The organism is Shewanella sp. 10N.286.51.B8, from assembly GCF_041469325.1.
Lineage (GTDB): Bacteria > Pseudomonadota > Gammaproteobacteria > Enterobacterales > Shewanellaceae > Shewanella.
This window is the reverse complement of the sequence record NZ_JBFRKG010000034.1, coordinates 1-57,671: the sequence shown is the minus strand read 5'-3', so window position 1 is coordinate 57,671 and position 57,671 is coordinate 1. Positions and strand designations below refer to the sequence as shown.

Annotated in this window: 51 protein-coding genes, 2 pseudogenes and 1 riboswitch (1 of these 54 running past the window's edge); of the genes and pseudogenes, 30 read left to right on the top strand and 23 right to left on the bottom strand. The window is 42.0% G+C overall.

Annotated elements, in window-relative coordinates; genetic code table 11:
• A protein-coding gene (locus AB4160_RS13475; protein WP_076538841.1) for an STAS/SEC14 domain-containing protein crosses the window boundary here: on the bottom strand, positions 1 to 227 show its 5' portion. Its footprint begins 127 nt before the window's first position; the window shows 227 of its 354 coding nt (coding positions 1-227); its start codon is at positions 225 to 227; the stop codon falls past the left edge of the window.
• Between the two features lie 172 nt (positions 228 to 399).
• On the opposite strand from AB4160_RS13475, the gene arfB reads away from it, so the two are divergent.
• The 3 genes from arfB (at position 400) to AB4160_RS13460 (ending at position 1,819) form a co-directional block, all read left to right on the top strand.
• Positions 400 to 816, top strand: a complete 417-nt coding sequence (gene arfB, locus AB4160_RS13470; protein ID WP_076538839.1) for an alternative ribosome rescue aminoacyl-tRNA hydrolase ArfB — start codon at positions 400 to 402, stop codon at positions 814 to 816.
• Between the two features lie 129 nt (positions 817 to 945).
• The gene (gene aroQ / locus AB4160_RS13465) at positions 946 to 1,389 is read left to right on the top strand and encodes a type II 3-dehydroquinate dehydratase (RefSeq protein ID WP_076538836.1); all 444 of its coding nucleotides are present in this window, start codon (positions 946 to 948) and stop codon (positions 1,387 to 1,389) included.
• Between the two features lie 37 nt (positions 1,390 to 1,426).
• Positions 1,427 to 1,819, top strand: a complete 393-nt coding sequence (locus AB4160_RS13460) for a DUF3859 domain-containing protein (RefSeq protein ID WP_102437633.1) — start codon at positions 1,427 to 1,429, stop codon at positions 1,817 to 1,819.
• A 1-nt stretch (position 1,820) separates the two neighbouring features.
• Here the strand turns inward: AB4160_RS13460 and AB4160_RS13455 are convergent, their stop codons facing one another.
• Positions 1,821 to 3,779: a diguanylate cyclase gene (locus AB4160_RS13455; protein ID WP_372005015.1), complete on the bottom strand. Its 1,959-nt coding sequence runs from the start codon at positions 3,777 to 3,779 to the stop codon at positions 1,821 to 1,823.
• Between the two features lie 430 nt (positions 3,780 to 4,209).
• Here AB4160_RS13455 and AB4160_RS13450 point away from each other — a divergent pair, with 430 nt between their 5' ends.
• Complete coding sequence (locus AB4160_RS13450; protein ID WP_372005013.1) at positions 4,210 to 5,217, top strand: class I SAM-dependent rRNA methyltransferase; 1,008 nt, start codon at positions 4,210 to 4,212, stop codon at positions 5,215 to 5,217.
• Between the two features lie 74 nt (positions 5,218 to 5,291).
• Here the strand turns inward: AB4160_RS13450 and AB4160_RS13445 are convergent, their stop codons facing one another.
• Entirely contained in the window at positions 5,292 to 6,500 is a 1,209-nt protein-coding gene (locus tag AB4160_RS13445) for a tetratricopeptide repeat protein (protein WP_372005011.1), read from the bottom strand.
• Positions 6,501 to 6,962: 462 nt separating this feature from the next.
• On the opposite strand from AB4160_RS13445, the gene AB4160_RS13440 reads away from it, so the two are divergent.
• Both AB4160_RS13440 and gltS read left to right on the top strand, forming a co-directional pair.
• On the top strand, positions 6,963 to 7,172 hold the full coding sequence (locus AB4160_RS13440) for a molybdopterin-binding protein (RefSeq protein ID WP_076538818.1): 210 nt from the start codon (positions 6,963 to 6,965) through the stop codon (positions 7,170 to 7,172).
• Positions 7,173 to 7,739: 567 nt separating this feature from the next.
• On the top strand, positions 7,740 to 8,963 hold the full coding sequence (gltS, locus tag AB4160_RS13435; protein WP_076538815.1) for a sodium/glutamate symporter: 1,224 nt from the start codon (positions 7,740 to 7,742) through the stop codon (positions 8,961 to 8,963).
• A 114-nt stretch (positions 8,964 to 9,077) separates the two neighbouring features.
• Here gltS and AB4160_RS13430 read toward each other — a convergent pair whose 3' ends face one another.
• Positions 9,078 to 9,344 (bottom strand): YecH family protein, encoded by a 267-nt coding sequence (locus AB4160_RS13430; protein WP_102437627.1) that lies wholly within the window; start codon positions 9,342 to 9,344, stop codon positions 9,078 to 9,080.
• Positions 9,345 to 9,530: 186 nt separating this feature from the next.
• Here AB4160_RS13430 and AB4160_RS13425 point away from each other — a divergent pair, with 186 nt between their 5' ends.
• A complete protein-coding gene (locus tag AB4160_RS13425) occupies positions 9,531 to 9,857 on the top strand; it encodes a DUF2956 domain-containing protein (protein WP_102437626.1) in 327 nt (108 codons plus the stop codon).
• Positions 9,858 to 9,963: 106 nt separating this feature from the next.
• Here the strand turns inward: AB4160_RS13425 and AB4160_RS13420 are convergent, their stop codons facing one another.
• From AB4160_RS13420 to AB4160_RS13395, 6 genes are all read right to left on the bottom strand, one after another.
• Positions 9,964 to 11,226, bottom strand: coding sequence for a hybrid-cluster NAD(P)-dependent oxidoreductase (locus tag AB4160_RS13420; RefSeq protein WP_102437624.1), 1,263 nt, complete (start codon positions 11,224 to 11,226; stop codon positions 9,964 to 9,966).
• A 102-nt stretch (positions 11,227 to 11,328) separates the two neighbouring features.
• Positions 11,329 to 12,990 (bottom strand): hydroxylamine reductase, encoded by a 1,662-nt coding sequence (hcp, locus tag AB4160_RS13415; protein ID WP_372005009.1) that lies wholly within the window; start codon positions 12,988 to 12,990, stop codon positions 11,329 to 11,331.
• 299 nt (positions 12,991 to 13,289) lie between these two features.
• A complete protein-coding gene (locus AB4160_RS13410; protein WP_372005007.1) occupies positions 13,290 to 14,963 on the bottom strand; it encodes an FG-GAP repeat domain-containing protein in 1,674 nt (557 codons plus the stop codon).
• Between the two features lie 157 nt (positions 14,964 to 15,120).
• A complete protein-coding gene (locus AB4160_RS13405; protein ID WP_102437619.1) occupies positions 15,121 to 15,900 on the bottom strand; it encodes an EcsC family protein in 780 nt (259 codons plus the stop codon).
• A 51-nt stretch (positions 15,901 to 15,951) separates the two neighbouring features.
• Positions 15,952 to 16,446 carry a peptidylprolyl isomerase gene (locus tag AB4160_RS13400; RefSeq protein WP_372005005.1) on the bottom strand — a complete coding sequence of 165 codons (495 nt, stop codon included), beginning with the start codon at positions 16,444 to 16,446 and terminating at the stop codon, positions 15,952 to 15,954.
• A gap of 101 nt (positions 16,447 to 16,547) precedes the next feature.
• Complete coding sequence (locus AB4160_RS13395; protein ID WP_372005003.1) at positions 16,548 to 17,900, bottom strand: M20 family metallopeptidase; 1,353 nt, start codon at positions 17,898 to 17,900, stop codon at positions 16,548 to 16,550.
• Between the two features lie 168 nt (positions 17,901 to 18,068).
• On the opposite strand from AB4160_RS13395, the gene AB4160_RS13390 reads away from it, so the two are divergent.
• The 4 genes and pseudogenes from AB4160_RS13390 (at position 18,069) to AB4160_RS13375 (ending at position 21,152) form a co-directional block, all read left to right on the top strand.
• The gene (locus AB4160_RS13390; protein WP_241904009.1) at positions 18,069 to 18,524 is read left to right on the top strand and encodes a cold-shock protein; all 456 of its coding nucleotides are present in this window, start codon (positions 18,069 to 18,071) and stop codon (positions 18,522 to 18,524) included.
• A gap of 2 nt (positions 18,525 to 18,526) precedes the next feature.
• The gene (locus AB4160_RS13385) at positions 18,527 to 18,727 is read left to right on the top strand and encodes a hypothetical protein (protein WP_368506620.1); all 201 of its coding nucleotides are present in this window, start codon (positions 18,527 to 18,529) and stop codon (positions 18,725 to 18,727) included.
• A 120-nt stretch (positions 18,728 to 18,847) separates the two neighbouring features.
• A pseudogene (locus AB4160_RS13380) lies at positions 18,848 to 19,057 on the top strand (GNAT family N-acetyltransferase; N-acetyltransferase); the annotation flags it as partial.
• A 268-nt stretch (positions 19,058 to 19,325) separates the two neighbouring features.
• On the top strand, positions 19,326 to 21,152 hold the full coding sequence (locus tag AB4160_RS13375; protein ID WP_102437613.1) for a mechanosensitive ion channel family protein: 1,827 nt from the start codon (positions 19,326 to 19,328) through the stop codon (positions 21,150 to 21,152).
• 85 nt (positions 21,153 to 21,237) lie between these two features.
• On the opposite strand, the gene AB4160_RS13370 is transcribed toward AB4160_RS13375, so the two are convergent.
• Complete coding sequence (locus tag AB4160_RS13370) at positions 21,238 to 21,498, bottom strand: DUF5062 family protein (protein ID WP_102437611.1); 261 nt, start codon at positions 21,496 to 21,498, stop codon at positions 21,238 to 21,240.
• 223 nt (positions 21,499 to 21,721) lie between these two features.
• On the opposite strand from AB4160_RS13370, the gene AB4160_RS13365 reads away from it, so the two are divergent.
• Both AB4160_RS13365 and AB4160_RS13360 read left to right on the top strand, forming a co-directional pair.
• Positions 21,722 to 22,768 carry a phosphotransferase gene (locus AB4160_RS13365; protein WP_372005001.1) on the top strand — a complete coding sequence of 349 codons (1,047 nt, stop codon included), beginning with the start codon at positions 21,722 to 21,724 and terminating at the stop codon, positions 22,766 to 22,768.
• Positions 22,769 to 23,071: 303 nt separating this feature from the next.
• Positions 23,072 to 24,454: pseudogene (locus tag AB4160_RS13360) on the top strand (winged helix-turn-helix domain-containing protein); the annotation flags it as partial.
• Positions 24,455 to 25,120: 666 nt separating this feature from the next.
• Here the strand turns inward: AB4160_RS13360 and AB4160_RS13355 are convergent.
• Positions 25,121 to 25,453 carry a DUF6482 family protein gene (locus AB4160_RS13355; protein WP_102440695.1) on the bottom strand — a complete coding sequence of 111 codons (333 nt, stop codon included), beginning with the start codon at positions 25,451 to 25,453 and terminating at the stop codon, positions 25,121 to 25,123.
• A gap of 657 nt (positions 25,454 to 26,110) precedes the next feature.
• Here AB4160_RS13355 and AB4160_RS13350 point away from each other — a divergent pair.
• From AB4160_RS13350 to AB4160_RS13325, 6 genes are all read left to right on the top strand, one after another.
• Positions 26,111 to 27,013, top strand: coding sequence for a hypothetical protein (locus AB4160_RS13350; RefSeq protein WP_102440696.1), 903 nt, complete (start codon positions 26,111 to 26,113; stop codon positions 27,011 to 27,013).
• Between the two features lie 56 nt (positions 27,014 to 27,069).
• Positions 27,070 to 28,260, top strand: a complete 1,191-nt coding sequence (locus tag AB4160_RS13345) for a DUF5692 family protein (protein WP_241900991.1) — start codon at positions 27,070 to 27,072, stop codon at positions 28,258 to 28,260.
• Between the two features lie 124 nt (positions 28,261 to 28,384).
• A complete protein-coding gene (locus tag AB4160_RS13340; RefSeq protein WP_102440697.1) occupies positions 28,385 to 29,233 on the top strand; it encodes a hypothetical protein in 849 nt (282 codons plus the stop codon).
• A gap of 100 nt (positions 29,234 to 29,333) precedes the next feature.
• Positions 29,334 to 29,897, top strand: coding sequence for a chalcone isomerase family protein (locus tag AB4160_RS13335; protein WP_102440698.1), 564 nt, complete (start codon positions 29,334 to 29,336; stop codon positions 29,895 to 29,897).
• Positions 29,898 to 30,103: 206 nt separating this feature from the next.
• Complete coding sequence (locus AB4160_RS13330; RefSeq protein ID WP_102440699.1) at positions 30,104 to 31,552, top strand: methyl-accepting chemotaxis protein; 1,449 nt, start codon at positions 30,104 to 30,106, stop codon at positions 31,550 to 31,552.
• A gap of 322 nt (positions 31,553 to 31,874) precedes the next feature.
• Positions 31,875 to 32,007, top strand: a riboswitch (glycine riboswitch).
• 156 nt (positions 32,008 to 32,163) lie between these two features.
• Positions 32,164 to 33,549 carry a sodium:alanine symporter family protein gene (locus tag AB4160_RS13325; RefSeq protein ID WP_102440700.1) on the top strand — a complete coding sequence of 462 codons (1,386 nt, stop codon included), beginning with the start codon at positions 32,164 to 32,166 and terminating at the stop codon, positions 33,547 to 33,549.
• A gap of 151 nt (positions 33,550 to 33,700) precedes the next feature.
• On the opposite strand, the gene AB4160_RS13320 is transcribed toward AB4160_RS13325, so the two are convergent.
• The 3 genes from AB4160_RS13320 to AB4160_RS13310 all read right to left on the bottom strand — a co-directional run bounded on the left by AB4160_RS13320 (position 33,701) and on the right by AB4160_RS13310 (position 35,585).
• The gene (locus AB4160_RS13320; protein WP_102440701.1) at positions 33,701 to 34,015 is read right to left on the bottom strand and encodes a DUF3861 domain-containing protein; all 315 of its coding nucleotides are present in this window, start codon (positions 34,013 to 34,015) and stop codon (positions 33,701 to 33,703) included.
• Positions 34,016 to 34,297: 282 nt separating this feature from the next.
• On the bottom strand, positions 34,298 to 35,143 hold the full coding sequence (locus AB4160_RS13315; RefSeq protein ID WP_102440702.1) for an SDR family oxidoreductase: 846 nt from the start codon (positions 35,141 to 35,143) through the stop codon (positions 34,298 to 34,300).
• 178 nt (positions 35,144 to 35,321) lie between these two features.
• Positions 35,322 to 35,585 carry a hypothetical protein gene (locus AB4160_RS13310; RefSeq protein ID WP_372004998.1) on the bottom strand — a complete coding sequence of 88 codons (264 nt, stop codon included), beginning with the start codon at positions 35,583 to 35,585 and terminating at the stop codon, positions 35,322 to 35,324.
• Between the two features lie 225 nt (positions 35,586 to 35,810).
• On the opposite strand from AB4160_RS13310, the gene AB4160_RS13305 reads away from it, so the two are divergent.
• Both AB4160_RS13305 and AB4160_RS13300 read left to right on the top strand, forming a co-directional pair.
• The gene (locus tag AB4160_RS13305) at positions 35,811 to 35,993 is read left to right on the top strand and encodes a hypothetical protein (RefSeq protein ID WP_076538754.1); all 183 of its coding nucleotides are present in this window, start codon (positions 35,811 to 35,813) and stop codon (positions 35,991 to 35,993) included.
• Between the two features lie 163 nt (positions 35,994 to 36,156).
• Positions 36,157 to 36,522 (top strand): PleD family two-component system response regulator, encoded by a 366-nt coding sequence (locus AB4160_RS13300; RefSeq protein ID WP_102440703.1) that lies wholly within the window; start codon positions 36,157 to 36,159, stop codon positions 36,520 to 36,522.
• An 88-nt stretch (positions 36,523 to 36,610) separates the two neighbouring features.
• Here the strand turns inward: AB4160_RS13300 and AB4160_RS13295 are convergent, their stop codons facing one another.
• Both AB4160_RS13295 and AB4160_RS13290 read right to left on the bottom strand, forming a co-directional pair.
• On the bottom strand, positions 36,611 to 37,108 hold the full coding sequence (locus AB4160_RS13295; protein ID WP_102440704.1) for a hypothetical protein: 498 nt from the start codon (positions 37,106 to 37,108) through the stop codon (positions 36,611 to 36,613).
• A 17-nt stretch (positions 37,109 to 37,125) separates the two neighbouring features.
• Positions 37,126 to 37,935, bottom strand: coding sequence for a cytochrome C (locus tag AB4160_RS13290; protein ID WP_102440718.1), 810 nt, complete (start codon positions 37,933 to 37,935; stop codon positions 37,126 to 37,128).
• Positions 37,936 to 38,492: 557 nt separating this feature from the next.
• On the opposite strand from AB4160_RS13290, the gene AB4160_RS13285 reads away from it, so the two are divergent.
• The 3 genes from AB4160_RS13285 to traF all read left to right on the top strand — a co-directional run bounded on the left by AB4160_RS13285 (position 38,493) and on the right by traF (position 41,163).
• Positions 38,493 to 39,242 (top strand): helix-turn-helix domain-containing protein, encoded by a 750-nt coding sequence (locus AB4160_RS13285; RefSeq protein WP_102530686.1) that lies wholly within the window; start codon positions 38,493 to 38,495, stop codon positions 39,240 to 39,242.
• Positions 39,235 to 39,759, top strand: coding sequence for a hypothetical protein (locus AB4160_RS13280; RefSeq protein ID WP_102530685.1), 525 nt, complete (start codon positions 39,235 to 39,237; stop codon positions 39,757 to 39,759). The genes AB4160_RS13285 and AB4160_RS13280 overlap by 8 nt, the downstream gene beginning before the upstream one ends.
• A gap of 198 nt (positions 39,760 to 39,957) precedes the next feature.
• Entirely contained in the window at positions 39,958 to 41,163 is a 1,206-nt protein-coding gene (gene traF / locus AB4160_RS13275) for a conjugal transfer protein TraF (protein WP_372004996.1), read from the top strand.
• A 174-nt stretch (positions 41,164 to 41,337) separates the two neighbouring features.
• Here traF and AB4160_RS13270 read toward each other — a convergent pair whose 3' ends face one another.
• Positions 41,338 to 43,368 (bottom strand): S9 family peptidase, encoded by a 2,031-nt coding sequence (locus AB4160_RS13270; RefSeq protein ID WP_102519559.1) that lies wholly within the window; start codon positions 43,366 to 43,368, stop codon positions 41,338 to 41,340.
• 326 nt (positions 43,369 to 43,694) lie between these two features.
• Between AB4160_RS13270 and AB4160_RS13265 the strand changes: the two genes are divergently transcribed.
• Entirely contained in the window at positions 43,695 to 44,402 is a 708-nt protein-coding gene (locus AB4160_RS13265) for a hypothetical protein (RefSeq protein WP_102440709.1), read from the top strand.
• A 126-nt stretch (positions 44,403 to 44,528) separates the two neighbouring features.
• Here AB4160_RS13265 and AB4160_RS13260 read toward each other — a convergent pair whose 3' ends face one another.
• A complete protein-coding gene (locus tag AB4160_RS13260) occupies positions 44,529 to 46,049 on the bottom strand; it encodes an aldehyde dehydrogenase family protein (RefSeq protein ID WP_102475661.1) in 1,521 nt (506 codons plus the stop codon).
• A gap of 282 nt (positions 46,050 to 46,331) precedes the next feature.
• On the opposite strand from AB4160_RS13260, the gene AB4160_RS13255 reads away from it, so the two are divergent.
• Entirely contained in the window at positions 46,332 to 47,240 is a 909-nt protein-coding gene (locus AB4160_RS13255; RefSeq protein ID WP_102475662.1) for an AraC family transcriptional regulator, read from the top strand.
• A gap of 20 nt (positions 47,241 to 47,260) precedes the next feature.
• Here the strand turns inward: AB4160_RS13255 and AB4160_RS13250 are convergent, their stop codons facing one another.
• The 4 genes from AB4160_RS13250 to AB4160_RS13235 all read right to left on the bottom strand — a co-directional run bounded on the left by AB4160_RS13250 (position 47,261) and on the right by AB4160_RS13235 (position 52,584).
• Entirely contained in the window at positions 47,261 to 47,941 is a 681-nt protein-coding gene (locus AB4160_RS13250) for a Fe2+-dependent dioxygenase (RefSeq protein ID WP_372004994.1), read from the bottom strand.
• A gap of 14 nt (positions 47,942 to 47,955) precedes the next feature.
• Positions 47,956 to 50,271, bottom strand: coding sequence for a TonB-dependent siderophore receptor (locus tag AB4160_RS13245; RefSeq protein ID WP_303414640.1), 2,316 nt, complete (start codon positions 50,269 to 50,271; stop codon positions 47,956 to 47,958).
• 385 nt (positions 50,272 to 50,656) lie between these two features.
• Positions 50,657 to 51,079: a hypothetical protein gene (locus tag AB4160_RS13240; protein WP_102475665.1), complete on the bottom strand. Its 423-nt coding sequence runs from the start codon at positions 51,077 to 51,079 to the stop codon at positions 50,657 to 50,659.
• 302 nt (positions 51,080 to 51,381) lie between these two features.
• Positions 51,382 to 52,584: an ammonium transporter gene (locus tag AB4160_RS13235; RefSeq protein ID WP_102440715.1), complete on the bottom strand. Its 1,203-nt coding sequence runs from the start codon at positions 52,582 to 52,584 to the stop codon at positions 51,382 to 51,384.
• A 443-nt stretch (positions 52,585 to 53,027) separates the two neighbouring features.
• On the opposite strand from AB4160_RS13235, the gene AB4160_RS13230 reads away from it, so the two are divergent.
• The 4 genes from AB4160_RS13230 to AB4160_RS13215 all read left to right on the top strand — a co-directional run bounded on the left by AB4160_RS13230 (position 53,028) and on the right by AB4160_RS13215 (position 57,629).
• Positions 53,028 to 54,089, top strand: a complete 1,062-nt coding sequence (locus AB4160_RS13230; RefSeq protein ID WP_372004991.1) for a polysaccharide lyase family 7 protein — start codon at positions 53,028 to 53,030, stop codon at positions 54,087 to 54,089.
• A gap of 773 nt (positions 54,090 to 54,862) precedes the next feature.
• Complete coding sequence (locus AB4160_RS13225; RefSeq protein ID WP_198589947.1) at positions 54,863 to 56,518, top strand: SulP family inorganic anion transporter; 1,656 nt, start codon at positions 54,863 to 54,865, stop codon at positions 56,516 to 56,518.
• A 188-nt stretch (positions 56,519 to 56,706) separates the two neighbouring features.
• Entirely contained in the window at positions 56,707 to 56,952 is a 246-nt protein-coding gene (locus AB4160_RS13220; RefSeq protein ID WP_102439323.1) for a YdcH family protein, read from the top strand.
• Between the two features lie 227 nt (positions 56,953 to 57,179).
• Positions 57,180 to 57,629 (top strand): hypothetical protein, encoded by a 450-nt coding sequence (locus AB4160_RS13215; RefSeq protein WP_198589337.1) that lies wholly within the window; start codon positions 57,180 to 57,182, stop codon positions 57,627 to 57,629.
• The last annotated feature ends 42 nt before the right edge of the window (positions 57,630 to 57,671 follow it).

Below are 57,671 nucleotides of genomic sequence, written 5' to 3'. Positions count from 1 at the left end.
AATGCATCAAAATGGGGTAATTGCACTTTATCGCCCCCAGACAAGGAGCTGACATCCCAACCTTCAAGTAACACGTCAGCCTCTATGTATAAGAAAACCTTACCAGTTTGTTCGCGATATTGGGCAATTAAAGGTTGTAGTTGAATGCGATAATCTTGAGTAGATAAGCGTCCACTAACGAATAAGCTAATAACGCCTTTAGCGATATCGGGGATTTGGCACAACATAAAGCAACTCCAAACGGTCAATGTGGCCTAGTTTCTAGATAATTATTGATAGTAACAAATCTTATCCGCAGTACTAAACAAAAGTTTGTTAAACTCAAGTGGTAACAAACAATAAACTCGAATCAGCCCCCTTAAATAGACCCAAGTAAATGGTAAAAAGTAGAATCATATAATGATCAAGATAACCAACAGCGTCAGCATCGAAGATAATGAAATTGAATGGCAATTTATCCGTTCAAGCGGCGCTGGTGGGCAGCACATTAATAAAGTTTCCACTGCAGCGCAGATTATTTTTGACATACGTCAGTCATCGCTACCTGAGTTTTATCAGCAAAAGCTATTGGCCAAAGCCGATCATCGCATTACTAAGAGCGGTAAAGTGATCATAAAATGCCAACAAAGCCGCAGCCAAGATTTTAATCGTCAGCTGGCATTAGAGCAGTTTATTGAGCTAGTAAAAAGTGTCGGTATAGTGCAAAAAAAACGTATTGCCACCAAAGCAACTAAAGGCAGTCAACGCCGCAGAGTCGATGCCAAAAAGCAGCGCGGCGCTACGAAAGCGCTACGAAAAAACAAATCTGATTATTAAGCTGCAATCGTTTTCAAACTCGCCTTAATACAGCCATGAAAATTTATCCACTTATGGCAATAATTACATGATAAATTAACCTTATTCGGTATTATCAATACTCATCAGTAGCAATTTTAAGGAAAGTGCATGACGCCCAAAGCCAAGATTTTACTAGTTAATGGCCCTAATTTAAATTTATTAGGCCGTCGTGAGCCAGGCCTTTATGGCAGCGATAACTTAGACACCATTGTGGCAAAGTGTCAGTCTCAAGCCCATGGTGCCGAATTAGACTTTGATCATATCCAGTCTAATGCCGAACATGCACTTATCAATGCGATTCATGCCACTGATGCCAAGTTTATTGTGATCAATCCTGCCGCCTTTACCCACACCAGTGTCGCCCTGCGCGATGCACTGCTTGGGGTGAATATTCCGTTTATTGAAGTCCATATTTCAAATGTTCATGCTCGCGAGCCTTTTAGACATCATTCTTATTTATCAGATAAAGCGGTCGGGGTAATTTGCGGCTTAGGCATTCAGGGCTATGAGTTTGCAATGCAAGCCGCTATTAGCCAGCTGAGCAAGGATTAAAGAAAGGACTAGCGTTAGCTATAGAGATCTACAAGATATGAGTAAATTAAAAGCAGATGTCAGTATTATTCAAGCGGGGATTTTCAGTCAATGGGATTCTGATAGTGATGAACTGCCAAGATTTTTAAAAGCCACCGTACATGTGCCTGCTGAAATAGACATTGAATTTGGCTTTGTCACCCGTATTCGCAAAGCCAAAAATCAAGTGTTAGGTTACTGTATTTATCACCCCGATATTCCCGATGCAGAAGGCAATATTCAAGCGCCTTTCGATGGTGAAGTATACATCAAAGAAAACGATTGGAAGTTTTACCTTGGAGACTGTATTTGGGCGCCAATTGACAACAAAGTCGGCAACTGGCGCATGACCCTAGAGCTAAACGGCAAAGTTATCGCCGATAAAACCTTTAAAGTGCATTTGCCTGAATAAGTTATTTATCTGCAATAACCGCGCAATTACGCCCAGCATCTTTTGCTTGATATAAAGCCGTATCAGCAAGTTTTAGTATTGTATCCCACTCTTCTACTAGCCTTTTAGCAGTAGTCGGCTGGCTTGCTCCTATCGATACTGTCACCATTAAATCGCCTGTTGGGGTTGTAATAGCCTCTGTGCTAATCGCCTGATTAAAACGACTTAACACTTCATCCAAAGATGCGGGATCAGCTTCGTCAACTTGCAATAATATAATAAACTCTTCACCGCCCCATCGTACTAATACATCCCCTTTACGAATGCTGTTCGATAAACGCTTGGCCACTTCTGTGAGCACGATATCCCCAGTATCATGACCATAATTATCGTTCACTTTTTTAAAGTTATCGCAGTCAATCATCAACATACAATAATAAGCATTCGGAAATGCGGTTAGCTCATGATGAATAAAGTGCTCGATATAGCGGCGGTTGTGTAGTCCTGTGAGTTGATCGTTATTTGAAGCTTTATACAAACTTTTATTTGATGTTCGCAGGCTATCGATGTTCTTTTCACTTAAAAAGTAACGTCTAATTAATAACACTAAGCCAATAGCTAAAATAGCCAAAGCTAACAACCATATTCTTTCTTGTAGCTCTTTTTTATCAAGTGTGGCGGCCTTCAGTTCATTTTCTGCGGTTAATAAGGCAATTTTTTCATCTTGAAGCTGGCCTTCATACAAGGCTTTTAAGGCAAATAACTGTTCTTCACGCTGATTGAAAAGCAGCTTTTGGGTGCCTTCATAATAAGTGGTTAATTGCTCAATGGCCTCAGGGTATCGCTGCTGTGCTTGATAGACTCGCGCCAATAATTCATAGGACTTTAATAGTGAGTCTTGGTTATCAATGGCCTTAAGCCCGGCCATGGCATTGTTGGCATAATCACCAGCAGTGGCGCTATCACCCTTAAATAAACTGACCTCGCCGAGACCCATTAAGCATTCGTTATAAGGTAATTGATCATGCACTTGCTTCGCGAGCTCAACACATTCCATTGCCACTGGCTCAGCCTCAGCAAAGAGTTGCTGACTAATTAATAAGTGGGTCTGGGTCATTAAGGCGTTGACAATAAGCTGGTTATTATTGGACTCCCGTGCCACGGCAATGCTTTTTTCACTGTATTGGGTCGCCGCTTCTATATCATTAATTTCTAGCATATTGTTACTAGCATTACTGTATAGGATCACTAAGTACTCAAAGCTGACATTATCACTTTTAAGATATAACTCAGTGGCTTTTTTATTGTATTCAATCGCGCTAGGCCAATCTTCAACCATAGAATAAAGCACTGATATATTTGAATATAACTTAAATACAAAATCGCTATTATTGGTGGTTTCAGCCAGTTTAATCGCTCTTTGATAATCCTCAATCGCTAATTCATACGCTAAACTACGTGAGTGAATTATGCCTCGTATATTAAGTGCACGAGCCAGTAAGCGGTCATAATGCAGTTGTTCGGCTAAGCTGATCGCTTGCTCTATCAGTCGCAGCGCTTTTTTACCTTCACTTTTTCTCGCCGCCAAGGTGCCTTTAATGGTTAGGCCTTCGGCCACAATCCAGTCTTGGCCGCTATCTAGGCCAAATTGATATAAGGTTTTAGTGGTTTTTTCTGCCGCCTCAACATCAGACAGTACAAATTGAACGTTATAAAGGATCAGATAATAAATGGTTTTAAAATAGTCATTACCATCGATAACACCTTGGGATTTTAGTTGCTCTAAAGCCGTTAAGGTGCCTTCAGGGTCTTTATCAGCCCCAAGATATAACGCCGTTAATTGCGGCCCGTGTTCACTGCTGGCGATCTCATCTAATAGATCAAATGCGGCAGGCTTTTCTGCACTAGCAGATGTCGCAAAAATACCGCAAAAAAAAAGCAATAATACGGGTAATAGTGAATGGCGCAGCAGGTGATTCAAGTGAACCTCGTCGTTTACAACTAACTAAATCGAAAAATTAATCAAATAGCGAATACTTGGAATAACTAAAGCAGAGAACCGCTACGGCATACTCTTGAGTTGACGGAGCATAAATGGTCTTACAACCCCAACTTAGAGTCATCTGCTATTTCGCTCGACAATTACAATATAAAAAACTATTTCGATTATTTTCAGATATTTACAGGATGTAAAAAGGTAACAGATTTCGTTAAAGAGTGTGGATATTTTCGATGAAAAATATGGCTAAGGCTACAATTTGTTACTTTTAAAAATAAATATGAGAGCTTGATTTCAGTGCTTGTTACAGAGGGCATATAAATCCTCCTTCAGAAGCGGTAACACATACCGACAAGTAACTCGAAGCTTGATATAATCCCTTTTTGCCTTTTTAATGCTAACGAGCACAACTATGTCATTGCAGTCTTCTCTTACTCACGCCATTAATCAACGCGCTGAATTTTTTCAACAAGCGGCGCTTCAACAAACCGATTGTTTTCGGGTATTTCATGGCACTGTTGAAGGCGAAAATGGGCTTAATATTGACCGTTATGGTAATGCGTGGCTCATTCAAACATTCCATCAGACCTTAACTGAGCAACAACTTACGCAAATAACCGAAATCCTTAACGCACATCTTGAGTTACCTATTATCTACAATGACCGTGCTAAACGTAATTCACGCATTGAAAATAATCTTGCTGATGACTTCAATGACTTTGCCTGCTCAGAGCAAGTTATCCAAGAAAATGGCATCAAGTTCACCTCAAAATTACGCCATGAAGGCCAAGACCCGTTATTGTTTCTCGATATGCGTATCGGTAGAGAATATGTCAGAGCCAATAGCCAAGGCAAAACCGTGCTAAACCTATTTTCATACACTTGCGGTATTGGCACTGCAGCAGCCATGGGCGGTGCAACTCGGGCAGTTAATGTGGATTTCTCATCATTTGCTTTGGCTGCAGGCCAAAAGAATGCTGAGCTCAATGAGGTAGCAGATACTTGTGAGTTTATTCAAAGCGATGCTTTTCCTGCGCTGCGTCAATTAGCTGGTCTTAAGGTTGGTGGGCGCCGCGGGCAAAAATTACCTAAGTACCCTAAGTTAGCTGCGACTCAATTTGATTTGGTATTTTTAGATCCGCCACGTTTTGCAAAAAGCCCATTTGGCACCGTTGACCTGATTAATGATTACCAAGGCTTATTTAAGCCTGCCATGCTAACAACAAAAAGTGGTGGCACCATAGTGTGCTGTAACAATGTCGCCAAAGTGGAACGACAAGCCTGGCTCAACAGCTTAGTGCGCTGTGTTGAAAAACAAGGCCGCAGTGTCAGCTCAATTGAATGGTTGCATTGCCATGAAGACTTCCCTTCTTTTGATGACAACCATCCCCTTAAGATTGTCGCACTAACTATTGATTAATTAATTCATAATGATAAAAAAGCCAGCTGACCTCTATGATGCAAGCTGGCTTTTTCTTTTTAAATCGTAATAACCTACTGCTCAGCAAGCCCTTTTCTAGCAACTGAGTTTAACCAATTGAGTTTGGCTAAATATTTCTGCTGGTTTTCCCCTAGGGATGTTAACGTCAACGCCTCTTTCAAGCTCTGCTTAGCTGCATAGGGTTTTCCCTGTGCATTGAGCGCCTTGGCTAACTCATAATAGGCCTGATGGAAATAAGGGCTATTTTTGATGAATTTTCTAAAGAATATCTCTGCTGCTCGGTAATCTTTTAACGCTAACGCTTCTATTCCCATGCTATACCAGCCATAAGGGCTTTCATTTTCCAGATCCAATAATTGCTGACTAATACTCTGCGCTTCATCTATTCGACCTTGAGAATTCAGAACAAAGCTGTAATTACTTAATAGACTTAGTGAGTTAGGCTTAAATTGCAAACCATACTGATAATAGGCTTCGGCAATATCATAGGCTTCAATACGGCGGTGTACTACTGCCATCATATTAATCAAGGGTACATAATCCGGTGCTAATGACAGGCCTTTTTGCATTAACGCAAAAGCTAATTCAAGCTTATCATCCAATAAGGCATCAGCAGCTAAATTACGGTAAAACATGGCTAAAAATTGACTGTCTGATACCACGCCACCATTGCGGTCGTTACGATCAGGAAAGTAATCAATCACAGAGAACTCTCCGCCATATAGATATAAATTTGATTTTGAATCACTGCTATCAACCTCATAAAGAAAGGTACGGACATGATCCGATGACACCATCAAATCCTTGGTGATGACGGTCACAAGGGGCGCACTATGCACTACTTGAAAAACAGCTTTAACATTTAAGAATTTTGCGACGCCATAGGTCAACATAGCTAGAGACATACAATTACCAGATTTATTTAACCACGCATCACTGGCATTAAAGTTTGAACCTTCATAGTTAAAATTAACCATTTTTTGACCAATAAATTGACTCACTTTTTTTCTATTGGGTAAAGCAGCAATTTCTTCATCGGCAATAAACGCCAATAACTCCCGCTCTTGTATCGGTGTTAGTTGAGTCAAACTCTCAATGGATGGCACAGTATATTTGCTGGCTTGAAGTTGGAGTAAACTACTCGCAGCAGGCATTTTCACATCAACTGATAAGTTTTTTTGGGACATTGAACTGCACGCAGATAAGCTCAATAGACTGATGACAACGATACTAAATCGGTATATCTCTTGTTTGATAAACATCCTGTAAACCCTTCTCCTTAAGCATATCTTCACTCAACTTAATCACTCAGCACATGTAGCGACTCACATGTGTAAAAATTAAGCTAACATGATTTTGATATGAGACAAATACATTCATTAGCCCAATCCTGATAAAGGAAGCCTATACTTGATGACGTCTAGTACTTACCACCTTAAGTGTAAACACTTGATTAATTGAGCATTTCACCTTAAGCCCTATAATTATTTACCCTTAATAACGCTCATCGTTTAACCCATTAAGTTTTACTATTTCTTCGCGCTTATCCCTCGCAAAAGTTAACCTCTGAACAAGCAAAATTGAATTTATCAATTAAACTTAGGCTCATGGTTCATTTTTACGCACAGTGGAACGAGCCATACATTTCGCTTTAAAAATTATAAATACCTTATTTTTATAATTAATATCAGCATATTGACTCATTAATAGGAAATTTAAATATTATGAAAATCAGCGCTCGTAATTCACTGGTTGGTAAAATCACCTCAATCGAAGAGGGTTCTGTAAACAATGAAGTGGTCATTGAACTTGCACCTGGAGTTGAGATCACATCAGTAGTCACTAAAAAATCTTGTCAGCAACTTGGTTTAACTGTGGGCGGTAATGCTTACGCGATTATTAAAGCCAGTAATGTTATGGTTGCTGTTGATTAATACCCTTTAGCATTTGGCTGTTACAGGTTTATTTAAAGTACATAAAAGTACCTATTCGCCCGCTTTAGCCAGCGCTATATGAGCGAAATGAACTTCCTTTTATTTCGCTCATATATCTATAAACATCAGCATCGGCAAACCACTCCAATGAGCAATTTTTCAGTTTTAGAATAAATAGCACACACCATAAAACATACTATGTAATCTGCTTTGATTGAGTCTAGCGGCAATTATTTATCTTAAACAGAGCCAGATACAGTCACTAAAGTGACTTTTTATTCCTCAAAACTCAGATTCTCCACCTGCAAATTCACAACATAAGCAGTGCAATTAAGCTAACGAAACCACCTTTACAATTAACATCAAGGGTTTAGCTTTTAATAACTTGTTAAATCAGCTCAACAAATGAACGACACTTGGCCTTTTAAGGCAATCCCCATGATATTTACCGCTAAGTTCCTCTATAATCAATATAACTAATAAATTAAAGCAAAATATTTATGCATATCTAATTGTGATATCTAATCACATTGTGTAACTCATTCAGTGCAAAACAAAAGGAGTTCCATGAATACTGTTTATTCTATTGGAGAGCTTGAATCTTTCCTCGTGGCAATTTTGGTACTATTCATTGGCCATACAATTAATCGACACGTACCTTCTTTCAGAAAATATAATATCCCAGAACCTATCGTGGGTGGACTTATCGTTGCAGGCGTAATCACCATATTACACTTCAACAAAATCAGTTTAGAATTTACTCTTTCAATGCAAAATACCTTGATGCTGATGTTTTTCAGTACCGTGGGGTTAGCGGCAAGTTATAAGCTATTAATGAAAGGCGGTACTAAGGTCATTGTCTTTTTAGGCATTGCATCTTTATATATCATTATTCAAAATGCGGTGGGCGTTAGCTTAGCCAGCGCTTTAGGGCTAGAGCCGATAATGGGCTTAATCGCTGGTTCAATTACCTTATCAGGTGGTCACGGCACGGGTGCTGCTTGGGCGCAAACCTTCCAAGACAACTATGGTATTAATACTTTAGAGTTTGCCATGGCAGCGGCCACCTTTGGTCTAGTCATGGGCGGTATTATTGGTGGTCCAGTTGCCCAGCGCCTTATCAATAAACATAACCTTGTTTCTTCATATGGTGTGGGTGGTAATCATCACGTAGATCATCCTGACTTAGTAACCTATGACCAATTAGAAATTGATCGCGTTACCGGTAAGAAAATTTTAGAAGTGCTATTCATTCTGCTGCTATGTGTGGCTGGGGCTAAGTGGTTCGGCAAATTTGTTAGCTCCATGGATATTGCATGGTTAAAAATGCCTGACTTTGTTTATGCCTTATTCTTTGGCGTGGTCATCACCAACGCCACTGAGTTGAGTCGCGGCTACAAAATCAACAGTGAATGTGTTGATATTTTAGGTACTGTGTCCTTGTCACTGTTCTTAGCGATGGCGCTAATGAACCTTAAGCTGTGGGAAATATTTGATTTAGCGGTACCGCTATTAATCATCTTAGTGTCTCAAGCGGCTATTTTAGCGGTGTTTGCCTACTTTGTTACCTTTAGATTAATGGGCTCAAACTATGACGCTGCAGTGATGGCTGGTGGTCATTGTGGTTTTGGTATGGGCGCAACCCCAACTGCGGTAATGAACATGGGCGCATTAGTTTCACGTACAGGTCCGTCGCCACAAGCCTTTATGGTAGTGCCTATTGTAGGGGCATTCTTTATTGATATTGTGAATGCCATTATCTTGCAAGGCTATTTAAGCTTTATGGGCTAGCGCTTAATACGCGAGTTTAACCGCTCGCTTTAGGGCTTAGTTAAAGCTAAACACAGATACAAAAATGCCAGTCAGTGACTGGCATTTTTGTCTTAAAGAAAACCGAATCCGCGACTAAGCCGTTGCCTCTTGGGTTTCTTTACCTGCACAGTGACCACATTGATTAATCACAAAACCAGCTTCAGTTTCAGTTAAACGACCGTTGCTAATAAACAGTTCAACTAACTGTGCGGCGCTCATATCACTGGCACGACAAGTATGAAACTCTGCATTTTCACCAAATTCTGCTGCCATCAACGCCAGCCATTGTTGTTGTGGCTGCGGGGTATTTTGATCTTTCATCAATTTGATAACGTTACGACCATGAATTGATTTTGACATTAGAATTCCTCAACAGTTAAAAAGCTATTTTACGACACAATCACTATTCCACTATTGCGTTAGCTCATGGTTTAACAAAAATTAACCTACTGAATTATCATCTAGACGCTGATTGGCTATAGTGAGCCGCCCACGAGGCTGTTAAAGTAGTAACTAAGCAGCAATCTAATCAAGAAGTAGAGCAACATGGCAAAAAGTATCTCTCAAGAAACCCAAGCTGAAGCAATGAAAATGGCTAAGGCTACTCAAAAACCTTCACAAACCAAAGAACAGACCAAACTCATCGCTCAAGGTATTGAGAAAGGTATAGCTGAATATAAGAAGTTGCAGAAAGCCAAAGCTCGTGGGGCTGATAAACAGCGAAAACAGAATCTTAAAGCTAAAAACCAGCTCAACCATGATGTAGTTGAACAGCAGCAGCCGCCACAGTCTCAGAAGTCATATTTACCCTGGGTGTTGCTTATCGCCAGTTGGGTCGGATTTATTGCATCTCATGTCCTGCAAGCAAACTGATCATTCTTAGCTAAGGGGATAAGGCGCCCCATTTATTATTTTTGCCACAAAGCAAAACAGTCAGCATAGCTGACTGTTCTTAAATTAAATCTTGCTGCAAATTAGCTTACATTTTTAAGCTGACATCTGAAGTGATTTTAGTCGAGCACGCTAATACATACCCTGCGGCAATTTCTTCAGCTGTTAATGTCATGGTACTGCTAGATTCAGTAGTCCCTGAGGTCACCTGGCACTTACAGGCGCCGCACACACCACTTCGGCACGCTGCGATTATCGGTAGCCCTTCAGACTCTATGCCATCAAGTAAGGTTTGCTCAGCCGATAATGCAACTTTTTTATCCTTGATTGAAAGCATGAAGTTGCTAGTTGTAGCCGCAGTATTTGTGCTGCTTGGGGGTGATTTAACCGCGCCAGTAAAGCTTTCTTGATGGAAGTTTTTCATCTCGAAACCACTGGTTTCAATCAAGGATTTAACTGACACCATGTAAGGCTCTGGGCCACACACAAAAATGGTGCGAGTCATAAAATCAGGCACTAATGCTTGCAGCTTTTCAATATCGATACGGCCTAACATACGGCTGTCGTTGCCAGTATGATTAACGCCTTCAACAAGCTCATCTGCATTTTCAAGCAGGTAACTTAATTGAAATTGAGCACTGCGATAAGCCATCGCACCTAAGCTATCAGCAAAGATAATATCTTCATCTGTTCGAGCGCTGTGCACAAAGGCAATATCACTGCCTACTTTGGTATCGAGCAGCCAACGTGACATTGAATACATTGGGGTAATGCCACTGCCAGCACTTAAAAATAAATACTTTTCAGCCGCTATATCCACTAAGTTAAAGGCGCCATCTGGGCCGACTAAGGTGATGATATCGCCTTGATTAACCTTATCAGCTAAAAAGTTTGACACTTTGCCACCAGCAATGCGCTTCACCGTGACCACAATTGAATAAGGTCTAGATGGAGACGATGACATGGTATAACTGCGATAAACTATTTCGCCTTCAATCTCTAATTTGAAGGTAATAAATTGCCCCGGTTTGTAGTTAAACTTAACAGGGGTTAAACCTTGAAAACGAAAGCTCACTACATCATGGGTTTCATGCCATTTTTCAGTACAGCGCAATTGCACTTCACCACGTTGCCACTCATCAGCATTTAATAATAACTGATTTGCATTGATGGATTTTTTTGCTTCAGCAGTAGTTGTAACCTCAGCCGTTTTCTTTGCTGTGGCAGCCAATGCACCCGATATTGAAAAACTCGGCGCAGCGCTGACCTTAGCAACTGACTTTTTGTTGTCATCTTTTGTTGATTGGGCGGCTGATAACGCTGCTGAAAATGAAAATCCTGATGAACTCATATTGCACCTGTATGGGAAACCATGTGTTAGAAGTAGAAAGTAAAAAACAGACAATAAAAAGGTGATATAAGCGCTAAGCCTATATCACCCAATAACCACTATTTAAGCCGCATTAATCATCGCTTTAAGATCTGACTCAACATCAGTGGTGTTACGTAAACCAAATTGGTCTTCTAACACTTTTGCTAAGTTTTCAGTCAAAAACGCTGGCGGAGTTGGGCCTGTACGAATGTTTTTAACGCCCAGTGATAATAGTGTCAGTAACACCACAATCGCTTTTTGCTCAAACCAAGACAGTACCAAGCTTAAAGGCAGTTCATTGATATCACAGTCAAAAATATCTTTTAATGCTAAGGCTAACTGTATAGCAGAGTAAGCATCGTTACATTGACCCACATCTAATAAACGTGGAATACCATTAATCTCGCCAAACTCAAGTTTGTTGAACTTGTACTTACCACACCCTAAGGTCAGGATAATGGTGTCATCAGGCACTGATTTAGCTAAGTCAGTAAAGTAGCTACGTTCAGATTTATCGCCGTCACAACCACCGATTAAGAAAAAGTGCTTAATAGACCCATTTTTCACGTTCTCAACTACTGTTGGTGCCGCTTCCATTAAGGCATTACGTGCAAAACCAATCGTAATCGCATGTGGGATTTCATCGTAGCTAAAACCTTCAAGCTCAAGGGCTTTGTCAATCACAGCGCTAAAGTCTTCACCTTCGATGTGAGCAACACCAGGCCAGCCAACAATGCTACGGGTGAATATACGATCTGAATAATCGCCCACATTAGGGTCAATAATACAGTTTGAGGTCATCACAACAGCGCCTGGGAAAGTGCCAAATTCACGCTGTTGGTTCTGCCATGCGCTGCCGTAGTTACCCACTAAGTGTGGGAACTTTTTAAATGCAGGATAAGCTAATGCCGGTAACATTTCGCCATGGGTATAGACGTTAATGCCCTTACCTTGAGTTTGCTCTAAGATAAGTTCTAAATCTTTCATGTCATGACCTGACACTAAAATCGCCTTACCTTTAAATGATTTGGTGTTTACTTCAGTTGGCTCAGGGTGGCCAAATGCCGTCGTTTCACCCGCATCTAACATCGCCATTACGCGATAGTTTAATTGACCGATTTCCATTGCGGTAGCAAATAGCTTGTCGCCATCAACTGAGTCTTCGCCAAGGAATGACATGATTTGGTGAAATTCACCGGCCACATCGGCATCAGTTTGCTCAAGTACACGTGCATGCTCCATGTAAGCTGCTGCGCCTTTAAGGCCATATAAGCAAAGTAAACGTAAGCCCATGATGTCTTCATTAACATCGTCACCACGGTTTGGCAGTGCAACTGGAGCTTGTAGTAGCATTTCAGGCTGAGAAGCCGCTAAGTTAAATTCAGCTTGAGCTATCACTTCTTCAGCAGCAACGCCTTTTTCAGCGCAGGCTTGTTCGTATGCCGCTTTTAACTTGTTACGGTAAGTTTGAGCTTGATGTGCGTAATCAGCTAAACGTCCATCATCAAAGTTCACATTAGTTAATGTGGCAAAAAATGCCTTAGGAACAAAGGTATCAATCTCGGCATCGATGATATCGAACTGACGCGCCTTAACCGCATAAGCAGAAACGCCCTGCAACATGTAGATTAATAAATCTTGTAGATCTGACGTAGATGCTAACTTACCGCACATACCTTGAGAATAACTACAACCGTTGCCTGCTGGGGTTCTAACTGTTTGTTCGCATTGAATACAAAACATCACTTTGCTCCTGAATTTAATCATGCATAATATTTACATGTTTAGATGCAGTGTACTTAGATCAGCAAAAATCTAAACTGATTTTTACAATATTTAATCGATTTTATGATCTAGATCAGTTTCAGCATTCACTAATATTTAGCCCTATTCACATCGGTTTTATCAATAAAGGCATCATTTAATTAGTCATTTTGTAGTTCATTTAATCGCCAAAACCAAATTGAAAGCACAAAAAAACCAGCAAGTGATTGCTGGTTCTTTTCGTGTGTGTTTTGAGGCGTTATAAGCCTTAAAACTGATTACTGCGCCAATAGTACTGAGAAGCTTCGCTGCAGATTGTCAGGATCTTGTTTGCCAAATTTAACTAATAAATCATCTTTACCATCGGCATTGATATCGGTTGCCGACAGCATCGAACCTTCAACTGGAATGATCATATCCCATTGCTGAGATCGTTTACTAAAAGGCGCGCTACCTGCCTGACCCAAATAAATATCTAAGGTTTCATTATCATCAGACAACAATAACTCTTTATAACCATCGCCATTGATATCCGCTAAGGCCACGACAGGCTCACCACTTTGGCCAGAACTTAGGCTGAAGTTTAATTCAACTTCTTTACTGGCATTGGCCTTTTCACCAAATTTATTCGCACTATTCATTTTAAACACATGAACATCTTGATCAATACTGCCAGACAGCAAGGCGCTGACGATCTGCGAAATACTAATATCAAAACCTGACACAATCACCTCATCGACATTGTCATTATCAATATCATCAAAACGTAGCCCTGTTAAGGTACCTTCAGCTTTAATAATCGTCTCAGGTTCGCGGCCAAAAGCCACCACGCCATCGTTATTACGTCCTAAGTAAATTTCATAGTCATTGGTACGATCAAACACCCCAGAGCTTTTGGTATATCTGACCACCAAGTCAGTAATCTCATCGCCATTCACATCACCAATACGCTCAACTTTACGGTATAGCAAATCACTTTGATCTAATGATTTGCCATAGGCATCACGCTTATTCCACCAATCAATACCACTGATGGGTTGACTCACCGAAATATATTCTGCTATCGCGGCGAACTGCCCTTGATCGTTTTGATAATACACTTCGAGCGAGCCCTCACCGACTTTGACAATATCATCGCGACCATCAAAGTTCATATCACTGTGATAAAGCGTAGCGCGGCTATATTCAGCGCCATTATTGGTCAGCTCAACTTGAGGCAGTAACGGCAGTGATTGTCGGATGAATTGAGTATTACCAGCACCGAGCAATACATGCATTTCTCTAAAGTCACTTATCAGTACATCAGCAATATCATCATTATTAATATCACTGACAAAATCACCACGAGAGATAAAATCAGCATGGCCTGTAACAGCTAATGAATTAATATCAGCAACGGCAACTAACTCACCAGAAAGCGGTTTTGCTGCAGTATCTGTTTGTTGGCTGGTAATTTGTTTAGGTGAAAGTGAAGCTGAAGGATCTTGCACTAGCATGTCATCAGCGGAGATCGCATCTGCTGGGAGCATACTCACATCTAGCTTGTTAATAGCGCTATTAGCCGTAACTGGGGCATAACGTAGTAATTGCTCTGCAGTGACGAAATACAGCTGTTGCAGCGCAAGCATGCTATCAGTATTAGAGTCGATTTCATTAATATCAAAGCTATAAATATCTTTGTTTAATAATACTTTATCTAGCATCACTAATTGCTTATCGACAATGCCGTATACAGCAAACCAGCGCTGATGTTCATCATCAACACCCAGTGCTAGTAACTCATTGCCCTCATTATCGAGTAAGTTAACGCTTAATACTGGATGAGTCAGTTCAAATTCGGTATCAACTGTAAAAGTGGTGAATTTTAGCTCTGTATCTGCAGCAAAAGCTGGATGGATAAAAGGTAAAATACAACAGCTTGCTACCAATAGCGTGCGGGTTAATTTATTCATCCTGAAAACATATCCTTAAACATTATCTTTAACTTATATAGTTAAGATAACCTTGATTGAATAAAGTTCATACAATGAAATTGTTACCACTTACGTATCGAGAACGATTCAAGCTGTAAAAGGAATAGGAATTGACTAACAACTTATCTTGCCAAGATCAAAGTGTCTGATAGGTTAGCTTTACTAGTTCTTCACCGTACTTACGCTCAAGTTTACGCACGATAAAGTGACCTCTTGCCATGTCTTGAAAATGATCGATAAATAAGGTGTTAATGATCGCCCCACCCGCAGCGCCTATGGCAGGTACAGCTTGAGCGGCCACCTTTTGAGTCACCTGCACGCCAAAGCGCTCTGCCACCACGGTCACTAATTTAACCATCATTGGCGCAGCTTCTTTACTAAAGCCTTTAGTGGCAACGTATTCAGCGGCTTCAGCAATTGAATTGGCTAACACGGTGCGCACCGCAAAGTAGCCTTTTTCAGCTTGATCGTCATCATTTGACTCACCCCCTAGGGCAAAGACTTCTATGCAGGCCATTTTAGTGGCCACTTCATCGAGTTGCTCACCCTCACTGCGAGCAATATCGGCAATGGATCGCAACATGATGGTGGTTGAAATCGGTAGCTCTAATGCCAATGCGCTTAAGCCGAAAAAGCCCCCCACACCACCACTCACTGCAACACCGAGTTTGTGCCAACGATCAGAAGATTGCTCATGGGGGATGTTTTTCATGGTAAATAGCGCCGCATCCGAGGCTTTCATCAACGCCATTTCTGTGACTTTGCCAATACCATTACTGACACTTTTAGGCAGTAGCGCAAAACCTTGCTCAATGGGCGAGCCAATAAAATCTGTGATTTTGGCTGCTAAGCCGGGGTTTTCAAGTAACTGCTTAGCCTGCACTAATTGGGCATTATCTTCTACAGATAGACTCATGGCTTTCCCTTCTTTCACAGCCGCACGATTAACAACAGCGCTAATAGCTCACTAGATAATGGTGACTTTCTCAATCACTATCGCCGTTTTAGGCACATCGTCATGATCTGCTACCGTGGCCGTTTTAGCTTTTTCAATTTCTTTGACCACTTCAATACCGGCAACCACTCTGCCAAAAACCGCATAACCCCAACCGCTGTTGGTGGTCGCTGTGTGGTCTAAAAAGCTATTATCAGCAGTATTAATAAAAAACTGCCCGGTGGCCGAATGCGGCGCATCGGTTCTTGCCATTGCTATGGTGCCAAGTGTGTTACTCAAGCCACGATTAGCTTCATTAACGATAGGATCGCGAGTGGGCTTTTCTTTCATCTTGGCAGTAAAACCACCCCCTTGGATCATAAAGCCTTTTATCACCCGATGAAAAATAGTGTAATCATAAAAGCCATCCTGACAGTACTGTAAAAAATTCTTCGAACTAACAGGGGCTTTTTCCATATCCAGTTCAATATGGATATCGCCAACATTGGTGGTAAAAATAACGGTCATGGGATCTCAATTTAACAACGAAAAGTTAAGCTCAATTATAGCGTTTATCCTATGCTTCAGGCTATAAATAAGCGTCATGCTTTAAGTCAGATAAAGTAAGCTTATTTGCTACTATTAAACAAATCCATTGCCGCGCGTGTCATTGCCCGCACGCCGGTGCTGATAGTTAACGGATAATCTGGGGCAAACTTACTCGAATGCAATGATGGCAAGCTGTCGCCGCTATCAATACTGGCTTGATACACGCTTGGCTCAACAGCCCCTAACCAAAATAAAGTGATCGGAATATTTTGCTCAGTTCGGCCATATAAGCCAAAATCTTCTCCGGCCATAACCTGTGGCGCTAGCACCACATTATCTTTTCCTAGTTCAGCTTCAATGCTGGCCTTAACTTGGGCAGCCAATGCTGGGTCATTATAAGTCGAAGGTATTTTTTCATCTTCATGGACATACACTTCAGGCATCAGTTCATCAGGTAAACCCGCACTAATCGCAATGCCCTTAGTGATACGTTTTATGGCAGCGATTTGCTGCTCACGTACTTCAGGGTTATATGATCGCAGAGTTAATTGCAGCTTCACTTCATTGGAAATAATATTATGTTTTGAGCCGCCATGAATTGAACCTACTGTGACCACGTTTGGCTCAAGGGGTGACACTTCACGGCTTGGAATGGTTTGCAATGCTAATACTGTGCGCGCCGCCAGAACCACAGGATCGATAGTTAAATGGGGGTAAGCACCATGGCCACCTTTGCCTTTAATGCTGATATCCACCGAATCCACATTGGCCAATGCATAACCACTAATAGAGCCGACTTTACCAGCAGGAATAGATGCACTGACATGCAAACCTAACACCTTATCAGGAGTGGGAAACTCGCTAAATAAACCTTGCTTGAGCATGGCTTTTGCGCCGCCGCCCATTTCTTCTGCAGGCTGGGCTACCATCATCAAAGTGCCTTGCCAAGCTGACTTGTGCAACATCAATTGCTCGGCTGCGCCAATCATGCTGGTCATATGAATATCATGGCCACAGCCATGCATAATGCCCACAGTATTGTTATGTGCATCTTGGGTTGTCACTGTCGATGCATAAGCTTTGCCCGTTTGTTCAATAATAGGTAAACCATCAATATCGGCGCGGATCATCACCGTAGGCCCGTCGCCATTTTTGAATATGCCCACCACGCCGTAGCCGCCATAATTATCAGTGACTTCAAAACCTAATTGCCGTAACTCTTTTGCCATTCTGGCACTGGTATTTTTCTCTTGATAGGACAGTTCAGGGTGTTGATGAAGGTGAGTATAAAGCTGTTCAAGTTGTGGTAATGCTTTGGTCACTGAATCATCAAGATCTACAGCGCGTAACGAGGTGGTGGTTATCGTTGCTGCTAAAGCCAGTGATATCGACAATGCTGTTGGTATGGCTGTTAAGCGTGCTGATAATGTCATGGTGTCTTCCTTGTTGACTATTCATCTTGACTGAGAATCTTGACTGCTAAAAGTCGTAGTCGCTGATAATTACTATTTATTATATTGAATTAATAACCTAGCATAGCCTTGGTCAATTTTATAATGTGTTGTAAACATTTAGCCGTTCAAAAAGGAAACATACTCGTGATGATGGAAACAGGTCGATTAGTTCGCTGGAATAGCAGTAAAGGCTTCGGTTTTATTGAGCCTGATGAAGGTGGCAAGGACGTGTTTATTCATATTTCAACCCTTAAACATATGGCGAGAAAGCCCATTCAAGGTGATCAAATTGCGTATATCGTAGCGCAGCAAGCTGACGGTAAAATTAAGGCGATCGAAGCCAACATTGAAGGCGTAGCAGTAAAAAGCGGCTCAACATCAACAGCTCAAAACCAGCAGAAAAAGCCAGGTTCACCTAAAAAACGAGGCCCGATCAAAATGCAAAAAGCCACCACAGCTTCTGGCACCATGAGCCGGATCATTATTATTCTGATCGTTATCGCCATCGGCCGCTTTGCTTATCAAGCTTACTATGACATCACTAATGCATCTGGAGCAGGTGCATCTGGAGCAGATGCACCAATCCAAGAACCAAGGAAATAAAAGTGACAATAATAATCGAAACTGAACGCCTAATCATTCGTGAATTTAATCTTGGCGATACAAAGGCTGTGCTTGAGTTTAATTCAGAGGAAGTCAACCGCTACACTGGCGATGCAGGCATGTGTAATAACATCGAAGATGCAAAAAACATTATTCAGGACATCTGGTTAGCAGAATACCAGAAATATGGTTTTGCTCGTTAGGCTGTAGAATTAAAAGCAACCAAACAAGTCATAGGCTTTTGTGGGTTTAAATATGATTTACGTATTAATGCAGTAGATATAGGCTATCGCTTACACCCAGATTTTTAGGGGAAGGGCTATGCCACAGAAGCTAACCTTGCCAGTATTGAGTATGCTAAGAAACATATGGATTTAGATATTATTTACGGCGAAGTCGTCAACCTTAATCTTGGCTCAGTCAACATCATTGAAAAGTTAGGTATGACGTTTATCAGACAATATGAAGACGAAGGTTTTACCCTGCTACGATACGCAATCTCGTTAAAAGGTAATCCGCTGCCAGCTGATTAATTGGATTCAAAGCACAAAAAAAGCGCCAACGACTTCTATTAGGGCGCCCTTTATCCATCCAACTCTTTATCGTTAGTTAAGGCTAAAAATACGCTGCCCAGCCGATAACAAAACCTTGGGAAGCTGTATCATATGAAAAGTTATCTTGGTGATAAAGTTGAGACACCCATTTATGTAACTTTTACTTACTTAGAAGTGTGCCGCCCTAGCAGTCTGAGGCTAAAACACATATATTTGAGCTAGATATTGCACTTTTAGGGATAAAATCATGCTGCAAACAACATGGCGAACGCTTTTTACTGCTTTTGTGTTGTTATCGATGTCGAGCCTAATGCCAACCGCCATGGCTGCGGACGATATCAATTTAAAAAAAGTTGCTGAAGCAGAAAAGCGCAGTGAAGCCATAGCCGAAGCTCAAGGTGGACTCACCCTCGCCCGAGATGGCGAAACTCCTTTATCAGCCCTCATTGAAATCGGTCGAGCGGTACAAGAAAACGACTGGGAAGCTGCCACTGAGTTTATTGATCTGCGTTACCTGCCCAAAGATATTAATCCCGAAGATGGTGCCGATTTACTGCGTAAACTGGCGATATTATGGAATAAACAAAACATCCTCGACCTTTCGCAGATCAGCGATCAACCAGAAGGACACCTTAACGATAAACTGCCAAGCTATCGTGATTTGTTAGGGGTACTAGAAACCAGTAAAGGCCCTGTTCCGGTCTATTTACAGCGAGTTCCAGACGGTAAAAAAGGCAAAATTTGGAAGATCTCTAACGCCACTATAGCCCAAGTTCCTGAGCTATGGGACGAATATGGCTACAGCCCGCAAATCGAAGCACTGGCTAACGTTTTACCGCAATTCACCATGTTCCATATGGAAAACTGGCAACTGCTGATCTTTATTCTGTGTATTTTCTTTGGTTGGATCGCCACCGGATTAATCAGCATTGCCGCCAAAACCATTGCCGCTAAATTTGAACATAAACTGGCTGGATTAACCCGTTTTTCAGGCAACAGCTTGCGCTGGTTTTTATATCTTTCGAGCTTGCAATATGTGGCGCTGTCATTAGGTTTATCGATTAGGGCACGTGTATGGTTTGATAACAGCACCTTGCTGTATATCGCCAACACCATTCTAATTTTAGGTTTAGTGGAATTGTATTCCGCAATAAAATCCAAGCAATTAAACGATCAAGATAAAAGCTACTCCGTGGCCTTACTCAGGCCTATGGTAGCAATATTAAAAATCGTCATTGTGGTGGTTATTGCCTTAATGTGGTTTGAAAGCTCAGGATACAACATGGCCACCATTTTAACCGGCCTAGGTGTCGGCAGTTTAGCCATTGCCTTGGCGGCGCAAAAACCATTAGAAAATGTCTTCGGCGCATTAACTTTATATGCAGCAAGACCAATAAAACCGGGGGATTTTTGCCGCTTTGGCACCACTATGGGCGTAGTTGAAGAAATTGGCTTACGCTCGACGCGGATCAGAAAACTCGATCGCACCGTAGTGCATATCCCTAACTCGGTATTTTCATCCCAAGAGTTAGAAAACTTCTCTGTTATCGATCGTCGCCGCTATAAGCACGATCTGCGCATTAGCCTTGATACCAGTAAAGAGCAACTGCAAATGCTGTTAATGGAACTGCGAAAATTATTATTGTCACACCCCAGAGTGTTAGAGATTGCTCAGCGGGCGCGTTTTCTTGCCATTGAGCGTGATGCGTTTGTCGTCAACGTAAATGCCTATATCGATACCGGTGATATCAATGAATATTTTGGTATTGCTGAGGATTTAAACTTTCACTTACTGAATATTTTAAAGCAGTTAGACATTAAAATTGCCCCTATTGGTCAAAATGTCATGCTACAAAATGCCAGCAGCGCAGACGTCGAGGTACAACAACAAGCGGAGCAAACCATTAAACAATTAATCGAGGAAGATGCCTTACCTTTTCCCAATTACAGCGAAGCTACCCGTGATGAATTTAAAGGCACAGTGCCCTACCCACCTGTGGGCAGTGTCACTAAACCTAAAGATGTGATGAAATCACCAGAAGAAACTGACATTGAAGTAGAACTGAAAGGATAAGTTTTACATTCCAGTCGCCATTAAAAAAGCCGAGAACATCTCGGCTTTTTACGTAATCGGAATAACTAAGCAACTCACCCATGGGTTAGTTTTTAAGGGGATGATCTTCAGGAAGTTGGCGACTGATCCACAAAATCAATTTATGCTTACGATTTGGGCCATCATCATTATCTTCAGCTAATGCTTGAATTAGCCCATCTTGCACCAATAAACGGTAAATACATTCCACTTTATCTTTTGGCGATATACCAACACCAAAGTTTTCAAAACCGCGACGTTTTGCATAACCCTCACCAATTTCCATTGCGAGTTTAAGCAATTTAGTATCGTTCTTACCTGGCTTCATATAACCACTCTCGTTTGGGGCTTTACGCTAAAACTACGCTATTGGGGATAAAATTCAATCACTGCTGCGTAAAAACAGCAGCCAATAACTTGTTTTATTCTTAGTTGAGCAATTATCAATCGATTAGCTTATCACTTTAGCTATTAAGTAAAATTCTGGCACAATAGCTAGATTATGGTTTTATGAAGTGGCTACAACATCAAAAAGGGAAAGTAAGGGTTTAATGACAATAGATAAAGCAGTTATTAGCAAGATTACCACGGCATTAAAAGCTCAAAGTATAAGCGAGATTGAGGTAATTCAATCCCTATGGGGCGGTTATGGCGAACTATTTCGCGCTAAGCTTACTGGTAGCCAATATTCATCTGTTATCGTTAAACACATTAAACTGCCACAGCCAGAGTCGCATCCCAAGGGCTGGAATAGCGCCCTATCACATCAACGTAAACTCAAATCTTATCAAGTTGAAGCTAACTGGTATCAGCACTACGCTCAGCTATGTGGCAGTGGCAGTGATAATGATCGTCAAAGCGAAAACAGCGTGCCTCAATGTTTATACATTCAGCGCAGCGAACTAGAAACCTTACTGATCCTTGAAGACTTACATACTTTAGGTTTCGATCAAGTATTAACCCATGCCGATCACACAGCCATTTTGGCCAGCCTTAAATGGCTGGGGCATTTTCACGGCCAATTTATGGCTAATCAATTTACAACTAGCCAGCCATCAACCGTGAATACCACCGACCTATGGCCCACAGGCAGCTACTGGCATTTAGATACTCGCCCCGATGAATTACAGGCACTCAGCGATCAGCCGTTAAAAATGGCAGCCAATACAATCGATCGCGCTTTAAAACAGACGCCATACCAAACAATAATCCACGGCGATGCCAAACTCGCTAACTTTTGTTTTAATACTCACCACGACAAAGCTGCTGCGGTGGACTTTCAATATGTGGGCCAAGGTTGCGGCATGAAAGATGTGATTTTACTGCTAAGCAGTACGCTGACATTTACTGAACCACATAAACTAATCGAGCAATATTTGGATTACTATTTTAGTCAGCTCGCCAGCAGCATTAATCTCCATCAGCCAGATATTAATCCTAAAGAGGTTGAACAAACTTGGCGCCCTTTGTATTGCATAGCATGGGCCGATTTTCAGCGCTTTATTAAAGGCTGGAGCCCAGAGCATGTCAAAATAAACGCTTATACAGAAATGTTAACCGCACAGGCCTTAAGCCAGCTAACGACATCATCAAAGTAGCCAAACCTACTAGTGACTTTTTAAGGACAATATCGACAACGACTATCTAGATAACAACGGTTTTATTAACAAGCATAGCGACAAAAGACATAGCGATAAAAACTAGCCTCGCAAAATCTACAGAATAAAAGCCAAGCAAAATCGCCTGACAAAGATATCCACTCTGTTTGCTTGGCGATCGCTTACAAAAACAACCATTTATTGATATAACTAATGTCTAATGTACTAATTTTGCATATCAAAATCTTGTCGTTTTTTAACTCACGACATTGAAAAATAGCTGATATTCAATGGATTGTAATAATGAGCAAAGATATATTTTTCTTTGGTGACTGGCAGGTTGACCCTAATAGTAACTCCCTTAGACAAGGTAAAAAAACCAAACAACTTGAGCCTAAGGCAATGGATGTTTTATTGCTGTTATGTCAACAGCAAGGCGAGGTACTCAGCAGTGATGACATTGTCAATCAATGCTGGCCAGAAGCCGATATTGGCGATAATCCACTGCATAAAGTCATTAACCAATTACGCCGCGCATTGGGCGATAAAGCCACTGAACCCAGCTATATTGAAACCATTCGCAAGCGCGGCTATCGCACTCTTGCTAAGGTAAATTTCCCCATTGGCCATGAAACCGTGGCCGACAGCCTGACGTGGCAAGCAGGATCACCCTTTCCGGGCTTACAAGCCTATAGCGCCAATTACGCCGAGGTGTTTTTTGGTCGCAGCAAACAAATTGCCACCTTGCTTGAACGCATCAGTGTACAAGTTAAATATGGCCGCGGATTTTGTTTAGTTTTAGGCCCTAGCGGCAGCGGAAAATCATCACTCATTAATGCCGGAATCATGCCCAATTTAATGGCTAATACGGGTTACAACGGGGTAAAGGTTGCCAGCTATAGCCATTTAGATTTTGCCAATGTGGCTAAAACACAATTATTTTCCGAACTGGCCAGTATCATGCTGGACTGGGAAATCAACGATATTCCAGTATTTAGTGGTGACAGCGCCGAAACCCTGTCGCACAAGCTAATAACAGATATGCCCACCATTATTGAGCAATGTCAGCAGGCCATCAAACTCAGCAGCACTAACGAAACTCACTTAGCATTGTTTATTGATCGCTTAGAAGTCTTTCTGTCATCGCCGATCTTTACAGATGATCAACGTTATGCATTTATTGAGATCTTAGAAAAACTGGCCAGCTCTTCTGTGGTATTGATTATCAGTGCTTGTCGTAATGAGTTTTACCCATTACTAGTGACTTATCCCAGTTTAATGGCGGGTAAAGGTAAAGGGGCTCATTTTGATTTAGCGCCGCCTTCGCGTAATGAATTACTGCAAATGATCCGCCTGCCAGCAATTGCAGCCAATTTAAGCTGGAGTGTCGATCCTGAAACAGCCATGCCGCTAGATGAAATACTCTGTACAGAGGCCGCCAGTAATCCTGATGCATTACCTATGTTGCAATACATGTTGCAAGCGCTCTACCTGCAACGCAGTAAAGACAATCAATTATTGTTTAGCGTTTACCAACAATTAGGCGGTATCGAAGGCGCAATTGGTAAAAATGCCGATGAAGCCATGGCGCAATTAACTGACTCACAGCAAGCCTGCTTACCCCAAGTATTGTCCCTATTGGTAACACTGCGAGAGGATGAAACCTCCATCACTAGCCGCACCGCATTGTATCGCGCCAAAGCCAATGGCAGAAATCGTATTAATGCGTCTTGTTAACCACTTCAATAAGCTAACTAACTGCCCCCCCCTAAATAAGTAAAAGGTAAGCAAATGTAAGTAAGCACAAACTCACACCTTAATCTTATCTAGCTTGGGTTAAGGATGTTGCAGCGAGTACAACTAACAATACTCGCTGCCAAGTCACAGGTCTCATAGTACTTAACGTCAATTCGGATACTCTGTTTTACAGTTATAGCTTCATGCTTTCGTACTGGTTAATTGTGGCCATTCGCAGGCCAAGCCTCACAGTTCAAAGCATTGGTAACCAAAGGATAACTGTTATAGCGTTATGCTTTCGTACTGGTTAATAGTGGCCAGTCGCTGCCAAGCCACACAGTTCAAAGCATTCGAAACCACAGGATATCTGTTATAACTTTATGCTTTCGTACTGGTTAATAGTGGCCATTCGCAGCCAAGCCACACAGATACCCTGTTATAGCGTTATGCTTTCGTGCTGGTTAATAGTGGCCGTTAGCTGCCAAGCCACTAGTCTTATAGTACTTATGTCAATTCGGATACCCTGTAACAGCTTTATGCTTTCGTACTGATTAATAGTGGCCATTCGCAGGCCAAGCCGCACAGTTCAAAGCATTGGTAACCAAAGGATAATTGTTATAGCTTTATGCTTTCATGATAATGACCATTTGCAGCCAAACCACACATTTCATCATAAGCTGTTTGATATACCACATTAGCCCTGGAATAATAATGGCTTCGCAGCAGCGTCTTAGCCTCTGCGAGTGAATTAACTACTGTGCAAGCGCTGCCTGCTGTCAGTCCTGAAAAGTTATTATCCGCATCCACTACGCCCACCAGATAGTGAGTCGAATCTGCCACACCGATGATCGTTGGCTGACTGTCGTTATACACAGACTGCTCGAAGGTATTCAGCCCATGTTGACTCGTATCTCTTGGGTTATTAACGGCTTTATTTATACTAGGCATAGTGGTTCCTCGGATGTAATAACTGATGCTTAAAATCAAGCTTCATTAACTGCAGCGACTAACTGCGGCAATTTAAGACTTAATGACTGCTCTCAGCACTGAGTTGTTAAATAAATTACGTTCAATGTCCAAAAATTGTTCACTACAATGACTACAGCCACAGTCACAATCCCTTTTTCACCCACACTTAAAAGTAAAATTGTTACTGAAATGTTTACAACAATAGCCAATATATATCCCGCCCCGTAGCACTTGAAAGCGATTCCCTTCCCAAAGTGGCTCCCACACACATAAGTAATTTGTATAACTTCTAATTTACTGAAAATATTGAATAAATTATGGCAACCTAATATATAAATTTAACGAAACCATGAATTAATAGTCACTTATTTAGCGATTAAACAACCTGTTAACTCGATCACATTAACAAGCTAAATACCTTTAGGTAACAACCAAAACAGAATCATTACTTGATTTAGATCAAGGTCTAATTAAAACCCTAAGTTAGAGTAAAGACTCTAAAGTAGAGTTATTACTCTAACTTTGGATGTTGAAGATCTATTCGAATAAGAACTAAACAAAAACGTGAATTTTTTTGAACATAGCTCCATCAGTTAGGAGCTATAGATTGCTAAATAACATGCTCTCGGAGGCATTATGGACATCCCAGTCTGGCAATATTTCGTATCAATGACAGGTTATATTGTTTTATTACTCGTTTTGGTTGAAGGTATGCGCCGAACACCAAGATTAACCGCCGCTTTTTGGCTACTTTCATTAGTGACAGCCCCACTATGGGCAGATCAACTTGACGGATGGTTCCGTTGGGTTAAGACGGTCAGTGTATTAATCCCCACTGCAATTGTTGTTGGTGGTGCCCGTATCGCGTGGCTATATCATCAAAACCCACACAAGGTGCTGGCGTTTTTCCGCGGCGACTGGGTGTTAAAATTTCTATATGCAGTTTTAGTGTTAAACATTGCAGAAGCCACATTAAAAGACTTTGCTACAGCAAACTACTTTAACGCAATCTGTGGTGTCATTCTTTGTGTCACTATTCCTTTCCCACGCTACAAAAATGGTAAACGTGTCTATTGGGTTATCGGTAAAGACAAACCAAACGACTTACTGTTTTATTCCACAGCGGCATGGAACTTCCTCTATACCACCTGGAACCTAGCCTTTGTATTCGGTGAGAGCCCTGCGTTCTTCGCAAGTTCATTCTGTATCTTGATGGCGGCAGAGCTATACCCATTAATCAAAGGTCGACCAGAGCTTTACGTAATCGCGCGTGTTTACACCTTGGCATTCCACCTACTGATCCGCGCTAACAGCGACGTGTTTGTACCACTAATGGATTCAAGCAGCTGGGCCAACGATAACGTGCTGTATTACTGGGGCGTCATCAACCTTGCTTTACACGTTCCTTTCGCAATTTGGTACTTCACCATGCAGAAGAAAAATGGTGAACCACCATTTGGTGAAAAGTCTCCACCACCATTAGTCAGCGAATTAGAAGATGATCAAACGGCTCAAGATAAGAAATTAGCAACAGCCTAATCACCTCCAACCGAATACCACATCGGTATTCGGTTAATACAACACGAGACGTTGTTATGAAACATAAACTAATAACACTATTTAGCGCGGTTTTTGCGTTAATGATGGTAAGCATCACCAGCGTAGCTAACGCTGATGACGCCATTAATCATCAAGTAGAAACTCAGCCGCTACCAGGGCAAATATGGCAAGGCACCAGAGACGGCAAACCCGGCGAAGGTAGCTTGTTTTATCGAATGGAATTTGCTGAAAACAATCTTGTCAGTGTCACTAAACAATCTGGCGGCTTTAATAAAGTCGAAACCCAGCGTTGGCAGCAAACTGCCACAGGTGTGGTGATTAGCAGCCAAGCGGGTGATGAGATTAATGACTTTGATGGGGCAACATTAACTTACGTTGACAGTGAAGAAATCCGCTTCACCTTAGCAGACGATGGCTTCAACATTCACAAATGGTATGAATACCGCGCTTATGGGCATGTATTACTGGTGCTATTTGGCTTAATTGCATTAAACGAAATGTGCCGACGCTACAAATGGAGTAACTACGTTTTTTGGTTCATCTTACCCATAGCGCTTATTCCACTGTGGTCAAGCTATGAGATCACCTACTGGTTCAAATGGGTAAAACTGTACTCAGTTGTTGGTGCTGCAGCCTTATTTACCTTAATCCGCTTTACCAAAGTCGGTGATATGAAATGGGCAAAATTCGGCGCTGCTGCATTCCTCGCGATTAATATTTCAGAAGCGGTAATGCAAGACTTCAGTATGGGTAATCTTGCCAATATCCTCAATGCAACTGGTGGTGTGCTATCTATTATCACCCTTGCAGGTTGGGCGAAAATTTTCTCAGACAAAAGTAAGCAGCAAGACATGATTTGGCCAGCAATGACCACATTTTGGATTATCGCCTACGACGTTTGGAATATTGTGTTCGTTTACCTCAATTTCCCAGGCTCTGCGACGGCGCAAATGATGGTGCTAATCGCAGCAACATTACCAGCGCTATTCATTAAAAAAGGCACTTGGTTACAGGCTCGAGCATTCACTTTAGCAGGCTCGTTCATGTACTACTTCAGCTGCCCATTCATGTACGAAAGTAACGTGGTTCCACTACCACGCAATGATGAACTCATGCTGGCAGCAGGTGCTGCTAGTTTCATCATTAATGCTGCTTATGCTTATGTATTCTTTAGTAAAAAATATACCAACACCCGTTTAATGGCAGGTTCATACCAAGCCCAATAAAACGTGAAGAAGTAATGGGTACTGGCGCAACCTATCGCCAGTACCACGAGGATTAGTCCTCAGAAATTTATAACGCTAATGATAAAAACTAATTAAAAACTAATTACAAAATAATGGAGTTACCATGAAAACACGCATTCTAAGTATGGCAATACTCGCTTCAATGACTTCTGGTTTAACTTATGCTGCTGACACAGAAGCAGATATTGATATGTCTAATCCAACTGATGTTTACACCTCTATTGGCGCATCATACGGCAGTGAAGGCATGAACATTAAAGGCCAATTAATGCTGTCGGAAAAAACCGCTGATTCAGGTCAAAAGAGTGGGGTTATTTTCGAAGCTAAAAATATCTTTAACGAGGGTGATAAAAGCCCTAAATTTACTGGGATGATAGAGCATCCTGATTACGGCCTTGTACCAACATTTAATGATGAAACCAGCAAGCGTTCGTACCGTTTACGTTATGGCACTATCAACACCACAAACGGCACCGGCTGGTCTATTGACGCCATCCTAGCTGACCATCCTTTTTATGGCAGCATGGCAGTGGTGCAAGCGGGTCCTGTGATGACGATTCCGGTTACTGATAACTTCTATATTTGGCCAATTTTATATGCCGGTGCTGTGGTCGTTGGCGATAACATGCAAGATATTACAGCTACAGACATCCCGGTAACCAGCAGTGGCATTGATGTTCCATCACTCATTTTAACCGGTATGGTTTATGCCCGTTATGCCTTTAATGATAACTGGTGGATGCTATTAAGCGCTTCTTATACCGAAGAAATGCAAGGCAAGTCATGGAGCGATGACATCATGGATGGCGGCTTACAAATGGCAAGCTTTAGCGGTGAATTATCTTTGGCATATCAAATGAACAAACGCCAAAACGTGCGAGTGAACTATAAAACAGACAATAGTGATAGCACTGATGATAGCTATTGGATTGAATATAACCACGCATTCTAGCCAGTGTATTTTTAACTAATAGCCACTAATGCTCTTTCGCTGCTAAATACCAAACTGTTTCAGTATTGGCAGCGCTTTTTAATCCTTAATGGAGGATGACATGATTAAACGCATTATTACCGCAACGAGCTTAATGTTCGTGTGTGCCAGCGCCTCAGCTGCCGTTGATATTTCAGGTGTCAGTGTGCCTGAAAACGTGACTTTAAATAACAGCACTATGGTGTTAAACGGCGCCGGAGTTCGGAGTAAATTTTTTATCGACTTATATGTCGGTTCTTTGTTTACCACCAGCACCAGTACCCAAGCACAACAGGTGATTGATAGCGACTCCCCAACTGCGATTCGGCTTAATATTACCTCAGATATGATCACCTCAGAAAAAATGATCGATGCCTTAAATGAAGGCTTTGATCGGGCAACAAACGGCAAAACGGAGCCGATTGCCGCCAGTATTGAATCCTTGATCAACTCTTTTTCTGATCCCATTAAGTCAGGCGATCAATTCACCTTAATGAGCGTGCCCGGTGAAGGTGTGATTAGTTACAAAAATGGCCAGCAATTGGCTGTCACTCCAGGTGAAGACTTCCGTAAAGCGGTGCTCAGTGTCTGGTTAGGCAAAAAGCCAACCGATAAAGGCCTAAAAAAATCGATGCTAAAAGGTTGATCTAAAACAATAAAAGTGACGATAACCATGGTCTAAGGCGATAACTGTTTGCCGCTGTCACCTTAGCCATGGTAAATCTAGAACAAATTTTAATAAATCAATAAAAAACAATAATTTAGATGTGAATTATTTAGTTTAGGCTAAGGTAAGTATTCGGTTTTTTATCCCCTAGGCCTTTTCTACTTTGTATTATAAGAGGCAACTTTATGACTCCTTTGGCAATGTGGCGTGCTGCTTTTTTCCCGACCAATAATACCTGGAATGACACTCAACTCAGGTATGTGGAAGTCATTCTATTTTTCTCACTTTTATCACTATTTACCGGCCTTTACAGTCTGTTTAAATGGCTGCAATTTGATCATAGTTTATTGATCTACACCTCTATATTTTTAATTATTGCCGAGATAAGTGCAGGCTTAATTTTGCGCTTGGCAAAAATGCCGACCCTCGCGCTTAATGTCGGTTTCCTTGGTATGGCTCTACATGCACTGAACCTTATTTATCAGGACGGTGGTGTGCTCAATTCAAGTCAGAGCCTATGGTTAACGGTATTACTGATCGCCTTCTTTTTAACTGCAGGTATTTTAATGGCGACGATTTGGAGTGCGCTGGTGATCGCAGCGTCATCTTGGATGCTAATGTTAGAGTTACAAGGGGTGAGCATTCCGGTTATGGAACTGTCTGATACGGCATACATGACAGAGGCTTGGTCTGGTTTATTAATGCCACTGATTATAATTGTTATCGCCCAAGCCTTTACCGCCAAGCAACGTAATAAAGCCATTGAGCATGCTGAAAAATCTCAGCATCAAACAGAAAAAGTCGCAAATGATGCAGAGCAAAGCGCCCAGCAATTATCGTCGATTTTACATCGCGCGGGTGACAATGCGGTGCAACTGTCTAGCATGGCTGAGGTACTTGAAACACAATCTGAAGACTTGCATCATCAAGTGGATGATTTAAATCAAAACTGCCAATCTCAGGCCAGCGCCGCAGAAGAAATGAACCAACAGCTTAGCCGGATGACTCAAGATGTTGAGCAGTCAGAATCATTTGTGGTCGATTTACGTAATCGCAGCCAACTTATCAATGATCAGGCTCAGCTAAGTGCCTCATCACTGGCGGCTACTACAGAAGCTATCAGCAAAATTTTAGTCAGTAATAAAGAAATTATGTCTGTGGCAGATTTAATTACCTCGGTGGCAGACCAAACCAACTTATTGGCACTCAATGCTGCCATTGAAGCGGCTCGCGCTGGTGAGCATGGGCGCGGTTTTGCAGTAGTGGCTGAACAAGTGCGCGAGCTGTCAGCTAAGAGTAATACCTCTGCAGTCGAAATTCGTAGCCTGTTAGATCGTAGCCAAAAAGAAGTGCTGCACGGCCAAAGTGTCATTGAGCAATCCAGTAATGAGCTCACCAGTATTATCGCTAAGGTCGCAGAGACCCTCAGTGATATCAATCAACTTGCCGATACCATGGTGCATCAAGTTCAGGCAGTTCAAGAACTTAATACTGCCAGCGCCGAAGTTGCTAGCAGTGTTGTTAAAACTCATCAAGTATCAGAGTCTGTTGCCAACCAAGGCGAGAAGCTTACCCACCAGGTTGAAACGCTAAAAAGGTTAGCAACTGATTTGAATATGGCAGTCAGTAGCTAGTATTGCCAAGCTGTAAATACGAACCCTAACAAAGAGCGCTAACAAAGAACACTCGAAATTAGCACTCGTTCAAATATAAACCAGTTAAACAGCCTGTTGATAAAACTGTGATACAGATCTCTTGAGCACATGGGTAACATCACGCATGCTGTCAGTCCTTTTTGTTAAACTTTTTAATCGCTTAGCAAAAAGATCCGTTCGGATGAAGGTAGCAGGAGAGTGGGGAGCAACCCCACACCGACGAGGCAAGTTTGTTGGATGGTATTGATATCATTTAATAAACCACTCTTTCAGGTGCCACTTAGTGGTGAGGACTGTTACTGGACGAGCCTCTGGAGAGACTGTAAGCATTAGTGGTTCGCAGCTTAATGTCATTACAGCGCCGAAGGCGAAAGTGGCAGTTGAATTAATTCAACTGCCGCGAAACGCTCAGGCAAAAGGACAGAGGAGAGGATGACTGTATTCATTTATGGTCACTGTCGTTTTCTGCTGTGCCTAATGTCATCAATCATGATGAACACCTGCATGAGCTGTATTCCTCAGTACCACAAATCCAGCCATTTCTTTTCCTCCTCCATATTAATTTTGTTGTTTAATATTCGAGGAATACCATGAATTTTCACGCGCTTTTAGCCGATATCAATGCCATTGTTTGGGGCCCTATAACCCTATGCTTACTGATCGGCACCGGGCTATATCTCACCATTCGCCTAAAATTACTCCAAGTCCTTAAGCTGCCACTGGCCTTAAGCTTATTATTTAAACCTGCTAGCGGCAAAGGCGACTTATCTTCCTTCGCGGCCTTATGTACAGCGCTATCTGCCACTATCGGTACTGGTAATATTGTCGGCGTCGCCACCGCGATTAAAATCGGTGGGCCGGGCGCCCTTTTCTGGATGTGGCTAGCAGCCTTCTTTGGAATGGCAACCAAATATGCTGAATGTATGCTGGCAGTAAAGTATCGCACCACCGATGCCAGAGGTAATATTGCTGGCGGGCCAATGTACTACATTGAGCGTGGTCTCGGCTTAAAGTGGCTAGCCAATATTTTTGCTATTTTTGGTGTCGGCGTAGCCTTTTTCGGTATCGGTACTTTCGCCCAAGTGAATGCCATTAGCGATGCCATGACCATTGCCTTTGATGTGCCGACTTGGGTTACCGCCCTCGTACTCACCACCCTTGTCGCTGCGGTGACGATCGGCGGCGTTAAACGCATTGCCAATGTGGCGCAAAAGTTAGTACCTACTATGGCGCTAGGTTATGTATTGGCCTGTTTGTGGATTTTATTTAGCTTTTCTGAGCAAATCATTCCGGCCATTGAATTAGTATTACACTCAGCCTTCGCCCCTATTGCTGCAGCAGGCGGTTTCTTAGGCGCAACGGTGGCGCAAGCCATTCAAATTGGTATCGCCCGCGGGGTATTCTCTAATGAATCGGGTTTAGGGAGTGCGCCCATTGCGGCCGCTGCCGCTAAAACTAAAGAACCGGTCGAGCAAGGCTTAGTCAGCATGACCGGCACCTTTTTTGACACTATTTTGATTTGTACCATGACAGGCTTAGTGCTGATTATCACCGGTGTGTGGAATGGCGATACTGCTGGCGCAGCAATGACCAGTGCAGCCTTTGCCTCTGGCGGCTCAGTGATTGTCGGCCAGTATGTGGTGACCATTGCTCTAGTGTGTTTTGCCTTTACCACCATTCTAGGTTGGCATTATTACGGCGAGCGTTGTTGGTACTACCTAACCAGCAAACGCTTAGGTGAACAAGGTATTAAACTATATCAGTTTATCTTTTTAACTTTGATTGCCGGCGGCGCGTTTATTCAACTAGACCTTATTTGGATGCTGGCCGATACCGTTAATGGCTTAATGATTATTCCTAACTTGATCGGGATTATTGGTTTAAGACACATTATCTTAGCCGAAACCAACAAGTACTTTGCTAAGCAGCTAGGTAAACATGCCTCTTACAATGCACTGGACTCAGCAGTTAAGTAACGAGGTTTACTGAAATACCTTAAGCCCTTTTTTAATGTTTAAAAACAGGCTTAAATAATAAAAAGGCGCAGTCAGTGAATGACTGCGCCTTTTTTGAAAGCTGATTATCTCAGCACACATCATCTTGATAAGCATCAAATTAACCTAGGGATTATTTAGCTGTGATGGTTTGTTTTACTGTGCTTTTTAGATTGTTCATAAAGGTTTTAAAGTGAGGCATAAAATCCAAAAATAGTGGATGCTTACGGTTTTGCATCATCACAGGCCCTAACAGTCGTAAGGCTACGGCGACTCTGGTGGCAAGCGGCGCTTCTAAGCCACTGCCCTTTTTTATATTTTCAACAGCGTTGAATAGGTCTTCCCTATCTTGAAACTCAAAGCTTAAGGTTTTGCCAGTATCTTGGCCTGAGATCTGCTCTTCAACGGTAATGCGGTAGCGATTTTCTCGGTTAATTTTAGGGATCATAATCTCTCTCCGGCTTAATGAAACAAGTTAAAACTAGTTGATAAGGTCAACTATAATTGCACTGGTTGATTTTGTCAACCATTTAATTGTAGCAATGTTAACCAGTAGAGAGCTGTTATAAGGTTTACACAGGGTTTGGATTAACTGGTTACGCTTCAGCAAGACGCAACCAGTTAGTTTGAGCTAGGACCTTGTTAGTTTCAGCCTGCTTTTTATGACGTTAAACTTTTAATTGCCGCGCATTAACGGCGACATTAAGCTTTAAGGCTTGGGCTTTAACACTTAAGCGTTAAGACTTGAGAAGTAATCATCCCAACTTTGATGCTTACGACCTGCAGCTTGGGTAAAGTCGCTGGGGTTATCTGATTTACCATTAAGTATGCCTTGGTAAATACCTGCAATCACCGTACCCATAAATTCACCCAGTTCAGCGGTGCGATCGTCGCGGTATTGCGCCACTGAAACAGGAATATATTTAAGGCTAAGCTCAAAACTCTTATTCAAGTATTCAGCCAATTGATATTGAGTTATTGACTCACCATGGAGGTTATAAACATGGCCGTTATGTTTATCTTCAGTCAACATGCAGGCATAGGCAAATGCCAGCTCTTTTCGAGTGGTGTAACCGCACTTGCCATCGCCAGCGCAATTGGAAATAAAGCCGGCCGCCTTGTAGCTATCAATATACTCAATATCTGGCTCAATATAGATACCGTTTCGGCCTATAACCCACTCAAGTCCTGAGCTCTGGACATCTAGCTCGGTTTGTCGATTACTCTGAATAACCGGAGAAAATGCAGTGTCTTCCTCAGCGCCTTGAACGCTGGTATAGACAATTTTTTTAACCCCTGCCTGCTTGGCTGCTTGAATAACATTACGATGCTGAGGAATACGCGCTTCAGGGGCTGCCATACCTGATACCAGTAATAAGGTATCGACACCATTAAGCGAAGTCTCAAGCTCAGCGAGATTATCGTAATCACCTGGGCGAACTTCAACCCCAAGGTGTTTGGCATTGTCGACGGTTCTAGCAAGGGCGATTACATTGTAATTGGGGCCTAAAGCAAGCAGGGCATTTACTATTGCAGCGCCAAGTTGACCACTAGCTGCTGTTACAGCAATATTCATTGGATATTCTCCTGTTCAAAGCATTTAATCCATCGGTGAGTGCCAATCTACAAAAATTAAAGCATAGCAGCTTATTTGCGCAGCCGAATAACTGCTAGTGAATAACCACAGCCGAATAGCCACTGGCGAATAACTGCTAGCGAATAACTGCTAGCGAATAACCGCAGCCGAATAACTGCTAGCGAATAACCACAGCCGAATAACTGCTAGCGAATAACCACAGCCGAATAACCACTAGCGAATAACCACAGCCGAATAGCCACAGCCGAATAGCCACAGCCGAATAACTGCTAGCGAATAACCACAGCCGTATAACCACTAGCGAATAACCACAGCCGAATAGCCACAGCCGAATAACTGCTAGCGAATAACCGCAGCCGAATAACCATTGGTGAACACCATCAACAAAGGTTAACCCTAAAAAATAGGCAAAAAGCAGCATTAATATCTAAATAAGGCTTAAAGTAAGCCTCTTTTAGTGTTTTGTGTTACGAAAAGTCTTTTCCCATCCAACAAAACGCTATCTCAATTGATGCAGATCAAGGTGCTCCTAGCTTAACTATTGTCTTATAAAGGTGACTAAGATCACTAAAGCACATTCAAACTGTGCTTTAGTGTCACAAATATAACCCTACAAGCTCCATCACATAAAATAATAGGTGTACTCATGGAATTACTACCGAACTGCTATACCGACGTGTGTATCAATGGAAAATGGTTTCATTACGATCACAACAAACAAGCGGCATTTATGCTTAATGGTAGCGATCCGCTCTCAATTGAACTTGAGATTACCCCCACCACAGAAGCAGAACTTGAAGCACACCTGGCCTCTATTGCCACCTTCTAAGCAAACTAACTACCGCAATATCAAACCTTGGTTTGATAACGACAATGCCAGAAACAAAATTCCCCTCAATATTGTTTCTGGCTTGATATTTCATTTTCCGCTGTCGCTTTAAGCTATAATGACAATACAACACCAAGAGTATCTAGTTGTTAATGAGGCATTAATGGAAAAACGTACGGTTGTAGTTATTGATGACGATCCTGTTTGCACAGGCCTGTTACTGGCAATTTTGGGCGATGAATATCGGGTTATGACAGCAAATTCTGGCGATGCTGCTATCGAAATGTTTGCAAGCATTCGCCCTAATTTAATTTTCGTCGATATCACTATGCCTAATATCAATGGCTATCAAGTAATCAAGTTTATTAAAGATCAGCCTGAAATCGCCAATACTCCGATCGTAGTAGTCAGCTCACTCATTGAAGCATCTGATCAAGAGTTAGCCTTAAAAATTGGTGCTGATGATTACCTGACGAAGCCCATCATGCCCAATGATGTGCAAAAAACTATTGATCGCTTTCTGAGTTAATCGATCATTTGAGCAGTAAAAAAGCCTTTTCATAATGAAAAGGCTTTGTCATTTTTACAGCTAGCTTAAAAGTACATTGGTAAGTACCTTAATCCATAAACACTAATTCATAATGAGCTTTGTCACCTTTAACTTCTAAGGCTACCCGGTAAGTCTCAACCGCAGTTTTCCAATTCACACTGTCTAAGGTTAAATAATACAGCCCTGATTCAGCTTCATTGATATCAAGTGAGCAGGTTTCAGCCTCAATGCAATTTGCATGACTCGCCTGATGCCAATCCAGATTGTACTTGGTTGACGACTGCGTCTTTGAAGGGTAACCCATAATAATCAGGTTAAATGCACTTGCGTCAGTGACCGACAAATCATCATCACCTGTCAGTTTTACTGTCACTGCGCCATTTTCTGCATCAACAGATTGTAAGCTAGCAGTTAAGGTCTCAGTTTGATCAATATTGACCGTCAATACCGGAGGCTCTACAGGTGGCTCAATTGGCGGATCTATAGTTTCATCATCAGAGCCTCCACAGCCAAACAACAACATCGAACTCAAGCCAATGACACTACATAATTTAAGATGTTTCATGTTATTACTCCCAGCAATTAGTGGCCGCCGTGACAGGTATTACATGACATATTCGTTTGCACACTAGGGGCAAATGTTGATGACGATGTATGACAACCTTGGCAATCTTGAGTCGCATCTGAAACTGGGTGATCATTTACGGTCTCACCATCAAAAGCCTTGTTAAGCATTGCAACTAATTCATAGACCACAGAGGCTGAAAGCTGTTTACAGCGCATGCCTTTTTCACTAAATGACTTACCATTTTCACTGGCCCAAAGACTAATAGAGCTGTGACAAAGGGTGCTATTTGCCGCTGTAGGTTTACCGACTTGAGCTAAGGTCTCTGTCATGTCAGCGCCTATGCCTTCAATAAATTCAGCCGTTTGAAACGGTAGTGTTTCTGATTCATAAAAACGCATGGTTTGACTTAACATTGCATTGGCAGGCTCACCATTAATGGATAATAAATTAACCAACATACCTGTGGCGTTAATATTGCCACAAACAGTGCCTTCTCCTAGCATGCCTGCATAGCCATAATGCGCCATGGCGGTTGGTACTTGGGCGAACTTATCAGCATCAACAGAATCTGATTCTGCCAAGCTTTGAATAATGCTATCAAATACTTGGAACATACAGCCATTACCGGTTTCATAAGCACGTTTTGCCACAACCATGGGATCAAGTTTGCTATAAGCTAAGCGGGTACCCACTTCTAATTTCCAATCTCCGCTAACGTTGGTCACTGCCGCTATAACAGGATTAGCGATAAGTGCCCCGCCCGCTGCCGCAGTAGAAATACCAATAATACGGTTGATCGCTTGTCTTCTATTTAGAGTTTTCATAATCACTTGCCTCGCATTTTTATATTTATTCCCAACTTTTAAGCTGAGTGTTGATAACTGGCAGAACGCTAAAAAGTACATTTTCAGCACTTACGTTTCTGGCTTGAGATAAGCATGACAGACAGGAAAAATGGCAACGGGAGCTAGTTCAAAGTAATATTTCAGTTAATCACTCCATTAGAAAAATCGAATTGAAGATGGATTAAATAGCGAAAAAACTCAACTTGACAGCGTTAAATATCAAAAAAGAACCCGCATTTAGCACGTAATACTAATTACAGAGTTTTACTTTTGAGATTACTTAAAATCCAATGTGACCCAGATCACGTTAAGTTAATTGTCCGTAGCAGAACTAGCAATATCCGAAGCGCGGGAGCTTGATACGAGCAGCCGCGACTGCAATGGCTATTGGTCATAACAAAGAAGTAATGAGTGGCTTTTAGCAAAAGCCAGCTGCAAAGTTAGTGCTGTATGGTAAAACTGTGATTTGTAGAATGTTTGTAATTATTTAATTGCAGTAAACTTAACAATAGAATGTTTATCTGAGTGTGATTTAAATGCGCATTGAAATCTTTGAATTTGATATTGCCAATAGCCAAATACTCAATACTGAATCTCAAGTTCAGCTGCACCTTACCCGCACCGAAAGTCAGGTTTTAGAGCAATTAAGTCTTCACCCCAATCGCATCATGACCAAAGGCCAATTAGCCTGTGCTGGCTCCCAAAGCCCTGTTATGAGTGAATCGGCAGTGGCAAAAGCAGTATTTACTTTGCGTAAGTACTTTGGCGAAAATTATGCTGAATTAATTGAAACCATTCCGCGTAAAGGTTATCGGCTCAATATCACCCCACCAGCAGCCAGTTGGATTCAGCAATCTGCAAAGCATAAAAAACACTTTATCTATACCACTGCATTGGTGCTTGTAGTGTTAACCGCCATTATTGCAGCAATGCATCAATACATACTGTTTAAACCTGCACAAACGCCAGTCAAAAATAGCCGCATTGTGCAATTAGATAATCAGCAACAAATAAAACTGACGTGGCTTGAGTCACCCAGCATATCAATGCAACAAGATAAGCCCACTGAAGAAAAAATCATTGCTGCTCTCAACCAATGCAACACCTTAGTGTGGCAACAAGTGTATCTGGCATTTTCTAACGACATGCAGGTGTTAAATATCTCTTTAGCTCGGCAAAAGCCAAATGGCGATAACTTAATGCGCAATATTAAAACCAGTGATTTTAGTTTAACCCCGAATTTTATCTCCGATAAATGGCTAGCTGAGGTATCACTCTGTGACTAATCGCATCATATTCAGAATACTGGCGGCCTTAATGGCCATTGTCAGCATCGTCATTGTTTACCAGCATATCAAAGCAACCGAAGTGGATATGGTGCTATCTTGTCGCAATGAATTAGTGGCGAAAAACCCTAATAGTGACACCATTGAACATCACTCGCTGATCGCTGATTTTACCTTACAAAAACGTTCAGCCAGTATCAGCTACCGTTACTTCACGACCGATGGCAATCCTATTGCAACCCTGTATTTAACAGGCGATGTACTTAGCGCTTATAAAGAGAAAGACACCTACATTTTAAACTTAACCCACAATGAATTAATTAGGCATAATACTGAGCTGCCATTACCACAACATGCCAGCCACTTAGAGGCCTTTGCTAAAAGAAATATCAGTAAAAAAGGCGTCCATAACCTTACGATTCAAATTACTAATCGAAATGCGCAACAAAATACCGTGTTACTGTATTTTTTACCCAGTACTAATATCTGTGCCTGCAACCTCGTGGAAATGAAGTAACTGAGCTAATGATTTAAAGTGACGCTTTAAAGTGATGCTTTAAAACCGTCACTTGCTAATAGGCTAAAAAATATAAAAACAATGCAGCTCAGTTCACATAAGCACAAACACTTGGTAACAACAAACCTAAGCAATGCTATAATCCCGCTTCGAACAACTTCAATAAAACTATTAATAACAATATGTTGCTGGATTAATATGCCTATAATAACCACAAGAACACTGCGCTACCTTCCTTTATGCATGGCTGCGGCCTTTGCTACCTCAGTTCAAGCTAACAATCACAGTTTTGATGCGCGCTCACATGCCATGGGCGGTGTGGGTGTTAGCAGCGCCGATTATTTAACGGCGCCATTTCATAACCCTGCATTAACGGCGCGTTTTAAAGAGTCAGATGGCGTGGCGGTATTGTTCCCTGCTTTTGGGGTACACGCTAACGATCCCACTGACACTATCGAGAATGTTGAAGATTTTTCAGACGTTTATGATGATTTTAAAAACATCAGCATGCCTACTGAAGCTGATGCCCAAGTGGTGATTGATCAACTGCAGTTGATCCAAGGTAACTATGCCCAAGTACAAGTGGGCACCCAGTTAGCCATAGCGATCCCCAATAAATTTGTATCGGTCAACCTGTTTGCCCAAGCCTATGCCGATGCACTGGTGTTTGCTGATATTGCTGATAGCGATCTTGATCCTATCAATATCATCAACCAAGAGTTGAACTCTCAAGCGTTAACCATGGGTGTGGTCGTGACTGAAATTGGTGTCAGCTTAGCTAAGTCGCATCAGTTTGCCACAGGCGAGATCTACTATGGGGTGTCACCTAAATATCAGCAGGTAAACACCATTAATTATATTACCGACATTGATAACTTTGAGTTTGATGACTGGGATGATGATCGCTACCAAAACGATCAAGGCAATATGAACCTTGATGTCGGTGTTGCTTATCAACACAACGCCGGATTTGGCTTTGGTTTTGTAGGTAAAAACTTAATAGAAAATAGCTATGACACTGAGCTTATTAATGGCGTGCAAGGTCAATATGAGATCAGCCCGACTTATACAGTGAGTGCCAATTATCAAAACCGTTTTATCACCGCAGCCATTGATGTGCAGTTAAATGAATCTGAAGGTTATAGCAATATTGACGGCACGCTTAACCAGTTTGATAGCAGTAATGACAATCGCCAACTCGCGGCTATTGGGCTTGAGTTTAGCCCTGCTAGCTGGGCTAAATTGCGCGCCGGCTACCAAACAGATTTAACAGATAATATCGATGACAGCGTGACTGCCGGTTTAGGCTTATCCATTGCTGGAGTATTTAATATCGATATTTCAGCCAATTACAGTGATGAAAATAATATGGGCGCAGCACTGCAAACCAGCTTCACTTTTTAGGTTTTAGATTTAAAGTTTAAGCTTTCTGAGCAGAGATTTTTAAAAAGTAACCATAATTAACAACGCTTACGTTGCTGATAATAAAAAGGCTGTTGCAGAAAGTTCTGCAACAGCCTTTTTTATAAGTGATATTTAATCAGTTAGTAAGGCTTAAATATTTGTATTTCGCCCCTACTATTTAGCTCCAGGTTCAGCAAAGCGGTTCATCCACTGCTCAACTTGGTTATACCAATAAATTGAATTATTCGGCTTCATGATCCAGTGGTTTTCATCAGGGAAGTAAATCATCTTCGACTCCACACCACGGGTTTGCAGAGTGCGGAATAACTCAAAACCTTGGCCGACTGGCACACGGTAATCAAGCTGACCATGAACCACTAAGGTTGGGGTATTAAAGTTTTCAGCGCCGTAATGGGGCGAAATTGCCTTGTAGATTTCTGGCTTGTCCCAGTAGTTACCAAAACGGGTACTGTGAACCGAGAAATCTGCCGCCATTTGCGAGTACATGTTATAGACCGCAGCGTGGATAAATAACGCATTAAATGGCTGTTCTTTTTGACCTAATATAATCGAGGTTAAGTAGCCGCCATAGCTTGCACCACCCGCCACTAAACGATCGTTATCGATCCAGTCTTTTTGCTTAAACCACTCTGTCGCTTTAAACACATCTTCCAGTGACTTGTTTTTCCAGTCTGGGTTGATGCTGTCAGCAAAGTCTTGACCAAAGCTGTTTGAACCATGAAAGTTTGGCCACGCCGTCACATAACCCCATGACGCAAAGGTTTGCGCATTCCAGCGATAGTGGAAACCATCAGAAATGGCATTGTGTGGACCACCGTGGATCAGCATCATTAATGGGTATTTTTTGCTGCGATCAAAACCCGGAGGATAATGAACCCACATTTGAATGTCTTGATCGTTATAACCTTTATAGGTCACCGACTCATAAGTGCCCACATCGATATCCGCTAAAATCTCATCATTAAAGCTGTCTAAACGGGTACTATTACCATTGCGTGGATTGATTTTTACCAAGCGCGCTGGATAAGTAAAGCTGTCATTGGCGGCCACTAAGGTGCCGTCATTCGCCAGCGCAGGCATACCAAAGTTAGTCGCTTTAGTGATGGCTTTTACTTTGCCGTTTTTAGCATTGATATGAAAAATGCGTCTTGTGGCGGCATCATCAATGGCTGCATAAAAGCCTTTGCTGTCGGGTGTCCACACAAAACGCGCGACGCTGCGATCCCAGTCTTTGGCAATCACTTTTTCGCTGCGCTTGTTAACATCGAGCAAAATTAGCTTGGCAGTATCGGCATAAAAACCATGAATCGTTTGGCGGGTAAAAGCCAAGGTTTTGCCGTCTGGGCTAAATGTTGGGTTTGCATCTGGCGCTTGGTTGTTCGGGGTTAGGTTTTCAACCTTAGCGCTACCGATTTCAGCGAAAAAGATATCGATTTTAGCGTCAACTTGGTTGTCCCAACCGTTGCTATTAAAGGCAATAAAACCCTCAGCTGGATCGATGTCATAGCTAGCTGCACTTTGCGACGAACGTGGTAACTGCTTGTTTAAAGGCTGAGTAATTGGCTCAATATCGCCACCTTTAGCAGGGATACGAAACACATGGGCTTCACGGTCTTCATCCAGCCAATGATCAAAGCTTGAATAAGGTAGTGCATTCCATTGGTGGGCTGATACTTTATCGTCTTTATCAGCTTTTAATTGCTCGGCTACTTGATCCCAGTTTTTACCTGGAAATACTGAACTGATAAAGTAAATATGCTCACCCACCCACTTAATTCCATAAGCGCCACTTGGCACCTCAGTTAAGCGCTGGGCTTCACCTGGTGAGTTCATTGGTAATAAGTACACTTGACCCGCTTCGTCTTTATCACGCTTGCTGATAAAAGCTAAAGTATTGCTGTCTGGTGAGAAGGTTGGCTCACTCACACGTAAACCTTGAGCGGTAATTGGGCGCTGGCTGTTGCCCTCTTTATCAAATAACCATAATTGAGTTGAGCCTTTATCTTCAGGCACATCGTAGTTAGTGACAGGTGCAATGATGTAATCGCCATTGGGGGAAATAGTAGGATTACCTAAACGGCTTAGTTGCCACAATACATCCACTGAAAGGGTTTTGGTTTGCTCTGCAAACGCTGTCGCTATTGGCATAAACATGCACAACAGCACGATCCCGACTCTCTTCACGTGTCGTCTCCTTTAAATTTTGTTTTAATTATTTTATTTTTGCTAATAACTTTGTCTGTTCATGCGGCGATAAAAGTTAACTAAATTCTATCGTCATCAACAAATAGCAGTGGCTCAGTTGGCAAGTTGTTACTGTTATCACATCACTATCATCAGGCTTAACACTTAAATAAAACTTAAACCTGAGATTGATAAGCAAAAACCACAAATTTAGAGCTTATCAGGCTAGTTTTTGACCTAAACACCATTGTAAGCAGTTTATAAAAAAAGCTACCATTATTAAAATTAGCTGTTGATTAATAAGGGGAATATAACAATGGTGCAACATGGTTGATTCACATCAAGACAAGATAAAACAGCAGCTTTCAGCGGTTTTTTTAACTGATTATAAAATCAGTAAATTACAATTTAATTTGCTGATTTTTCTGGCCATCATTTGGGGGGGAGTCTGTAATTATTTAGCAATTAGTTATATTCCCATTGAGTGGTTCAATATACTCGGTTTTTGGCCCATTTTAGCCATGTATTTGTTCTTCAGCATTGCTGGGGCGCTGTTATTAGACCAAAAGTTGCCGATAAAAATCTTTGCAGGCTTCAATGTTATTGTCTTAGGCGCGGGAATACTGCTCAGCTTTATGCTGAAATCGGTTGCCGCAGACACCATTTATACCTTCTTTCAATATGCGGCCTTAATGACCTTATTGATGCTGTTTATCATCCATTTTTTGCCTAAAACTCTGCTAACCAAGAAGGTGGTGGCGACTATTGCACTGGGACTAATCATACTAATAGAGCTAGTATCATGGTCACTTTGGGGAGTAACCAGCAACCTATTTAGCTTAGGCATTCTGGTGATGGTTTTTAGTGGCAGCAGCAGTCTTTGGGCTGAAGCCAATGAAGAATATGATGGCAGTGTCGGTTATTGTGCCGAATTAGACTATAAAATAAGTGATGCCATCTCTTGGAGCGCATTTGTGTATATGGGGTTAATTCATTTACTCATGACCCATCTCTCTAAAAGAGAGTCGTCTTAGATTATAAGTAGGGCAAGCAAGCTAACTTGTTTGCCCTATTAATATTTAGCTTGAAAATAGCCTGTTAAAATGACCTTGAAAAATAGCCTTTAACTATCAAGCTGCAACTATCCCATGATTAATCGCTTAGAAAAAACCTAACGGGTTAATGTCGTAACTCACCAGCAAGTTTTTGGTTTGTTGGTAATGATTTAAGGCCATCTTGTGGGTTTCACGGCCCACGCCTGATTTTTTATAACCGCCAAATGCCGCATGGGCTGGATACATGTGATAGCAGTTGGTCCACACTCGGCCTGCTTGAATATTACGCCCCATTCGATAAGCCAAGTTAGTGTCTCGGGTCCACACTCCTGCGCCCAAGCCAAAGTCAGAGTTATTGGCCATGGCGAGTGCTTCGGCTTCATCCTTAAAGGTGGTGAGCGATATCACTGGGCCAAAAATCTCTTCTTGGAACACGCGCATATCATTGGTGCCTTTAAGCAAGGTTGGCTGAATATAATAACCACTATCAAAATTATCACCCACAGATGCAATCTCGCCGCCTAATAACACTTCAGCGCCTTCTTTTTTGCCGATATCAATGTAGCCTAATATTTTATCGAACTGCTCTTTCGATGCCTGCGCGCCAACCATGGTGTCGGTATCTAAGGGATTACCACGCTTGATCGCTTTTGATCGCTCTATCAGCATTTCCATGAATTGCGGGTAAATATCTTCTTGGATCAGTAACCGTGACGGACAGGTACATACTTCTCCTTGGTTGAAAAAGGCCAGTACCGCGCCTTCTACGCACTTACTTAAATATTCATCTTCAAAGTTAACCACATCGTTAAAGATGATATTGGGTGACTTACCACCTAGCTCGACCGTGGAGGGAATAATGTTTTCAGCGGCGCATTTTAAAATATGCGATCCAACAGGAGTTGAGCCAGTAAAGGCAATTTTGGCAATACGCTTACTGGTTGCGAGCGCTTGACCTGCTTCTTCACCAATACCATTAACGATATTAAGCACCCCAGCAGGCAGCAGATCGCCAATTAACTCCATTAAAAATAGAATCGATGCTGGTGTTTGCTCCGCAGGTTTAAGGATCACGCTGTTGCCCGCAGCGAGCGCAGGCCCAAGCTTCCACGCCGCCATTAATAGAGGAAAGTTCCACGGAATAATTTGCCCAACAACCCCTAACGGCTCATGAATATGGTACGACAAGGTATTGGCATCAATCTCTGCGGCGCTGCCCTCTTGGGCACGTAAACAGCCAGCAAAGTAACGGAAGTGATCAACTGCTAAGGGAATATCGGCATTAAGGGTTTCGCGCACGGCTTTACCGTTATCCCAAGTTTCGGCCACTGCCAGAGCCGTTAGGTTATTTTCGATGCGATCGGCTATTTTTAATAAAATATTAGAACGCTCCGTGGCAGAGGTTTTACCCCAAGATGCTTGAGCTTTATGGGCTGCATCAAGGGCTAACTCAATATCTTGTGCATCTGAACGGGGAATTTTACAAAAAACTTGGCCATTTACTGGGCTGATATTGTCAAAATACTTGCCATTAACAGGCTCAACCCACTGACCGCCTATGAAGTTTTGATATACAGATTTATAGCTCATTTCTGAACCTGCTTCGCCGGGTGCTGCGTAAATCATGCTACTTTCCTCTAATTGTATTTTTTGGATAACTAATTAAGCTAAATCAATTATTGGAAAGTGACTATTCTGAGAATCCACAGCTGTTGACTCACAGTACAAATGATTGTGAAACTACTGTCTAGCTCATGGCGACATTACCCATAAGCTGAGCTAAGTTAATGATTTAAGTTAACGAATTAGCTCCGAGTTTTAAGGGAAAAGCTATCACAGCATAAGTAAGGATTGTTGTTCAGGAACAAATATACCAAATGACTTGGTATCACTCTGTGAGGGAACAATATGATCAGTGGACGCCTACAACTGCAGCGCAGCAAGCCAAAGGTACTAGTAGAAAACAAGATTAGTTTTGCTGGACCTGAATCTGAACTGAGTATTTACGATACCTTTGAGCAAGCCTCACGGGTGGCACTACAATCTGACCAACTGTTATTTTGCGGCATGGTGACGGGTAAAAAAGTGATGCACTCGGTAGATGATTATGAGGCGGCGTTTTACCCCCATGAATCTTTTATTATGGCGCCCAATCAAGCCGTAGAAATTGATTTTCCTGAGGCTAAAATCCATCAACCCACCACCTGTTTAGCCATTGAGATTTCAACCGAACGGGTACAACAAATTGCCGATAAACTCAATCTGAGCGCGCCTATCGATAAGCAATATGGCCACTGGCAATACCAACCATCTTTAGTGCATACCCACCATAATCAGCAAACCCAAGCGCTATTAGACAGAATTGTGGCGATTTATACCGAGAATGAACAGGACCGCAGTTATCTGATTGATTTGGCGATTTCAGAATTAATAGTGCGCTTAATGCGTCATCAAACCCGTGACTTTTTATTGCATCACAGTCATAACGACCCGCAATTTAATGGCCTCAACGCCGCGTTACACTATATTAAGCAGCACCTCAGCGAGCCATTAGATATTAATGCCTTGTGCCGACAAGCCTGTATGAGCCGCAGTAAGTTTTTTCAGCAATTTAAACAGCATTTGGGCTGCACGCCGATGGTTTATCAGCAGCAAAGCCGCTTAACTCAAGCGGCGACGCTGATAGAGCAAGGCCAGCAAATAACCCAAGTGTGTTATTCACTGGGCTATCACAGTGCTAGCCATTTTAGTCGCCTGTTTAAACAGTTTTATGGCATTTGCCCTGTTGATTATAAACTGCGCCATTTAGCGAGTTAGCTTTTAAATCGGATTTAAGCTTACAGCTGGGTAAATTGACGGATCAAGTTATGGTAAACATTGTGCAGTTTATCTAACTCACTGCGATCGGTATTACCTTGGCTAATGAGCTTTTGAATGGTTTGATCAAGCTGATACAGGTTTTGCCTTAAACTGCCATCAGCCACCATGCTTTGCATCCAGGTAATAGCTGCTACTCGTTCACCACGGGTCACTGCCGTTACCTTGTGTAAACTGCTAGATGGATACAATACCGCGTAACCTGCAGGCAGCTTTATTTGCTGCTCGCCAAACTCGGTAGCAATGATTAACTCGCCGCCATCATACTCATCTGGCTCACTTAAAAAGGTGGTCATCGACATATCACTTCTTAGCACCTCATTGGTGCCCGGAATGCGCATCACTGCAGCGTCTACGTGAAAACCATATTCTTCAGAGATACCATAGCGATTAAAGCAAGGCGGAAAAATTTTATGGGGTAAGGCCGCCGAAACGACCTTTGGCGTGCTGCCAAACTTAGCTAATAACCTATTAGCCAGTTGGCGCACCACATCATCATTAGCATCCGCTTGATGGTTATTTTTGACTGACGCCGCCATGCCCATGGCGGTTTGCTTGCCATCTAACCATGGCGCATCAGCTAATTGCTGCCTAAATAAGCTCACTTCTTCAGCAGTCAATATTTTCTCAATAACAATCATGATGATCCCTTTAATTAAAATTCAAATGTCGCAGTTAAGTTGGCGTTTCTTGCATCACCAAGATACATGAATGAGCCTGAGCGATATGCCGCAGTCCAGTACTCCTCATCGAGAACATTACCCACATTAATCCGGAAGGTTAATGCTTCTGTCGCATTGTAATTAGCAAATAAACTCACCACTTGATAAGCCGGTACCACTACGCTGTAACGGTCATTTTCAGGATCATATCCTGCTGCTGTGTCAGGCTGTCCGCCGTACATTTCGCCTTGATAAGTGTAACCACCACCAATGACAAACATGTCATTAATCTCATAACGGAGCTGTAAATAGGCACTTTCATCAGCAAAGTTACTCAGTTTTTTACCGATATAATCTTCATTAAATGATTCAAGTACTTCTGAGTCCATTAATGACGCTGAAAGCTGAATACTAAAGGCATCAGTAATGTTACCCACCATGCCAATTTCAATCCCTTCTACACGGTTTTTACCGGTATTGAGGCTACCTAAGGTTGAATAGCTATCACCGACGCTTTCCATTACATCATCTTTAGTGATTTGGAATACCGAGGCAGAAAACATCACGCTATCGTCAAACAGCATCCATTTAGTACCCAGTTCAATATTCTCAACCAATTCTGGATCCGCTGCCAGTACTTGCTCAGGTGTGCCACAAAGTCCACCATAACCACAACTTGCGCCAAGGTCTGACTCACCGCCATTGATGTTAGTCGCGGTACTGTAGCTGGCGTATATATTGCCTGCTTCTGTCAGGCTATACACTAAGCCAACATGGCCGTTATACATGCTGTCGGAATAGTCATATAAAATATCACCATTACGGCTACTTGAAGTGTCATTGGTGTAATCAAAGCTATCTTGTCTGAAGCCGAAAAAGAGTTCTACCTCTTCGGTGATTGCCACGGTATCCATGAAGTAAGCCGAGATGGTTTCGATGTTATATATGGCATCAGATGCCCCTTTTGAATAAGTACGGCCCATCAGCTGGTCGATATTATCAACTTCATCGCCATTACCATCAATAATACAGTAAGCACCAGACTCGCCTCTGCGGCCATCGACGATACAATTAGTGGCGTTATTATTGACGATATCATACAAGCCGTTATCCACTGATTCATCGCTATATTCGAGTCCAAATACCCACTTATTCTCCATACCTAAAATATCGGTATTCCAGAATAAGTTGAACTGAGTGTTCCAGTATTCAACATCTTGGCGTCCTTGATGGGTGCTAATGGTTAAGGTTTCAGCCCCCGGCGCGTCAACATCGCTGGCTGCGCGATTAGTGCCACTCATACCCGTAGTTATATAGCCATTTTCAGTGCGACCAATACGAGTAGCATTGTAGAAAGTTAAGCTGTCTGAAATGTCATATTCGGTACGCAAGGTAAACGTGCTGACATCAGAGCTGAGAAAGTCAGAATCTTGAGCATAAACTGGAATATCTTCGATTGGCTTGCGAGTATCTTGGTCAAAGTAGCTACCTAAATCAGCCACATCATCGGCCTTCATGTAGTAACCATCGGCGATAAATGACAAAGCATCAGTCGCTTCATACACTAAAGACAATTGAGCACCATTTCTTTCTGAGCTAATGCCTTCACGGCCCGGCTTATCTTCATCGGCAATCAGGCCGTTAATTCGCAGCGCGACATCTTCAGTTAGCGGCACGTTATAATCAACAGTAAAACGAGTGTGATCATCGGTACCGACTGCGGCATCAACGCGGCCAAAGTTATAAGCAGTTGAGGCTTTTTTGGTGACACTGTTAACGGCACCGCCTGATGATCCGCGTCCAGCAAAGGTTGAACTTGGGCCTTTGGTTATTTCCACTTGTTCGGTGGCAAAACTTTCACGGGTGGTCATGCCAGGATCGCGCAAACCATCAACAAACACATCACTGCGGGCTTCATGGCCACGAATAATATAGCGATCACCAAAAGCATTACCGTTTTCACCGGTGCCCAAGGTCACACCCGCTTGGGTAGACAAAATATCTTTTAAATCGGTTAAGCCAGATTCTTGAATTTGATCTTGAGTCAGTACCGTGATCATTTGTGGGGTATCAACTAGATCGGCAACGCGACGTTTATCCCCTGATGTATCGTAAAAATACACCGAACTTTTCACCCCGTGGACTTCAATGCGCTCGATGGCTTCTTGTGACTGGCATTCAATATTTTCGCTTTTATCGCAAGCTTCAGTTTCTACTTCAGCGGCATAGGCAGGAGCGCCACTAAAAAACAAGGCGGTAGCAACGGCTTTTGCACCTAGGGATAACGACGTGTGATAGCGAGATTTCATATTAAAAACAATCCTTTTGTTAGAACCAACTAATTTAGGAGGCGATACTAACAAAGCGGCAACAACAATGTAAATAAAAACCATTATCATTTACATTAGTGTTTGAGTTGTAAATTTAGTGATGTGAGACGTTTTGCTGAACCAACTGTGTTAGCAAGTCCCACGCAACAACTTACGGATTACACAAGACATTGACTAAACAAGACATTGATTAAAGAAGGTATTAATTCAAGAGGGGTATTGATTAAAGCAGCGAATAATTAAAGCGGCAGCAATAAAAATGGGCTGACCTGTTATAGATCAACCCATTGTAAAAAATAAGCTTATTTTTATAAGCTGAGCAAACTAGTCTTAAAAAGACCTAAGCCTAGTTCTAGTTAAAGAACTAGATAAGTGGGTTACCACCTTTACTTTCCACCTGGCCGATAACTTCAATATTGCTTAGGGTCGATAAAATACCCCATTGCTGAATCGTCATCATGTCAGTCACTTCAGCGGCACTAAAGCTCAAACGTAAACCATCTTTTTGATATTCTTTTGCTAAGTTACTTGGCAGAATTTGCTGACCATCGTCAGTTAAAATGCCCCAAAATCCACCTTCAAGATCAAAATATCTTACAGTCCCTTGTTGCATAGCGATCCCTTTTTCAGAGCTAGTATCAGGTTTTTCCATTTCAGCCGTTTTTTCTACAGGGGCTGCTTTTACCACTGCTGGTGCTGGCTCAGATTGTGGTTCAACTTGCTCATTACAGCCTTGAACAAGTAATAAAGCAGCGATAGATGCAGATAAGGTTAATGATGTGCGCATGGGAGATTCCTTTTAAGCAAAATTTAAAAACAGTTTTAAACCGATCTGATTAACTGTTTCAAGAACGAATGTGTTACGAGCTAACGCTTTAGCAACTAAGTAAGCTGAGTTTACCAGAAACACAGGCCTGTTTAGTGTCCGTAGCGTGCTTTTTATAAACCACAACTAACATCGACAATACATGAGACTCATCAAATATAGCAATAAGATCAATTAAGGCGCCTATTAGCGCCTTAATTAAAGTATTACTCACCAAAGCGATTTATGCCGCTAGATTTATGCCGCTATTAGTGCGTAACAGACTATTTATCTGAGTTGGTAGAACCAATCTTATGGATCGCTAGATCAGCGCCAATAAATTCATCTTCTTGGCTTAAACGTAAGCTAGAGATTTTATTGACGACGCCATACACAATAAAACCACCAATAAGCGCCACAGCAACCCCAGCGACAGTGCCAACCACTTGAGACATTACGCTTACGCCACCTAATCCACCAAAAGCTTGCTGACCGAATATGCCTGCAGCAACGCCGCCCCACACACCACATAAACCATGTAATGGCCAAACGCCTAATACATCATCAATTTTAGTACTGCGTTGTAAACGGGTATACACCATCACAAATAAACCACCGGCCACACCGCCAACAATAAATGCCCCTACTGGGTGCATTAAGTCAGAACCAGCACACACAGCCACCAAGCCTGCAAGCGGGCCGTTATGGATAAAACCAGGGTCATTTTTACCGACAATCAACGCGATAATGGTGCCGCCAACCATGGCCATTAAACTGTTTACCGCCACTAAGCCACTAATGCCATCAAGGGTTTGCGCTGACATAACATTAAAGCCAAACCAACCGACAATCAGTATCCATGAACCGAGTGCCAGAAACGGAATATTAGAGGGTGCAAATGCCACACCCGGTTTACGGCCTTGGCGAGAGCCCAATACATATATCGCCACCAGCGCTAACCAGCCACCCATACCGTGTACCACTACCGAGCCTGCAAAGTCATGGAACTCAGCGCCAAAGGTGTCATTTAACCAAGTTTGAAAACCAAAGTTACCATTCCAAATCATGCCTTCAAACAGTGGGTATACCAACGCTACGATCAAAGCTGATGCTAATAAGAAAGGTTTAAAACTGCCGCGCTCGGCAATGCCACCCGATACGATGGCAGGGATTGCTGCTGCAAAGGTGAGTAAGAAAAAGAACTTAACCAGCTCGTAGCCGTTATTAGCCGTTAGCGCATCAGCACTGACAAAAAAGTGACTGCCATATGCTATTTGGTAGCCAATGACAAAGTACGCCAGCGCTGAAAAAGCAAAATCAGTTAAGATTTTAACTAGCGCATTCACTTGGTTTTTATGCCTAACAGTACCGACTTCTAAAAAGGCAAAACCCGCATGCATTGCCAGCACCATAATGGCACCAAGTAAGATAAATAATGTATTTGCACTTTGTGCCATGACGCTAATTGCATCACTAATGTTATCCATGCTTATCCCCATAAGTTTTTCTTTTATTAAATTCAGGGACTTACAAAAGCAAGAATTATTCCGTTATTAAGGTTTTGTCATACTAATTTGTACCAGTAAGGTGCAAGACATTGATGAATAAGGTGAAATAGCACCAATTACGCCCTAAATAAGTGCATAAATAACGATTAGCTAGTCGCTAAAGCAATATTAAATAACAAGGGTTGCACCACTGTGGGTCACTCAACAAACTAACCGCCACTCACTGGTGCAAACCCATGCTTGATATCAATATTTTTACAGTGAAAACCACTGACAGCACGGCTAAACCTCAAATAGTGCACAAAGTTAGCTTAATTGTGCAGCAAAAAATTCATTTCCCTATCTCGATCACACTTTTGTAATACAATAATACTGTAGTATCCTTAAGCAATGAAATAGAGTTAATCCTAAGGGTAAAAACAATGAAAAAGCTCCATCTTAGTATACTAGCGGTTGCTATTCTTGCAGGTTGCTCCGCGACCTCACCGGCTCCACAAGTAAAAAAAGAGTTCAACTACGATCTCACTAAATACAATCTTGATGCGACTAAAGCGCCAGCACAAAACTTTGACCTAACAAAATGGAAAATCACCCTTCCTGAGCTAACTACAGAAGGCTCGCGTAAAGGCAAAGCCTTAGAGATTAATCGCCACGACCTTGGTAATACCCAAACCCCTTACGTTCACCCTGAGTGGTTTTATACCGACCCTAAAACCGGTGCCTTGGTTTTTGTTGCACCAAATGAAGCGCCTACAACGCCAAATAGTAAAAACACCCGTAGCGAATTACGCGGCATGTTGGCTGAAAAATACGATGATCCAAAAACCAATTTTGTAATTTCCTCTCACCCAGATGCAAGCGAGTACGGCGCAATTGGCGGCCAACTGAAAGCTACATTGGCAGTTGATCAAGTCAGTACCAGTGGTGAATACCGCAAGAACAATGCCTTTGCAGTGGTTATTGGCCAAATTCATGGTTCTGATAACGAGCCATTAAAAATCTTATATCGTAAGCTGCCAGGTCACGAATTTGGTTCACTGTCTTGGAACTATGAGCTAAATCCAATACCAGAATTACAAGATGCCAGAGATAGTAACGGCAAGAAGCTACGTAAAGATATTCGCCATAATGTATTCGGCACTTACAACCTACGTGAGCACCATGACGATCCACAAGATGGTATCCGTCTAGGAGAAATATTCTCTTATGAAGTGAATGTTGAAGGTGACATCATGAAGCTTACTTTCACCAAAAATCCTGGTGAAGCAAACGAAATCGTTAAAACCTTTGATGTGAACCTAGCAGAAGGTAATTACCAAAGTCACGAAGTTGACCAAGGTTACCAAGCTGATTGGATGTACTACAAAGCCGGTGTTTACAATCAATGTAATACCAAAGCCAGCAGCTCAAACTGTGAGTGGCGTGGTATGGAAGCCGGTGACTATGCTCAAGCAAGCTTCTATGAGCTAGAGCTTAATCAGTAACCGCTATTTTATTGATCTTTAATGGCGTTAAATCGCCGTTAGCTATATCGCCCAATGCATTGTCATTGGGCGTTTTTTTGTAGCGTTAATTATTAATTTTAACCCTGATTCAGGACTCATTGCTTCAATAGCTGCGCCAAGCAGTCGCTTATCGATATAAACAACCGACCTCTTATCTATACAAAATAGTTAAACATTTGCCTCAACAGCTGCGCTATTCAGTTGCTTATCGATATAAACAACCGGCCTCTTATCTATACAAAACTGTTAAACATTTGCCTCAACAGCTGCGCCAACCTGTCGCTTATCGATATAAATAACCGGCCTCTTATCTATACAAAACTGTGAAACATTTGCCTTAACAGCTGCGCTATTCAGCCGCTTGTCGATATAAACAACCGGCCTCTTATCTATATAAAATAGTTAAATATTTGCCTTAACAGCTGCGCTATTCAGCCGCTTGTAGATATAAACAACCGGCCTCTTATCTATATAAACAAACTGCCTCTTATCTATATAAACAAACTGCCTCTTATCTATACAAAACAGTCAAATATTTGCCTTAACAGCTGCGCTATTCAGCCGCTTGTCGATATAAACAACCGGCCTCTTATCTATATAAACAACTGCCTCTTATCTATACAAAACAGTCAAATATTTGCCTTAACAGCTGCGCCAACCAGTTGCTTATCGATATAAACAACCGCCTCTTATCTATACAAAATAGTTAATTTTTTGATAAAGTTGCGCCAATTATGGTCTAAGAGGTTAGCATTTTGTTTAAGGAACGGTTCAAAGACGTCAATCTTAAAGGCGATTTGTTTGGTGGCGTCACCACAGCCATCATTTCCCTACCCTTGGCACTGGCCTTTGGTGTTGCCTCTGGCGCTGGCGCCGAAGCCGGATTATGGGGCGCGATACTAGTGGGCTTTTTTGCCTCCTTATTTGGCGGCTCATCAAGCTTAATATCTGAACCGACCGGCCCTATGACAGTGATTATGACCGCCATTTTAACCAGCATGGTGGCCAAATACCCTGAATCAGGAATGGCAATATCCTTTACCGTGGTGATGATGGCAGGCGGTTTTCAATTTTTACTCGGCATGCTCAAGCTAGGTAAATACGTCACCTTAATGCCATACAGTGTCATTTCAGGCTTTATGTCAGGCATTGGGGTGATTTTAATCATCTTACAGCTGTCACCATTGTTAGGTCATGCCGCTCCTGCAGGTGGTGTGTTAGGCACCTTATCAGCCCTCCCAGACACCTTAAGCAATATTAAGTTTGCTGAACTATTTTTAGGCTTACTGACTTTAGCGACATTATTTTTGTTTCCTCAGCGCTATCGTAAATACGTCCCTGCGCAACTGGTTGCCTTAGTCGCCATCACGTTACTGTCAGTGATTTTATTTGATAGTGACAGCATTCGCCGTATTGGGGTTATTCCTGCTGGGTTACCTTCTTTAGTGATACCGCACATAAATGCGGATATTTTTATTACCATGGTGATTGATGCCTTGGTGTTAGGCACCTTAGGCTGTATCGATACGTTACTCACCGCCGTTATCGGAGACTCATTGACCCGTAAAGAGCACGACTCAGACAAAGAGTTACGGGGTCAGGGCTTGGCTAATATGATTTCAGGTTTATTCGGCGCCCTGCCTGGCGCAGGTGCTACTATGGGTACAGTGACCAATATTCAGGTAGGCGCCCGCTCGCCTGTTTCTGGTATGGTTCGCGCGCTAATGCTGGCATTAGTGGTACTTGTGGCTGGCGGCTTAACAGAGCCAATACCTATGGCCGTTTTAGCTGGTATTGCGGTTTATGTGGGCTTTAATATTCTTGATTGGAGCTTCATTCAACGGGCTCACAAAGTCAGTATGCAAGGCATGGCTATTATGTACGGGGTGATGATCTTAACCGTATTTGTCGATTTGATTGTTGCCGTTGGCCTTGGGGTATTTATTTCTAACATTATTATCATTGAACAATTAAGCCAGCAGCAAGCAAGGCAAGTAAAAGCCATTAGTGATGCCGATCAAAACGATGTGCCGCTGACTCAAAGCGAACGCGGCCTGCTGGATCAAGCCAATGGTAAAGTGCTGTTTTTCTATCTGTCAGGGCCAATGATCTTCAGCGTATCAAAAGCGATCTCTCGCCAACATACCAGTGTGAGTGATTATGAAGCGATGATCCTCGATCTTACTGACGTGCCGATGATCGATGTGACTGTTGGGCTAGCGCTAGAAAATGCCATTAAAGATGCCCAAGATGCCCATTGTGAAGTATTTTTATTGTGCCCTAACCTGCAAACCAAAGATCAGCTGCAGAAGTTTCATGTGATTGATTCGCTGCCAACTGAAAACACCTTTTTGTTCCGCTATGAAGCCTTACAGGCGGCCCTTAAACATGTGCAAGCTAACGGCTAGAAATATGAGTAACTGGATGGGTAAGTTAAGATAATAAATAACCCATCCTAACTTACTCAAATAAATCCTAATTTTAGTAAAAATTTCATTAAGATTTGTTAACCAGCTCGCCATTTTTAAACAACATAATGCTATAGTGAACTCAGTTCCAAAATACTGAATTTCTGTTCACCATTTAGGGGTTATCTATGTTAAATGAGAATCACGCACTAATTTTCGACTTTCCAGAATTTAAGCAAGACATTGTTGATTTAACACATAAAGATGAAACATTTCAAAAGCAATCAAAACAATACCACCTACTGGATTATGAAATCCGCCAGTTAGAAATTGATGGCAGCCCAACCGATGACGAACACATGCACCAACTTAAAGTGCAGCGGGCTAATTTAAAAGATGTGCTATTCCAACAGCTAAAAGCCCATCACGACTAATTCGTACCAAACCAGACCCAGCGAAGGGAACGATGCGATAAAACAATCATTCCCTTCACCGCTTGTTCCACTCAGATTTAAACCCATCCTCTCCCACTCTTTTTAGCGCTATTAAAAGCAGCTAAGCGTAAATAGAAAGTCTTCATTAAGCCTTAGCCACTCGCTATTAACCCATTCGTCACTATACTTCTCGGTGTTAATTTTTTAACAACCTAAGAGAGATTAAGATGAAATATATCGTATTAATAATCGGATTATGCAGCTTACTCTTTGCCGTTTCTTCTCAGGCTGAGCTTGAGATTTATAAAGACTATGACATTGGAAAAGAAGTGACTTCAATGACCACGGTGAGGATCGATCCCAACATGGAAGACGTTTACCTAGAAGGCTTAAGAGAAAGTTGGGTTAAAGCGGTACGGTTACAAAAAGAGCTGGGTTATATTAAAGATTGGAAAATTTTTGCCAGTGAATTACCACAAAGTGGCGAATTCAATATGGTGCTAATGGTGATGTTTGAAAATAGTGCCGATTTAGAACCCAATCAGGAAAAGTATAAAAACTTCATGAAAAGTTGGGGCCAAGCCAATCAAGACAATAGCCGTAAAATCACTAAAACTTATCCCAATGTAAGAACCTTAACCGGAGAATACCGATTAAGAGAAATTATCATGAAGTAGAAAAAATTAAGTACAATTTAATCGAGGCTGTAACTAATTTTG

What these genes read in the sequence shown, in the direction of transcription:
- AB4160_RS13450 (WP_372005013.1), top strand. Translation starts at nt 4,210, where the DNA reads ATGTCATTGCAGTCTTCTCTTACTCACGCCATTAATCAACGCGCTGAA.
- AB4160_RS13340 (WP_102440697.1), top strand. Translation starts at nt 28,385, where the DNA reads ATGAAAACACGCATTCTAAGTATGGCAATACTCGCTTCAATGACTTCT.
- AB4160_RS13300 (WP_102440703.1), top strand. Translation starts at nt 36,157, where the DNA reads ATGGAAAAACGTACGGTTGTAGTTATTGATGACGATCCTGTTTGCACA.
- AB4160_RS13260 (WP_102475661.1), bottom strand. Translation starts at nt 46,049, where the DNA reads ATGATTTACGCAGCACCCGGCGAAGCAGGTTCAGAAATGAGCTATAAA.
- AB4160_RS13230 (WP_372004991.1), top strand. Translation starts at nt 53,028, where the DNA reads ATGAAAAAGCTCCATCTTAGTATACTAGCGGTTGCTATTCTTGCAGGT.
- AB4160_RS13440 (WP_076538818.1), top strand. Translation starts at nt 6,963, where the DNA reads ATGAAAATCAGCGCTCGTAATTCACTGGTTGGTAAAATCACCTCAATC.
- AB4160_RS13430 (WP_102437627.1), bottom strand. Translation starts at nt 9,344, where the DNA reads ATGTCAAAATCAATTCATGGTCGTAACGTTATCAAATTGATGAAAGAT.
- AB4160_RS13215 (WP_198589337.1), top strand. Translation starts at nt 57,180, where the DNA reads ATGAAATATATCGTATTAATAATCGGATTATGCAGCTTACTCTTTGCC.
- AB4160_RS13315 (WP_102440702.1), bottom strand. Translation starts at nt 35,143, where the DNA reads ATGAATATTGCTGTAACAGCAGCTAGTGGTCAACTTGGCGCTGCAATA.
- AB4160_RS13445 (WP_372005011.1), bottom strand. Translation starts at nt 6,500, where the DNA reads ATGTTTATCAAACAAGAGATATACCGATTTAGTATCGTTGTCATCAGT.
- AB4160_RS13370 (WP_102437611.1), bottom strand. Translation starts at nt 21,498, where the DNA reads ATGAAGCCAGGTAAGAACGATACTAAATTGCTTAAACTCGCAATGGAA.
- aroQ (WP_076538836.1), top strand. Translation starts at nt 946, where the DNA reads ATGACGCCCAAAGCCAAGATTTTACTAGTTAATGGCCCTAATTTAAAT.
- AB4160_RS13265 (WP_102440709.1), top strand. Translation starts at nt 43,695, where the DNA reads ATGGTTGATTCACATCAAGACAAGATAAAACAGCAGCTTTCAGCGGTT.
- AB4160_RS13375 (WP_102437613.1), top strand. Translation starts at nt 19,326, where the DNA reads ATGCTGCAAACAACATGGCGAACGCTTTTTACTGCTTTTGTGTTGTTA.
- AB4160_RS13320 (WP_102440701.1), bottom strand. Translation starts at nt 34,015, where the DNA reads ATGATCCCTAAAATTAACCGAGAAAATCGCTACCGCATTACCGTTGAA.
- AB4160_RS13420 (WP_102437624.1), bottom strand. Translation starts at nt 11,226, where the DNA reads ATGAGTTCATCAGGATTTTCATTTTCAGCAGCGTTATCAGCCGCCCAA.
- arfB (WP_076538839.1), top strand. Translation starts at nt 400, where the DNA reads ATGATCAAGATAACCAACAGCGTCAGCATCGAAGATAATGAAATTGAA.
- AB4160_RS13335 (WP_102440698.1), top strand. Translation starts at nt 29,334, where the DNA reads ATGATTAAACGCATTATTACCGCAACGAGCTTAATGTTCGTGTGTGCC.
- AB4160_RS13410 (WP_372005007.1), bottom strand. Translation starts at nt 14,963, where the DNA reads ATGAATAAATTAACCCGCACGCTATTGGTAGCAAGCTGTTGTATTTTA.
- gltS (WP_076538815.1), top strand. Translation starts at nt 7,740, where the DNA reads ATGAATACTGTTTATTCTATTGGAGAGCTTGAATCTTTCCTCGTGGCA.
- AB4160_RS13255 (WP_102475662.1), top strand. Translation starts at nt 46,332, where the DNA reads ATGATCAGTGGACGCCTACAACTGCAGCGCAGCAAGCCAAAGGTACTA.
- AB4160_RS13425 (WP_102437626.1), top strand. Translation starts at nt 9,531, where the DNA reads ATGGCAAAAAGTATCTCTCAAGAAACCCAAGCTGAAGCAATGAAAATG.
- AB4160_RS13405 (WP_102437619.1), bottom strand. Translation starts at nt 15,900, where the DNA reads ATGAGTCTATCTGTAGAAGATAATGCCCAATTAGTGCAGGCTAAGCAG.
- AB4160_RS13350 (WP_102440696.1), top strand. Translation starts at nt 26,111, where the DNA reads ATGGACATCCCAGTCTGGCAATATTTCGTATCAATGACAGGTTATATT.
- AB4160_RS13235 (WP_102440715.1), bottom strand. Translation starts at nt 52,584, where the DNA reads ATGGATAACATTAGTGATGCAATTAGCGTCATGGCACAAAGTGCAAAT.
- AB4160_RS13365 (WP_372005001.1), top strand. Translation starts at nt 21,722, where the DNA reads ATGACAATAGATAAAGCAGTTATTAGCAAGATTACCACGGCATTAAAA.
- AB4160_RS13310 (WP_372004998.1), bottom strand. Translation starts at nt 35,585, where the DNA reads ATGCTGCTTTTTGCCTATTTTTTAGGGTTAACCTTTGTTGATGGTGTT.
- AB4160_RS13220 (WP_102439323.1), top strand. Translation starts at nt 56,707, where the DNA reads ATGTTAAATGAGAATCACGCACTAATTTTCGACTTTCCAGAATTTAAG.
- AB4160_RS13295 (WP_102440704.1), bottom strand. Translation starts at nt 37,108, where the DNA reads ATGAAACATCTTAAATTATGTAGTGTCATTGGCTTGAGTTCGATGTTG.
- traF (WP_372004996.1), top strand. Translation starts at nt 39,958, where the DNA reads ATGCCTATAATAACCACAAGAACACTGCGCTACCTTCCTTTATGCATG.
- AB4160_RS13345 (WP_241900991.1), top strand. Translation starts at nt 27,070, where the DNA reads ATGAAACATAAACTAATAACACTATTTAGCGCGGTTTTTGCGTTAATG.
- AB4160_RS13285 (WP_102530686.1), top strand. Translation starts at nt 38,493, where the DNA reads ATGCGCATTGAAATCTTTGAATTTGATATTGCCAATAGCCAAATACTC.
- AB4160_RS13290 (WP_102440718.1), bottom strand. Translation starts at nt 37,935, where the DNA reads ATGAAAACTCTAAATAGAAGACAAGCGATCAACCGTATTATTGGTATT.
- AB4160_RS13390 (WP_241904009.1), top strand. Translation starts at nt 18,069, where the DNA reads ATGATGGAAACAGGTCGATTAGTTCGCTGGAATAGCAGTAAAGGCTTC.
- AB4160_RS13305 (WP_076538754.1), top strand. Translation starts at nt 35,811, where the DNA reads ATGGAATTACTACCGAACTGCTATACCGACGTGTGTATCAATGGAAAA.
- AB4160_RS13240 (WP_102475665.1), bottom strand. Translation starts at nt 51,079, where the DNA reads ATGCGCACATCATTAACCTTATCTGCATCTATCGCTGCTTTATTACTT.
- AB4160_RS13395 (WP_372005003.1), bottom strand. Translation starts at nt 17,900, where the DNA reads ATGACATTATCAGCACGCTTAACAGCCATACCAACAGCATTGTCGATA.
- AB4160_RS13330 (WP_102440699.1), top strand. Translation starts at nt 30,104, where the DNA reads ATGACTCCTTTGGCAATGTGGCGTGCTGCTTTTTTCCCGACCAATAAT.
- AB4160_RS13355 (WP_102440695.1), bottom strand. Translation starts at nt 25,453, where the DNA reads ATGCCTAGTATAAATAAAGCCGTTAATAACCCAAGAGATACGAGTCAA.
- hcp (WP_372005009.1), bottom strand. Translation starts at nt 12,990, where the DNA reads ATGTTTTGTATTCAATGCGAACAAACAGTTAGAACCCCAGCAGGCAAC.
- AB4160_RS13250 (WP_372004994.1), bottom strand. Translation starts at nt 47,941, where the DNA reads ATGATTGTTATTGAGAAAATATTGACTGCTGAAGAAGTGAGCTTATTT.
- AB4160_RS13245 (WP_303414640.1), bottom strand. Translation starts at nt 50,271, where the DNA reads ATGAAATCTCGCTATCACACGTCGTTATCCCTAGGTGCAAAAGCCGTT.
- AB4160_RS13460 (WP_102437633.1), top strand. Translation starts at nt 1,427, where the DNA reads ATGAGTAAATTAAAAGCAGATGTCAGTATTATTCAAGCGGGGATTTTC.
- AB4160_RS13400 (WP_372005005.1), bottom strand. Translation starts at nt 16,446, where the DNA reads ATGACCGTTATTTTTACCACCAATGTTGGCGATATCCATATTGAACTG.
- AB4160_RS13325 (WP_102440700.1), top strand. Translation starts at nt 32,164, where the DNA reads ATGAATTTTCACGCGCTTTTAGCCGATATCAATGCCATTGTTTGGGGC.